We start from the raw sequence: 57,671 nt of genomic DNA, 5'->3' as shown, positions 1-57,671 counted from the left end.
TTTCGCGATCTCGCCCCAACCCATCCCTTCTTTTTTCATCGCGAGAATTTCTTCGACGGTTTTGCCGGTCTCCTTGGCGAGCGCGTATGCTTTGACGATCTCGCCGTAGCCAAGACCATCTTTGTGTAAGGCGAGAATTTCTTCGACGTCTACCTCGAACTCGTCTGCAATTGCTTGCGCGACTCGCTGATCGTTTTCAGTCGGTTCGGGTGTCTCGGTTGGTTCGGGTGTGCCGGTTGCATTAACCCCATCGCTTGTCGAACCCGTGTTCGCCAACGCGAGACCACTCACACTGAGCGCAAACGCGATCGTCATCACGATTGCGAAAACTCTGAGCAATTTCATTTGGTCCCCCTTTCACCTAGATAGAGACAAAAGGCAAGGCAAAAATACAATCGCGTGGAGTAGTACTCCGTTCCTATTGCCGCGCCCATTTGAGCGAAACCTGGTTTTCATCTATAATCACAATATCTGTAATTCCTCCCCGATGAATTCACATTTGATTCACAATTGCGCGCCATAATCTCCCCAGAATCAAATTTCACCGAGGAGGAAAAATGTACTGGCGAATTGGTCTGGGAATTTTGATCGCGCTGTTGCTGGTTGCGGGCGTGGTCGCGGTGGGCGGGTACGCGTACAGCATGGGCGTCGCTCAAGGAATGACGACGCCAGGCAAACTCGATGTGCCGAGTACCGGTGTCGCGCCGCTGCCGTACTGGTATCGCCCCTGGGGTTGGCACTATGGCGGGTTTGGCTTGCTGAGTTGCTTCTTCCCGCTGTTGTTCTTCTTCCTGTTTTTCGGCTTGATGCGCGCGTTCTTCTGGCGCGGACACTGGGGAATGCATCACGGTCGCAAATGGGAAGGCGGCGTACCGCCGATGTTCGAGGAATGGCATCGCAAGATGCACGAGCCACAGGGTACGACCAAGTAACGCGACGCTTGATTTGAACAATGTACTTTACGGTCATCGTTATATCCCAGACCTGTCAGGTTTCCGCGAAGCGAACCTGACAGGTCTGACGTAAACGCGTCAGGAATCTGCTCCAATCTGAATCGGACATTTCGGAACGATCCACAATCAAAAATGAAAACCATTTTGATCGTTGACGACGAACCGCAAATTGTGCAACTGGCGCGCGATTATCTCGAACGCGCGGGCTTTGCGGCGCTCACCGCGTACGATGGAAAAGCCGCGCTGTCCGCTGCGCGGCGCGAGAAACCCGACTTGATCGTACTCGACCTGGGTCTGCCGGAGTTGGACGGACTCGACGTGACGCGCGCGCTTCGCAAGGAATCATCCGTGCCGATCATCATGCTGACCGCGCGCGGCGAGGAAACGGACAAACTGGTCGGACTCGAAATTGGCGCGGATGATTACGTCGTCAAGCCGTTCAGCCCGAAGGAACTCGTCGCGCGCGTGCGTACCGTTCTGCGTCGCGTCGAAAGCGTCGCCATTGGCGCGGAGATGATTCGCGTCGCCGATGTCGTGCTCGATGTGCCGCGCATGCAGGCGACTGTCGCCGGTCGCGCGGTTGAATTGACGCCGACCGAGTTTCAACTACTCGCGGCTCTGGCGCGTCAACCCGGACGCATTTTCACGCGCGCGCAATTGCTCGACGCGGTGCGCGGCGTCGCGTTCGATTCGTACGAGCGCGCGATTGACGCGCACGTCAAAAACATTCGTCACAAAATCGAAGCCCAGCCGCGCGAGCCGCGTTACATCGTGTCGGTGTACGGCGTCGGCTACAAATTCGCAGATAGATAAATGCGCCCGAAACATTTCCCGCGCCATCGTCCCCCCTGGTGGCCCCCCAACGAACCGTTCCCTCCCGCGTCGAACACGCACGCGTCGCAGCGCACGCGGCGTCGTTTCTTTTTGCGGTTTGGATTTTTCTTTCTGCTCGTCTTCATGTTCGGCTGCGCGAGTCTCACCGCGATGGCGTGGCTCACCGGAAATTTGCTGGGTGTGCTGGGCGTTCCGACAAATACCACGCCGTCCAACATCATCGCGGTCGTGTTGATTGTTGCCGGTCTGGTGTTCGTGGGACGCGCATTCGGACGTATGGCGACGCCGATCGGCGATTTGGTCGAGATGGCGGGACGCGTGGCGGAGGGCGATTATTCGGCGCGGATGCTCGAACGCGGACCGCGCGAGATTCGCGTGCTCGCGCGCGCGTTCAACTCGATGGCGGAGCGGTTGCAGACCCAGGACGAACAACGCCGCGCGATGCTCGCGGATGTGACGCACGAACTGCGGACGCCGTTGACGGTGATTCAAGGCAATCTCGAAGGACTGCTCGACGGCGTGTACCCGCGCGATGACGCGCACCTCGCGCCGATTCTCGAAGAGACGCGCGTGCTCGCGCGATTGGTGGACGATTTACGGATGCTTGCATTGACCGAGAGCGGCGCGCTCCAATTGCAAAAAGAACCGGTTGATCTCGCTCTGCTCGTCGGCGAGACAGCGGCGTCGTTCAAAGCGCAAGCGAGTGTGGCAGGAGTCGAATTGATCGCGACTACGTCCCAGGTTCCTCTGCTCCAACTGGATCCGGCGCGGATCCGCCAGGTGTTGGAGAACCTGATCGCGAACGCGTTGCGTTACACGCCGCGCGGGGGCAAGATCAGTGTTCAGTGTTCGGTGGACAGCGTTCTGTCGCGCGTTGTGGTCAGCACGAGCGATACCGGCGCGGGGATCGCGCCGGAGGATTTGCCGCACGTCTTCGAGCGATTCTACAAATCGCGCGAATCGCGCGGGATGGGATTAGGGCTTGCCATCGCGCGCAACTTGGTCGTCGCGCACGGCGGCGACTTGATCGCGCAGAGCGAAATCGGCGCGGGCACGACGATGCGGTTCAGTTTGCCGATTCCGGCGAAGTAATTTGTGCAAAGTACACAACCCGCTTCCGGTTGAAATGTGGCGAAAAATCTATGGACGCCTGCGCGCTAAAGGCGTATACTGCATTTGTTTGACAAATATGGCAATGTGGCTATAATCTCGCTCGTCAACAGAATACTATCGAGTGCCGAGACGCACTCTTTTCCGAGGTCCTTGAAGCCCTTGAACCTGCGCCTAGTTGCGCCCGTCCAAGGGCTTTTTGTTTTTTCCTCGGATCATCTCATGGAGGAAAAACTTGAAACGCTACAGTTTGATTCAGGCGCGCGGCGCAGATTCGTGTGGTTGCATGGATGGCAGTTTGGTCGAGAGTGAAGGGAACGATGTCGTCGAAATGAAAATTAAGAGCGGCACGGTGAGTATCATCGTCCCGGCAACTCTGCCCGACGATGCAGTGGGTGAGAGCGATTGGCTAAATAACCATGTTTGTTTGAGCATTGAGTTGGAAGACGGCAAGAGCATTACCGGCTGGGTGCGTTGCGATGAAGCGCATCTCGAACTTGACACGACGCGACGCGTCGCGACTCCGACCTGGGTTGGTAAAAAGGATTTTGTGCGGCACACCTTGTTTTCCAAGTTAGGCGCGTTGCGCCAAGACGCGACGTTGGTTTCACCGTAGGAATAGATCACCGTGCATCCAGAGATCGTTGCCATCGGAGTGTTCATGGGTCTTGCGTTCGCCGCGCCGCCCGGCGCGGTAACGGCGGAAACCTTGCGGCGCGGCGCACGCGGCGGCTTTGCGCTCGCGTTCGGCGTACAACTCGGTTCGCTGATTGGCGACGCGACGTATGCTTTGCTTGCGCTCGGTGGACTTGCCGCGTTCGCGCAAATACCCGCGTTGCAAATTGGGCTGGGCGCGTTCGGCGCGATGTTTCTGATGTATCTGGCTTGGTCGTCATTTCAAACTGCGCTCACGCCGGTCGCGCTCTCGGCGAGCGGCGATACGCGCGTCGAAACGCGCGGCGCGTTTCTGAGCGGCATGATGCTCTCGCTGACGAATCCCTGGGCAATCGCGTTTTGGTTGTCGCTCGGCGGCGTGCTCGCATCGTGGGGTATCGTCGGCGCATCGGCGGAACAGGTTGGCATATTTTTTGCGAGTTTCATGCTCGGCTCGGCGTTGTGGGCGGTGGCGCTTGCCTTCGCGATTGCGCGGGCGCGGCGCTGGCTCAAGCCCGTCGTTTTTCGCGGGCTGTCTATCGCGTGCGGCATCGCACTTGGCGCGTTTGCGATCACTGCTGGATTCCGCGTCATCGAGTCGCTGATTGGCGCGTGAGAATCATCAATCGAAAATCATCAATCGAAAATTCAGATAGGAGGCACTATGTTAGACACGAAAGAATTGTCCGTCGCGTTGCCCGCGCTCGAACCGGTGAGCGCGACGCACGCGCCCAAGCGACTCGTCTCGCCGAAAGAGGTGGTCGAGTACGCCAAGTCGCAGGGCTTGCAGATTGTGGATTTTAAGTTTGTGGATTTGCCCGGCACCTGGCAACACTTTTCGATTCCGATCACGGAATTGAGCGAGGATTTGTTCATCGAAGGACTCGGGTTCGATGGATCGAGCATTCGCGGTTTTCAGCACATTCACGAAAGCGATATGCTCCTGATGCCAGACCCGACGAGCGCGATTACCGATCCCGTATGCGCCGTGCCAACGCTAACGCTCACGTGCGATGTGTACGATCCGGTTACCAAATTGGCGTACTCGCGCGATCCGCGCAACATTGCCAAGAAAGCGGAAAAGTATCTCGCCAAAACCGGCATCGCGACGACGAGCTACTGGGGACCCGAAGCCGAGTTTTTCATCTTCGACAATATTCGTTTCGATCAGAACACGTACAGCGGGTACTATTTCATTGATTCGGACGAAGGCATTTGGAACAGCGGTCGCGATAGCGGCACGCAAAACCTGGGTCATCGCCCGCGCTACAAGGAAGGGTACTTCCCGGTCGCGCCGGCGGACGCGTTGCAGGACATTCGCTCCGAAATTATCTTGCGCTTGATTCAAGCCGGCGTGCCGATCGAAGTGCATCACCACGAAGTCGCGACGGCGGGACAGTGCGAAATTGATATGCGCTACAACTCGCTCACGACGATGGCGGACAGTTTGATGATGTACAAATATGTCGTCAAGAATGTCGCGCGCGCACATGGCAAGACGGCGACGTTTATGCCCAAGCCGTTGTTCCAGGACAATGGTTCCGGAATGCACGTTCACCAGAGTTTGTGGAAGGATAGCGCGAACTTGTTCGCCGATCCAAGCGGTTATGCCGGGTTGAGCCAGCTCGCCAAGCATTACATCGCCGGTTTGCTCTATCACGCGCCCGCGCTCCTCGCGCTTGCCGCGCCGACGACGAACTCGTACCGCCGCCTCGTGCCCGGTTACGAAGCGCCCGTCAATCTCGTGTACTCGAAACGGAATCGCTCGGCAGCCGTGCGCGTGCCGATGTACTCGAACAATCCGAAAGCGAAACGCATCGAGTTCCGCCCGCCCGATCCGTCGTCGAATCCGTACCTCGTCTTTGCCGCGTTGTTGATGGCAGGGTTGGACGGCGTCGAAAAGAAAATGGATCCGGGCGAACCCGCCGATTACGATCTGTACGAACTGTCGGCAGAAGAAGCGAAGAAGGTCAAGCAGGTTCCTGGGTCGCTCTCCGAAACGCTCGACGCGTTGGAAAACGATTACGAGTTCCTGCTCAAGGGCGATGTGTTCACGAAAGACGTGATCGAAACCTGGGTCGCGATGAAGCGCGTCAAGGACGTGGATGCGATTCGCTTGCGCCCGCACCCGTACGAATTTTTCCTGTACTACGACGCGTAAAAACGTTCGGATAGTTCCACGACCGTTTGTCTTGTGAAAGGGCAATGACGCCCTTGGGGTGAGAGCCAGTTTTCACCCCAAGGGCGTGTTCTTTTTTCAGAATCAGTCAACTGGCAATTTGCCGGTTGGACGCGGATTGACGCAGAGGTTGGTCCGGATCCTACTTCCAACGAGGGAAAGCATGAATGCCGCAACTGCAATCAACACGGGCGATACTGCCTGGGTGCTGGTCGCGACCGCACTCGTGATGATGATGACTCCCGCGCTCGCGTTCTTTTACGGCGGGATGGTGCGAAAGAAAAATGTGCTCTCGACGTTGAACTTGAGTTTCATTATCATGGCACTCATCAGCGTGCAATGGGTGGTGGTGGGTTATACGCTCGCGTTCGGTCCTAGTCTTGGCGGAATTATCGGTGCGTTGAATTATTTTGGATTGAATGGCGTCGGTTCAGCGCCGAACGGCGATTATGCTCCCACGATTCCGCATCTCGCCTTCTCGGCTTACCAAATGATGTTCGCGGTCATTACCCCGGCGCTCATCACCGGCGCGTTTGTCGAACGCGTCCGTTTCAAAGCGTTTCTGTTGTTCGCGTTGTTGTGGGCGACCTTGGTGTACGATCCGGTCGCGCACTGGGTCTGGGGCGTGGGTGGTATCTTGCGCCAACTCGGTGCGCTCGATTTTGCGGGCGGCACGGTGGTGCATGTCACGGCGGGCTTTTCCGCACTCGCGTTTGCCAAGGTCATCGGCTCGCGCCGCGGTTTTGGCGCGGTGCCGATGGAGCCGCACAACATTCCGTACAGCATTCTCGGCGCGGGATTGTTGTGGGTCGGTTGGTTCGGCTTTAATGGCGGCAGCGCACTCGGCGCGAATGGTCTCGCTGTCAACGCGGTGGTCACGACGAATACCGCCGCGGCAGCGGCAGGTCTCGTGTGGATGTTGCTGACCTGGCGCGACAACAAGCCGAGCATTCTCGGCATCGTCACCGGCGCGGTCGTGGGTTTGGTCGCGATTACGCCGGCGTCGGGTTATGTGACGCCGCTCGCCGCGCTCGTGATCGGCGCAATCGCCGCCGTAATCAGTTATTACGCGATTCGGTTCCGCCAATCGCACAACTTGGATGAATCGCTCGACGTGTGGGCGTGTCACGGCATGGGCGGCGCGTGGGGCGCGCTGGCAACCGGATTGTTCGCGACGAAAATGGTGAACGAAGCCGGCGCGGATGGTTTGTTCTACGGCAATCCCGGTCAGTTCGTCATCCAAGCGATTGCGGTCGTCGCGGCGATCGCGTTTGCGGTGATCATGACGTTTGTAATCGCCAAAGTATTGGATGTCGTCGTCGGCTTACGCGTAACGGAAAACGAAGAAGAAGTCGGTCTGGACATTAGCGAGCACGGCGAACGCGCGTACGCGTAAAGCGAGGACGACATGACCAAGAAAATCGAAGCGATCGTACGCGAAGAAAAATTGAACGACATCAAGAATGCGCTGCGCGAGATCGGCATCGTCGGGATGAACATTTCCGAAGTGCGCGGGCATGGACGACAAGGCGGCATTGTGTTAGAAGGGCGCGCCGGCACGTATCAGATTGATATGTTGCCGCGCATCCAATTCAACATCGTCCTCAGCGATCACAATGTCGAGAAAACCGTCGAGACCATTTGCAAAGCGGCTGGGTCGGGCAGACCCGGCGATGGGTTGATCTTTATCTATCCGGTGGAAGATGTGATTCGCATTCGCACCGGCGAACGCGGGCACGATGCGCTCACGTATCCCGATGACATTGACGCGCGACGCGAGGCGACGACGCAACACCAATCATAATCGCTCGCCGGTTACCAAGATTGTAACCGCGTGAGCCACTCACGACCGTATAATCAAATACCCCAGGTGCGTGAACACCTGAGTGGAGCCATGAAGCTCTCGGAGCAAGACCGCGGTCTTGTCCCGAGGGCTTGTTGTTTTCAAAAAACAGATCTACTCAGCCCATCCTTGCGAAGGATGGTTGCTAACTTTCGCAAGGTTGAGCAGGCATCAAAAATAGTTGAGATGAAATCATGTTCATCGCTTTACCCATATTTGTGCTTGCCTATATCGCGATTGCCAGTGAGAAATTTCCACGGCACTGGGTTGCCTTGACCGGGGGCGGCGTTCTGGTTGTGTCCGGCGTGCTTAGTCCCGTCGAGGCATTATCGTACATGAACTGGGAGACCCTGGGTTTGCTGTCGGGTATGTTTGTGCTCGTGTCTATTTTGCACGAAGCCGGTTTTTTTTCTTGGTTGGCGATGACGGCGGTGCGCCGAGTAAATTACAAGCCAGCGTCGCTCTTTATCGTGCTGATTGTTCTCGCGGCATTCTTGGCGATGTTCATGGATAGTATCACTGTGATGCTGTTTCTCTCGGCGCTCACTCTGCAACTTTGTCGCTTGCTCAAGCTTGACCCGGTGCCGCTAATCATCGCCGAAGTATGCGCGGCGAACACGGGCGGCGCGGCAACCCTGGTCGGCGATCCGCCGAATGTGATCCTGGGAACAGAACTGGGTTTTAACTTTGGCGATTTCGCGGCGCATACCGGTCCTATCTCCGCTGCCGCCGCGTTCGTACTGTTGGTGATTTTCTATCTGATCAATCGCAGGACGCTTAAAGACGCGCATGTCGCACTGACGGAAGAGACGGTGCGTGAGATCGAAGAACTGCACAGTGAACCCGTCCACGCGCATCTAACGCGTGTCGGGATCGTGAGTTTTCTGATGGCGGTGGGAATGTTGATCTTCCATTTGCCTTTGTCGGCGGTGACGGGATTGCCGATTACGTCGGCGGTTGCCGCGCTGGTCCCAGCCGGGTTGGCGCTGATCGCTTTGCGACCAGGGCATCGCAAGACCGTAATTCTCAAAGTGGATGGCGAAAGCATCTTGTTCTTTGCCGGGTTATTTGTGCTGATCGGCGGATTGGAAAAAGTCCAGTTGTTTGAGCGATTAGCAGATTCGTTGTCGTCGGTGGCTTTATCGAATCCTTCCGCTTTTATCATGGCGTTGCATTGGGGACCCGGATTGGTGAGTGGAATCGTGGACAATGTGCCGCTCGCCCTGGCGATGAGTTATGTGCTTCGAGACCTGTCGCAAACACCTGGGATGCCTGCCCTGGCATTGATGGTCTGGTCGTTGGCGCTGGGGATTGACATGGGCGGAAACCTGACTCCCATCGGCGCGTCGGCGAATGTCGTGGCGTATTCGTTCATGGAGCGGAATCACGGACCCATCGGTTGGAAACGTTGGATCTGGATTGCCGTGCCGCCTACCTTGATCGCGATGATTCTCGCATCGGCATTGGTGATGCTGAAAGGGCATGTGGGGTGGTATTGATCGTTCAACCAATCGAATGACATCTTGATCTTCGTCGCAGCGCGCGCTGGGCATAGCGGCCGCAGTCCTGGGTGAACCGCGAGGCGGATCGAGTTCAGAAAAAAATCTATAAGGAGAAGAAGAAATGAAATCCATGAATTTGGTGCGCGTTGCCATAATCGTATTATTCGCCGCGCTGTTGCTCGGCACGGCGGGTGTCGCTTCGGCTCAGGGTCCCGAACCGGCAAACCCAAAGCTCGACGACGCCATTGTCAGTGTGAATGTGTTGTGGGTGCTCGTCGCCGGTTTTCTCGTATTCTTTATGCAAGCCGGGTTTGCGCTCGTCGAGACTGGCTTTACCCGCAACAAGAACGTCGCACACACGATGATGATGAACATGATGGTGTTTTGCATCGGCGCGGTCGGGTACTGGTTGACTGGCTTTGCCTTTCAGTTCGGCGGCGTGAACTTTACTTACCCCACGATCAATGGTCTCGATGCCTGGGCTTTCTCGCCGGTCACTCTGGGCGATTGGACGGGTGTGCTCGATCAACCATTGCTCATCGGCGGTTCGGGCGTCCTGGGTCTTTCTGGCTTTATGCTGGGTGGGCTGGGCGCGAATTTCGGCGTGTTGGCGTTCTTTCTGTTCCAGATGGTGTTCATGGATACTGCCGCGACGATTCCCACCGGTTCGCTGGCGGAACGATTCAAGTTCGTCGGCTTTGCGTTGATGGGCTTGTGGGTCAGCATGATCATCTACCCGTTGGTCGGCAACTGGGTGTGGGGCGGCGGTTGGCTCGCGAACCTGGGTCGCACGATGGGCTGGGGTAATGGCGCGGTGGACTTTGCCGGTTCCGGTGTTGTGCACATGATCGGCGGCTCGGTCGCGTTGGCGGGCGCAATCGTCATCGGTCCGCGTATCGGTAAATTCAACAAGGACGGTTCTGCCAATGCCATCCCCGGTCACAGCATTTCGTTGGGCATCTTGGGTACCATCATCCTGTTCTTTGGATGGTTCGGTTTCAATCCTGGGTCGGCGCTGGGCTTTGTCGGCGGATTCCGCAACTTGGCGGTCAACGCCGCGATCAATACGTTGATGGCTGGCGCGGCGGGTGGTTGCGCGGCGATGCTCTACATGTGGGTCGTTGGTCCAACCAAAAAACCGGATCCGTCCATGTCGGTCAACGGCATCCTTGCCGGTTTGGTGGCGATCACCGCGCCGTGCGCGTTCGTGGATAGTACGGGTGCGGTCATCATCGGACTCGTCGCCGGCGTGTGGGTGTGTGTCGCCGCGACCGTGCTAGAGAAAGCCAAGATTGACGATCCCGTTGGCGCGATCCCGGTGCACTTTGCGAATGGTGTGTGGGGCGTGTTGGCGGTCGGCATCTTTGCGAATGGCAATCCGGATTCGGCGGCGTGGAACGGCGTCGCGACGCCGGTGACTGGGTTGCTGTACGGTGGCTCGTCCCAGATTCTCGCGCAAGGCGCGGAAGTCGTAGCGATTGCCGTGACCGTGATCGGCGGATCCTACGTGTTCTTCCAGGTCTTGTCCGCGTTCAAACTGTTGCGCGTATCGCGCGAGGTCGAGTTGGCAGGATTGGACTTGCCGGAAATGGGCGTGCTCGGTTATCCCAAGGATTGGGAGCCGGTGCCCGAAGTCATCAAGTCCGGATCTCCCGCGCGCGTGCCCTCCGGCGCAACCGCGAGCGCCACCGAGTAGTTCAAGCGACATTGCGATGTAAGACCTGTCAGGTATTCGCGACGCGAACCTGACAGGTCTTGCGCGCAACTCCGCCTCTTCCTTATAACAATGGGATGTTTTGAAACTGAACAGTTACGAAATTTCTATGAAACTGGGATTGTGATGGAACAAGGATGTCACCACCTGCGCTGATCTATCTGGCGATGGGAGTTTTGATCGCGTACATTCATTTGGAAGGGACCAATACCAAACGATTAAATTGGTTGGAATGGTTGCAATTCCTGGTCAATGCGTTGCGAATCGTTCTCCTGTGGCCCCTCGTCTTGTTCATCGAAAAGTTAGAAAAATGGCTCAAGCCTCCTCAATGAAAACGGATGCTGCCGATTCCCGGAGCGGACATGGGTACTCAGCCAAGCGTTAAGAAAACCCTGGGACTGACCGGCGTCACAGTGAACGCGATGGCGTTGATGGCGCCGGGCGCGTTCTTGTGGTTAACCTTGCAATTGCAAGCCGCGAGCACGGACGCGAACGGCATTAGCACAGCGCGGGATATGTGGGCGGGCGTGGTGATGGCATTGCTGGTTGCGTTTTTGACCGCGCTCGCTTTTTCCGAATTGGCGTATCGTTACCCGGATGCCGGGAGTCGCAGTGCGTACCACTTTGCCCAACGCGTGTTTATGGATCGCGCCGATTCGAAACATCATCGCTGGGCGCGCCCGGTGAAATTCATTACCGGCTGGGCGGCGCACCTGTTTTACTGGGTCTATCCCGGCGTGATGGTCGCGTTCATGGCGAATTTGGCGAATTATATCGCCGAGCAATTCGGCTATCATCCCACCATTTGGGGTCAAGTGTTGCTGGCGTGCGCCTTTGCCGCGTTCGTCGGATTTCTCGCGTTGCGCGGCATCACCGGTTCGACCACATCGTCCATCGTGCTCAACGCGATTCAAATTACGATGCTCGTCGTTTTTGCCGTGCTTGCCATTCTCTTTCGTCTTTACAATCCGTCGAATCTCGCGCCGAGTGAGTGGTATCACCCCTCGGTTGCCTCGATCGTTCTGCCGCACGAATGGAGCGGGATGCTGTTTCAGGCATCCATCGCGATTCTGATTCTCGTCGGTTTTGAATCCACCACAGTATTGGGCGCGGTCGCCACGAATCCCAAACGCGATGTCCCGCGCGGCGCGATTCTCGCGTTGCTCATCCAAGGTCTGCTCGTTTACCTGGTGGAATACTTTGCGGTAAGCGTCATCCAAAATGACCGATTGAAAGTGGGCGCGCTCACCGGCATCGCCGCGTCTGCGGCGTCGCGCGCGCCGATGGGCGACCTGGCAATCCAAATCGGCGATCCGCTTTTGGGCGGCAATGGATTCGTCGTCATGCTGACGATTGCCGCAACGGTTGCGCTCGCGCTGCTCGCCGCGACATTGACGGCGATGAACACCGGCGTGCGAATCAGTTTCGCCATGTCGCAAGATGAGGAGATGCCGGACATTATGGGTTTGTTGCACGCGCAGTATGCGACGCCCTATGTCGCCGTGGTTCTCCTTACGATCACTTCGGCGCTTATTGGTTCGCTGGGTGTGGTCGGCGGCGTCGTCGCGCTGACCGGCATCACGCTCGCTTCGAACCTGGGAACGTTCGTCCTGTACGCGCTTATCTGCGGACTGGCAGTGGTCGCGTTTGTGGGCAATCATGAATTCAATTGGTTGCGACATGTTATCTTGCCTATATTCGGATTGATCGCCAATCTAGGCATGGTGCTGGTGATTTGTATTGTTGGAACAACATCGAGTGGAGTAACCGCGCAAGCCACGTACCTCGCCCTGGGAATTGCGGCGGCGTGGTTGGCGTTAGGTGTGGTCTATGTAGTCGTGATGAAAATGCGTCGCGAACGCACGCTCGTTTCGCCGACACATCACATCACAACCGAGAAATAGGACGCCCTTATTTCTCGGTTCGTCCCCCTGTTGGCGTTCTGTGAATCTTTAGAGGGGGAGAAGAGCAGAACGCAACAGGGGTAATCTTGTTTCGAGTAATTCCTTTGTCAATTTCGTTTGATGAACGGAAGAGAATCCAGGTTTCTCCAAAAAACCTGGATTCAGACAAAGGCATCGTTTGAGGTGATCCGATTTGAAACCGATTTTACCCGAGTTCGATTCCAGCGGACTAAGCCATATCGGTCCCGTGCGCGAGGATAATCAAGACGCGATTCAATTGCCCAACGGGCATCTGACTGCGGAGCGGGGATGGTTGTTCGGCGTGGCGGATGGCATGGGCGGATACGCGCACGGTGACATGGCGAGTACGCTCGCGCTCGAAAAACTATTCGAGGCGTTTTATGGCGAACGCGCGTTGCCCGTGGAACGCGCGTTGCGACGCGGCATCGAATCGGCAAACCTGGGAGTCTACAAGCAAGCGCAACGCCTGGGCGCGGGGCGCATGGGCACGACGTTGACCGCCGCGGGAGTCGTCGGCAATCAACTTTATCTCGCGCACGTGGGCGATAGCCGCGCGTACCTGATTCGCGATGGTCGCGCGACGTGCTTGACGGAGGATCATACGACGGTCGGCGAACTCGTGCGGATGAAAGTGTTGTCGGCGGACAAGGTTCGCACGCACGCGCAACGTTCGATTCTGACGAAGGGGATTGGCTTGACCTTGTTCGTCCAACCGGACATTACGCAACACACCTTGCGCGAAGGCGACCGGGTCGTGTTGTGCAGCGATGGCGTGTGGTCGGTGATTCAAGATGACGAGTTTGCGGAACTCACTGCACAGACGAATCGCGCGCAAGAGTTGAGTCTACGTTTGATCAATCTCGCGCTCGAACGGCAGACCGACGACAATTGTTCGGCGATCACCATTCACATTCAACGCTTGTCTCCCTCGCCTGCCGGCAACAGTTCATCGCGCAAAGGATTGTCGTTGCGCGAGTGGATTTCGCGGCACGTCGCGATGTTCTTTCACTCCCGATTGACCCTAGAAGTTTGACGATGCAGATAATTCAGTCATTGATTTATTTTGCCATTGCCGGTTTGTGCGAAATTGGCGGCGGTTATTTGGTGTGGCTCTGGTTGCGCGAAGGGAAAAGTATGTGGCTGGGTCTTTTGGGCGGCGGTGTGTTGTTCGTGTACGGCGTCATCCCGACTTTTCAACCCGCGAACTTTGGGCGCGTCTATGCCGCCTATGGCGGTGTCTTTGTCGCGCTCTCGATTGTGTGGGGCTGGGTCGTGGACAAGAATCTGCCCGACCGCTTCGACTTGATCGGCGGGCTGGTCGCGTTGATTGGCGTTATCATTATCATGTACACGCCGCGCAGTTGATTCTATCCTTGCGACGGTCATCAACGATGTTGCCAAGACATCGCGCGACCATGTCGGATTCGATTCCCCGAGAATTGCGCCGGCAAACCTCCGCATGGTTGAACCTTCACCCCAAAATCCAAAATACGCGAGGGCTTGTAATGAAGCCGATGATTCGTCTTGCTACTGAAGCAGATGCGGAACAAATTCAAGCGATTTACGCGCCGTTCGTTCAGCAGACCGCCATTTCGTTTGAACTCGAACCACCTACAGTGGATGAGATGCGCGCGCGCATCTCGAAAACGCTTGTGCAATTTCCGTGGCTGGTCTGTGTCTCTGAGCGAAAAATCCTGGGTTACGCGTACGCCAGTTCACATCGCACGCGCGCCGCGTACCAATGGGCGGTGGATGTCTCGGCGTACGTTGCTCCGTCCTCCCAGCGCGCTGGAATCGGCAAGGCGCTCTACACAGTTTTAATGCAGATTATTCGATTGCAAGGATTTTATATCGCGTACGCGGGAATCGCTCTGCCCAACCCTGCCAGCGTTGGCTTGCACGAAGCGTTAGGATTTGCGCCGATTGGCGTCTTTCGCGCGGTCGGTTATAAACTGGGCGCGTGGCATGATGTAGGATGGTGGCAATGTGATCTGTGTTCACGAGCGGTTGAGCCGGCGTTGCCCGTGTCGCTTGAGCAAGTAATCCAACTCCCAGAATGGACTAGCATCCTGGCGAGCGGTTTGCCCTAGATTCATCAAGCGTTTTGATCAAATTCAATGGGCGCATCCCAGGTAGGGGCGAAGCATTTGCCACGATATGATTCTTTGGCAAGTTGGTTTCCATTTGAAAAGCGACCGTCCAAGCCGGGAGTTTGATGCAAATGCTTCGCCTCTACTCAATGTAAAATGCGCCCGATTCAATCAGCGGTTAGCCATCCATGAATAGCTATGCTATAATGCCCGCCGACATGCTACAGATTGGCGACCAGTTCGACAACTATCAAATCCAAGCCCACCTTGCCCAGGGCGGGATGAGCGACATTTATCGCGCGTTCGATGTGGTGAATCGTTGCGAGGTCGCGCTTAAGGTCCCAGATGCGAGCATCATGGGCGATCCCGCGCAGTTCGAACGATTCCAACGCGAGCTGGAAGTGATGCAGACGTTGCATCACCCGGCGATTTTGCGCGGGCTGGGTTCCGGCAAACACCACCGGATTCCGTACCTCGTCACCGAATTTGTGCAAGGGCAATCATTGCGCGAATTGATCGAAACTTCCGCGCCGATGTCGCCCGCTCAAGCGATCCCTATCGCGCGCAAGATCGCGGATGGCATGGCGCATTGCCACGCGAACGGCGTCATCCATCGCGATCTCAAACCGGAAAATATTTTGATCGCCGCCGAAGATCAACCGGTGATTATGGATTTCGGTCTGGCGTTGACCAGGGGCGCGCATCGCGTCACGTACTCGAACTTGAGCGCGACGATGGGCACGCCCGATTACATGGCGCCCGAACAAGTCGAAGGCAAGCGCGGCGACGCGCGCACCGACGTGTATGCGCTAGGCACAATCTTGTACGAGATGCTCGCTGGTAAAACGCCTTTCACCGGCGACAACAACCTAGCCGTAATGGCGCTGCACCTCAACGGCATCGCGCCGCGTTTGGATCGCGAACGCGCGGACATTTCTCCTCAAATCGCCTCCGTGGTCGCGCGCGCATTGCAACACAATCCCGACGAGCGGTACGCGGATATGCGCGCGTTCATGGACGCGCTTGATCATCCGGAAACGGCGGATTTGTCTTTGCTTGATAAAGCCGGCGCCCCGCAGAAAAGTGCGCTCTGGCGTTCGCAAGCGGTTCAAGCCATCGGCATTAGTATTCTCGTGATGGTCGCGATAGTTATGCTCGCGTTTGCGCTTCAGGCTCTCCGCTAAAAATAGGATCCAGGCTTCTCAAAGAAACCTGGATTCTCGAAAAGGAATTGCCGGGTGCAAGACATTTATATACGCGAAGCAACAGAGGAAGATATCCCAGGTCTAGTGACCGTCATTCACGCGGCGTTCGAGGAATATCGCGGATTCTTGGATCCGCCATCCGGCGCGCACGACGAGACGATTGAGACGGTTCAGCGCAAGTTGATGAGCGCGCGTGCAGGTGTGGCGCTGGTCAATCAGCAAATCGTTGGCTGTGTGATTTGTGAACCGAGAGCGGATCACCTTTACCTGGGTCGTCTCGCGGTGTTGCCGTCGCATCGGCGGTACGGAATCGGACAAATGCTGATTGCCTGGGTCGAGGCGCACGCGCGTGATCTGGGATATGCGCGAGTGCGTCTCGCGGTGCGACTCGCCTTGCAAGACAACCTCACCTATTTTCAATATCTGGGTTATCGTGTCCTCGATCATGCCAATCACCCAGGATATAGTCAACCGACTTTTGCGAATCTAGAGAAAGACCTCGGACAATACCATGCCTGATTCATCCGACATCTTTGCGCGCGTGGAAGAGAATCACATCAAGTACATTGATTTGCAATTCACCGATGTGGTCGGCGTCGTCAAGAATGTGACGATTCCCGCGCAAGAATTATCCGATGCGCTGACGAACGGAATTTGGTTCGACGGTTCTTCGATTGAAGGATTTGCGCGCGTCGCCGAAAGCGATATGCACCTGCGCCCCGATGTGTCCACGTTCGCGATTCTCCCTTGGTTGAGCGGCGACGAAGCGACCGCGCGTTTGATCTGTGATGTGTTCACGCCGGATGGACAACCGTTCGCCGGCGATCCGCGCGCGGTGCTCAAGCGCGCCATCGTCCAAGCCGAGCAGATGGGTTTCATTTATCACACCGGACCCGAACTCGAATTCTTTTTGCTCAAGCCGCATCCCGACGGCAGTTTGATTCCGCCGATTCCACACGACAGCGCGAGCTATTTCGATGCGCCGTCGGATATGGCGGCGGGTTTGCGTCGGCAGATGACCGCGAACCTGGCGGCGTTTGGCATCCAGGTCGAAGCGATGCACCACGAAGTCGCCATCGGTCAACACGAAATTGATTTTCGTTACTCGGACGCGTTGACGACGGCGGATAACGCGGTGACGTTTCGCTTGGTGCTCAAGATCATCGCGCAGTTGAATGGATTGTACGGCACGTTCATGCCCAAGTTGTTGCGCGGGTCAGCCGGCAATGGAATGCATGTCCATCAAAGTTTGACGTATGCCGCGAACGGCAGAAACGCGTTCGCGGATGAGGGCGATCCGCACGGTCTATCGAAAATCGCCAAGCAATTTATCGCGGGGCAACTCGCGCATGCGCGCGGGATGTGCGCGGTGCTCGCGCCGCTCGTCAATTCGTACAAGCGATTGGTCGCGGGGTACGAAGCGCCGGTGTTCATCAGTTGGGCGCGCATCAATCGTTCCGCGCTCATTCGCGTGCCGCGCGCCTCGACAACCGAATCCACGCGGCTCGAATTGCGTTGCCCCGATCCAAGTTGCAATCCGTACCTCGCGTTCGCGGTCATGCTCGCCGCCGGACTTGATGGCATTCGCCGCCAACTGACCGTGCCCGAAGCGACGGAAGAAAATCTGTATCACCTCGATACTGATCGTCGTTCCAAATTGAGCATTTTGCCGGAATCGTTGAATCGTGCGCTCGATGCGTTGGAAGAAGACGCCGTTGTGTGCAATGCGCTCGGCGCGCACCTCTGTGATCGTTTTGTCAGCGCCAAGCGGCTAGAATGGCAAGACTATCGTCTCGAAGTGAGCGCGTGGGAATTAGAAAAGTACTTGCCGAACTATTGAGACTGGAGCATTGCTCCCGCGATTTTGGAATTTACCGCAGAGACGCGGAGAGCGCGGAGAAATTCATTTTGAAAAACTCGGCGTTCTCAGCGTGCTCCGCGTCTCTGCGGTAAAAATTTCACGGGTAGTCGGTCGCGATACTACACTGCCGAACTATTAGCGGCTTGACACCCGTACTCGAATCCGCTATACTTGCGCCAACAAACGCGATGATGGAAACGAGTACGTGAGTGAATCGCCTAGCGAGTTCGGGATAGTGCAAGCCGAGCGCGTGAACCTCGCCGAAAATCCTTCCGGAGCGGCACTGCCAAAGCGCGAGCGAGTAGACAGTGACGGAGTCGTCATCCGTTACACAAGACGCGAAGATGGTGGTCTTCGATAAAGTGAGTTTGTTAGTTGCATAGTTTGATGATTGATTAGTTGGACGCCAACTAACGCACGATTGGACTATCGCACTATCGAACTAAAAAGGGTGGTACCGCGAAACGCAAGCGTCTCGTCCCTTGGGGGGGCGGGACGTTTTTTGATTTTCGATTGCCGATTTCTGATTTTCGATTTGGTTAACGCGAGAATCGCAAATCGAAAATCAAAAATCGAAAATCCAAAATGAGGTTGAGATGACCGATTTGCTTTGCCAATCCGATGCGTACTTGAAAGAGTTTGAAGCGACTGTAACCGCTATCAATGGCGACCAGGTCACGCTTGATCGCACTGCGTTTTATCCGCGCGGCGGCGGTCAGCCGAGCGATCAAGGCGAACTAGTTGTCGCGGGCGAAACATACCGCGTGCTCGAAGTGAAAAAGCAAGCCGGCGAAGTGTGGCACAAGGTGGATCGCGCGGCGACGTTCACGGTCGGCGCGAGCGCGCACGGCGCGATTGACTGGGATCGTCGCTACAAGTTGATGCGGACGCACACGGCGTTGCATATTTTGTGCGGAATGATGTGGCGCGATTACGGCGTCAGTGTGACGGGCGGCGATATGGAGCCGCTCGCGGCGCGAATGGATTTCGAGCTGGAGCGAATGAGCGCGGACTTCGCGCACGATGTCGAAGCAAAAGTGAACGCGGAAGTCACGGCGGCGCGCGACATTCGTGTCAAGATTTTGCCGCGCGAGGTAGCGTTTCAAATTCCGGATTTGATTCGCACGAAAATCAACTTGCTTCCGCCGGATATTCAAGAGGTTCGCACCGTCGAAATCGTCGGACTCGATTTGCAAGCGGACGGCGGCACGCACGTTGCGAACACGCGCGAGGTCGGGCGCGTCAAGGTGGTGGGACACGAGAGCAAGGGCAAGATCAACAAGCGGCTGAGAATTGCGGTGGAGGGAGGGGAAGTGGTAATTGGTAAATAGAGATTGGAACGTGATGCGTAATGCGTGATGCGTAAATCCCAAATCGAAAATCGCAAATCAAAAATCGAAAATGGCATACAAATTCTGTTCCAACTGCGGAAACCACTTACCATTTACCAATTACCCTTTCGCGCCGCAAACCTGTACCGAATGTGGACGCACCCAGTATCACAACTCGAAACCGTGCGCGGGCGGGTTGATCGTGCGCGATGGTTGTGTGTTGTTGGTGAAGCGCGCGGTCGAGCCGTTCAAGGATTACTGGGATTTGCCCGGCGGATTTCTCGAAGCGGGCGAGCATCCGCGCGATGGAATGTTCCGCGAGGTGCGCGAGGAAACTGGGTTAGAAGTGCGCGTGCGCGAATTGCTTGGCGTCTACGTGGATCGCTATGACAACAATGGCGACGAGATTTTCACGCTGAACCACTATTACATCGTCGAGCCGATTGGCGGCGCGTTGCGTGCGGCAGATGATGTGAACGCGTTCGCGTGGTTTGCACTCGATGCGTTGCCGGACGCGATTGCGTTTGAACACGCGCCCGTGGTGTTGCGCGATTTGCAGGAGAGGATGAAGCGGGGTTTCTGATTTTCGAATGCCGATTTGCGATTTGATGCGACGCGGACGAACGCGGATAAACGCGGATAAAAAGCAACTACCACGCGCGCAACAACGTCGAAACGGCAATGTCTTCATCAACATTTTCCCAGTGAATGCCGATGCCTTTGGCAATCAAACGCCAATTCTTGCGTTGCTTGGGCGTGGCATCGCGCAAACGCGGAAACCATTCGAGCGGCACGGATACTTGGCGACCGTCGGAGAGATTCACGGTTAGCGTATCGTCGGTGCAGTGAACGTTGAGAGCCAGGGTTGTCGTTGGGCTGAGGATTTTCTGATTCAAGTTAGGCATGAGTGGGAGTACGCTTTGCCTTGATGAGTTTCTCCGCTTTCTCATTCACCAAGCGCGCGTGTTCGCGAAAGAACGCCAATTGTTCGGCGGGCGACATATCTTTTATCTGTTCGTAAATTTTATCGCGAATTTGGCGCGTCATTTCGACGGCTTTGATATTCTGGTTTTCCATATCACGCCGCAACCGTTTCAAACGCGACTTGGAAATGCGCGGGCTTGGGAAGAAGGTAATTCAATTTTTCAAATCCGATGACCTGACCGGAGATGTCTTTCATCAGAATTACTTCGTCGCCGGTTTCTTCGCAAATGTATTCGGCTTGAGGATCGCCAAACCAAACGGTGAGTGTATTACCAACTTGATCGTAGTAAACTTTTACTTGTGCCATATTTGCCTGCCTTCCTTGATTGCATCGGTCGGATAAGTCGTAATCAAGAATCCATCACCGTCGAGACGTTTGGCGACGGCGCAGACCCAACGTCCGATACGTTCAGGTTTGTAGAATAAATGCACGGTTGGATCATTCTTGCTCAATCGAATCTCACTTGGGTTTCGTAGTGTCTCTTGCACATCGCTCTCGCGCCCTTTCATTGCTGGGTGCTTGATGGTAACAATCAGTTCCCAGTATTCGCGCGTAACGCGGACACGAAAGCCAAGCGGGGTCATAACTTCAAAGAGCAATTCGCTTGCGGGTGTGTCTTCATTCATAGCAAGATTATAGCACAGTTTGGCGCGATGCGGGAAACGGAATTTTTGATTTTCGATTGCCGATTGAGAGGAATTGGTAGAATATGGTTTCGATGCAATTTGAAATACTGCAACTGTTTGGAACCCTTGAAAGCTTCCTGGTCAACATGGAATATTTGATACAAGTTCAGGAAGAGTCAGCGATTGATCAAATTCGATCTGATCACTTCGATGAGATGGAGAAGGAAATTGACGCGGCGATTGATCAAATTCGATTGGAGAAAGGACCTGCCTTCGAGACTGGCCAGGAGGAAATCCGCTCTGTGATCGCTCGTATTCGATCGGAGAAAGAAAATGCCAATCCCGAGATGGTAGAGGAAATCGACTCAGTGAAGGAGATTTATGAGAACTATTTTCCTCATTTTCTTCGCTATTCTCTGATTGTGACAATTGTTATGATTTTGGAGACACAGATGATAAGATTGTGTGACAAAATCAAACTTGATCGTGGATTATCAATGCGATCGAAGGATCTGAAAGGTGATACACTGAATCAGTGTAAAAGGTATCTTGAGGATGTTGCAAATCTGTCGTTGGAGCAATCATTGTGGGATCACATTGTTGACCTTTCTAAGGTGAGGAATTGCATTGTTCATGCGATGGGAGATATTGAATTATCGAATGATAGAAATCATTTGCGTGAACTGGTTCGAAGAAACCAGGGACTCAGAATCGGGGACACCGTCTTCTCAGGTCTTGAGAAAAATATACTCGACCTTTCTCCGGAATACTGTAGGCGATCAATTCAAAACGTGCTGACGCTATTTGACAATATTTTTAAGGCAGCGGGTTATAAAGATTTAATATCCTCGCAACAAGAATGATAGGGAATAGCAATTCCTAATTCGCAAATCGCAAATCCTAAATCTGCAATCCGCAATCATATAATTCATATCGGAGGCACTATGCCATTCAAACCTGTATCATCTAAAACCAACTTTCCCGAACTCGAGCGCGACATCTTGCGCTGGTGGAAGGAGACCGACGCGTTCAACAAATTGCGCCAGTTGCGCGCGGGCAGTAAAACCTGGTCGTTCGTGGATGGTCCCATCACCGCGAACAACCCGATGGGCGTTCACCACGCGTGGGGTCGCACGTACAAAGATATTTTCCAGCGCTACAAAGCGATGCAAGGATTCGACGAACGCTGGCAGAATGGTTTCGATTGCCAGGGACTCTGGGTTGAGGTCAATGTCGAAAAAGACCTGGGATTCAAATCGAAACGCGACATCGAAGCGTACGGACTCGCGCCGTTCGTAATTATTTGCAAGCAACGTGTGCTCAACTATTCGGCGGTGCAAACCGAACAATCCATCCGCCTTGGTTACTGGATGGATTGGAACGATACCGACACGTTGCGAATGTTGAGCGAGAAACTCGGCGAGAACCCGAATCAAACACTCACCGTGCAAGGTCCGAATGGTCCAGTCACCGGCACAGTCGAACAACTCGTTGGACAACTCGGTCTGCCGCAACTTGGCGGATCGTATTTCACGTTCAGCGACGAGAACAATTATCAGATTTGGGGATTCATCAAAAGGTGCGCGGACAACGGCTGGCTTTACAAAGGCACGGACGTGATGCCCTGGTGCGCGCGTTGCGGCACCGGCGTCAGCGAGCACGAAATCAGCACCGAAGATTATCCCGACCTCACGCATCCCAGCATTACCGCGCGCTTGCCACTACGCGGACGTGCGAACGAATATCTGCTCGTGTGGACGACGACGCCGTGGACGCTCACGTCCAACGTCGCGGTCGCGGTCGGACCCGAACTCACGTACTTGAAAGTGAAGCAAGGTGATGCGGTGTACTATTTGTCCGAAGGCACGGTCAAGATGTTGACAGGGCAATACCAGGTGCTCGGCAAGTTGAAAGGTACCGAACTCGAAGGATGGACGTACGATGGTCCATTCGACGAACTGCCCGCGCAACAGCAAAAGGGCGGATTTGTCCCAATCGAATTAAAGAATCACATCACGCGCCCGGCGATGAATGCCGCGCAAGCGCATCGTGTTATTTTGTGGAAAGATGTCGGCGATGCGGAAGGCACGGGGCTCGTTCACATCGCCCCAGGTTGTGGCGCAGAAGACTTTCGACTTGGCAAGGAATTCGGTTTGCCGGTCGTCGCGCCGATTGACGAGAATGGTACGTTCATCGAAAACTTTGGCGCGTTCAGCGGGATGAGCGCGTTCGATGTCGCGCCGCGTGTCGTCGAATCGTTGACGCAAAAAGGTTTGCTCTATCGCGCCGACGATTACACGCACCGCTATCCGACGTGCTGGCGCTGCAAAACTGAATTGCTGTTCCGCCTCGTGGATGAGTGGTTCATCAGCATGGGCGAAACTTATAACAAGCCGCGCGATCAAATCACGCCCGCAGAAAAAGCCCGCTCACTACGTTATCAAATCATGGATGTCGTGGATCAAATCAAGTGGGTCCCGCAATTCGGTCACGACCGCGAGATGGACTGGTTGCGCTTGATGCACGATTGGATGATCTCGAAGAAACGTTACTGGGGTCTCGCGCTGCCGATCTGGGAATGTACAGAGTGCGGACATGCGAACGTGCTCGGCAGTCGCGATGAGTTGCAGGAACGCGCGGTCGAGGGCTGGGACAAGTTCGATGGACACACGCCGCATCGTCCCTTCATTGACGAAGTGAAAATCAAATGCGACAAGTGCGGCGGCAAAACATCGCGCATCAAAGATGTCGGCAATCCCTGGCTTGATGCCGGCATCGTCACGATGTCCACGATGGGCTATCGCACCGATCGCGCGTACTGGGAGAAATGGTACCCCGCCGATTTCATCACCGAATCATTCCCAGGTCAGTTCCGCAACTGGTTCTATTCCGTTCTCGCGATGGGCACCGCGATGACCGGGCAGCCACCATTCAAAGCATTGATGGGATACGGCACGCTCTTTGCCGAAGACGGTCGTCCGATGCACAAGTCGGCTGGGAACATGATCGAGTTCAACGACGCGGCGGATGAGATCGGCGCGGACGTGATGCGCTGGATGTTCTCGCGCACGCGTTATGAATCGAACATGCTGTTCGGTTATCACGTCGCGGACGAAACGCGGCGCATGTTTTTGCTACCATTGTGGAATGTGTATTCGTTCTTTGTGACGTACGCGAATTTGGATAAATGGGAACCGAAGGGAATAGCGGGAAGAGAGGGAAATGAAGGAAATTCCCTCATTTCCCCTAGTTCCCTAGACAGGTGGATTCTTGCTCGGCTACAAGCGTTGATCGCCGAAATGACTTCCGCACTCGACGAGTACGATTCGCCGACTGCCGCGCGTGCGGTCGAGCCGTTCATTGACGATTTGAGCAATTGGTACTTGCGCCGCTCACGCCGTCGTTTTTGGAAATCGGAAGATGATGGCGACAAGCGCGCGGCGTATGCGACATTGTACGAAGTGCTTGTCACGCTGACGAAATTGCTCGCGCCGTTTGTGCCGTTCGTCGCCGAATCCATGTACCAAAATCTTGTGCGCTCTGCGAACGCGGACGTACCGGAATCGGTGCATCACACGAGCTGGCCGCAAGTAAACGATACGAAACTCGACAAGCAATTGTTGAGTGATATGGCAATCGCGCGTCAAGTGGTGAACCTGGGTCACTCGATTCGCGCGAGCAAGAGCATCAAGATTCGCCAGCCGCTCGCGCGCGCGATTGTCGTCGCCGACGCGGCGCAACGCGAAGGGCTAACGCATCTGCGCGAACTCGCGGCGGACGAACTAAATGTGCACGCGGTCGAGTTTGCCGCGCGTGAAGAAGAACTCGTCACGTATCAACTGCGTCCGAATTTTGCGACGCTTCAAGAAAAAGTGAAACAATTACTGCCCGAACCGGAAACGGATGACAAGCAAATCAAAAAAGACGCGCGCGAAAAACGCAAAGCATTGATGGGTGGTTTACAAACCGCGCTTGCCGCGCAAGATGCGAGTCAGGTCGCGACGATAGTACGTGCCGGCAAATCATTCGCGCTCAATGTCAACGGACTCGCCTTCGAAATCGCGCCAGCGGATGTTCTCGTGACGCCGCAACCGAAACCTGGGTTCGCGGTGCAATCCGAAGACACGCTCGTCGTTGCGCTCGACACGCACATCACACCCGAACTGCGCGCCGAAGGGCTCGCGCGCGAGTTTGTGCGGCGCGTGCAAGACCTGCGCAAGAGCGCGGAATTCGATATCGCGGATCACATTCGCGTTTTCTACACCGCCACCCCGCCACTCGCGCACGCGATTGAAACGTGGCGCGCGTACATTGCCGGCGAAACGCTCGCGGATGAACTGCGCGCCGGTGAAGCGCCCTCCGGCGCGACGGTCGTTGACGATGCGTTTGATGGCGAGAAGGTGAGCATCGGGATTTTGAAAAAATAGTCGCTGAGAGTAAACCCCCACTCCACTCCCTCCCCCGTTCGCTCCAAGAGCGAACGCGGGAGGGAGTGGATTTGCGCAGAACACTAAACGCGTTTAGAATAACGGCAAGCGGTGAATCACTCTGCCGCTGGGGAGGTTGCGATGCCGAAGAAAGAGGAATCGTACAAATCAGTGCGCCGCACGATTGCCGGTCACGTGGCAGTTGTGGCGCGCAAAGCAAAGAAATCGGCGAAGACCGTCCTGGTATCCGAGACGCCATTGCCCCCGCCAGTCGAGATCGAACCGCGCCCGCTCGAAAGTCCAATGGTGCGCGCGCTCAAACGCGAACGCGCGCGGTTGTTGCACGATCTCAAACACCAAACCTTGCTCGCGCAAGACCGCCCCGCGACTGGTAATCACATGGCGGACGATGCCAGCGAAGTCGAAGCGCAAACCAAGGCGCTCGCCTTGCGCCGCCATTTGGAGGGAATGTTGCAAGAGATCGAACGCGCGATTGCGCGCGCGGAAAAAGGGACATACGGAATTTGCGAACGCTGCAAGCAGCCGATTTCGGATGAGCGTTTGAAAGTGATGCCTTCGGCGACGTTGTGCATTACCTGCGCCAAATTGCAGACGAATCATCATCTCATGAAGGCAGCCGCATAATGACGGATCGTCCTGAACAAGTTCATTCGGCAGCGCGGCGAGCGTGGTTGGATCTCGCGCTGCTGGCGATTGCATTCGTGGTGCTGGTCGCCGATCAAGCAAGCAAGGCGTGGGTGGTTGAAAATATTCCGCTTAACACCACGTTTCCATTGTTTCCACCGCTGAGTAGTATTTTCGTTCTCACCCATATCACCAACTCTGGCGCGGCGTTCGGCTTGTTTCCGCAACTCAGCATCGTCTTCACGTTTATCGCGTTCGGTGTGTCGCTCGTGATCGTGTTCTATCAACGTTCGATTCCGTCGCATCAATGGCTCGTGCGGTTAAGTTTGGGTCTCCAGCTCGGCGGCGCAATCGGCAACTTGATAGATCGTCTCCGCTATGGTTCCGTGATTGACATGCTCTACGTGCGTTATTTCCCGGTGTTCAACATCGCTGACAGTGCGATTGTGACTGGCGTGATCTTGTTAATGTGGCATTTGATGCAAACACCCAAGCCCGTTGTCACCCCGCCACCCGATTCGCCGGATCAAGTTGGAACGCGAAGCGATGGTGTCTAGGATAGCCCCAGCCGCGTGTTGGGGTTTTTTATTACGCGACCCTTTGGGTTTCTAAAACCCAAAGGGTCTGGACCAAGATGGATACAACAACTGTTCTAACCGTCATCTCGAATGACACGCGCCTCGACCGCTACATCGCGGAGCAACTGCCCGAACTTTCGCGTGCGGCAGCACAGCGATTGATTGAGGACGGATTTATTCTTGTCAACAATCTCGCGCGCAAGGCGAGTTACAAAGTACAAGTCGGCGAGACGATCACTGTACGCGTCCCGCCGCCCGAACCGGCGACGCCGCGCGCGGAAAATATCCCGCTCGATATTTTGTACGAGGACGACGATCTCATTGTCATCAACAAACCGGCGGGCATGGTTGTTCATCCGGCGGCAGGGCATAGCGAAGGTACGCTCGTCAACGCGATTCTTGGTTACATGCAAACCCCTCCCTCTCCCTCCCCTTTGCAAGGAGAGGGACGCGGTGGAGATGCGCCCTCCCCTTGTAAAGGAGAGGGACGCGGTGGAGATGCTCCCTCCCCTTTACAAGGGGAGGGCTGGGGTGGGGTCGGTGGCGAGGAACGACCAGGCATCGTCCATCGTCTCGATAGTGAGACGAGCGGCATCATCGTCGTAGCGAAAAATGACGCGGCGATGCGCGGTTTGCAGGCGCAGTTCAAAGCGCGCCGTGTCAAGAAAACGTACCTCGCTCTCGTCGAAGGCATCGTGCAACCGCCAAGCGGAAAAATTGATGCGCCCATTGGACGCGATCTGAAGCATCGCCAAAGAATGGCGGTGGTAACACAAGGTAAAACGCGCGCGTCGGTGACGGTGTACCACACACTGGCGAATCTCGGCGCGCACACGTTTCTCCAAGTCGAGCCGCAGACCGGGCGCACGCACCAGATTCGCGTGCATCTGGCGTTTCTCGGATTTCCGGTCGTCGCCGATGCAGTCTATGGTCGCGCGAAAAATATGCTTGGCGCGACGCGACAATTTTTGCATGCGTGGAAGCTCGAGTTTACGTTGCCGCGCGATCAGCGCGCGGTCAGGTTCACCGCGCCCTTGCCCGACGAGTTGATCGAGGTTTTGGAGAAAATGAGTTTCGACGTCGCGAATTTGCGCTAGCGCGGGAACCTTTTTTTGGAATGCAACGTCCTTCAAGTGAGAGCGGAATGCTCACGAGGAGGGACACATGTGGGGCATACTGAGTGACGTACGGAACGCCTTGGTCATCACGGTCGTGCTTGTGTTTCTTGCCGGCGGCTGTAGCCCGTCCGAAGTGAACGTAGACGCGAACGCCAACGGCGGGCAAAAACAAGTCGCGCGCGGGCAAACGTTGTTCGTCACGTTGGAGTCGAATCCAAGCACCGGGTACCGCTGGGATGTGGTCGAGATTGACGGCGCAGTCTTGCGTCAATCGAGCGAATCGGTTTTCAAATCGTTTTCGATTAGCAATCCGCCGTTGCTTGGGATGGGCGGCACCGAAACGTTTCGCTTCGAGACGCTGGGCGCGGGTATGACGACGCTCAAGATGGTTTACCATCGCGTTTGGGAGAACGACGTGCCGCCGCTCAAAACGTTCACCGTCCAGGTCGCGGTGCGCTAACGTAAAAAAAGTATCAGCCCGAGATGATCGGGCTGATATTGTTTATCGGAGAAAAGTAGCGTATACTTGGGGTAGAGGTACGCTAGTTTGCACGAAGCAGGTTCGGTACGACTTTTGAAAAAGGCGACGATATGCCCGACATTGCTCTCTCGATTAATGGAAAACCAATCCGTCTCACCGATGAACGTTGGGCACACATCTCAAAAGAACACGCCGAGTTGACTGGCTGGCAGTCCAATGTTCTCGAAGCCATCGCGCGACCTGCGCGAATTCTATCCGGTGGCGAAGGCGAATTGCTAGCGGTGCGCGATGTGGAAAACGGCAAGTGGCTTGTGGTTGTGTATCGGGAAGAGGAAGCGGATGGATTTGTCATCACGGCGTTTTTGACACGGCGGATTCGTTCACTCGACAAAAGGAGACAACTATGGCCGTAATGGAATATCAAACTTATCTCAACTTGCTGCCCAAGGTCAAACAATCACCTGAACGAACGATGTGGTTGTCCTACGACGTTGAGGCGGATACGTTATACATTAATTTCAAGAAACCCAGCTTTGCAACCGATAGCGAATTGACCGAGGATGATGTTGTTGTGCGTTACGAGGATAACCAGGTCATCGGCTATACGATTCTGCACGCAAGCAAGCGATAGCGGACATGTACGGTATAAACGCTCGCATGTCCGCGCCGTGAAATTTTCGATTTTGGATTTTCGATTGTCCTTCGTAATTCGAAATTTGTCCTCTGTTTTTCTCTCTACTCACTCCTCCACATACGGCACGTACGGCGCGCGCGCCAACCCTTGCTCCATCGCTTTTTTCGCGACCGCTTGCGCGACCGCGCGATGCACGCGCTTGTCGAGCGGATTCGGCATCAGCTCACCTTGCGGCGTCAGCGCGGCAATCGTTTCCGCCGCCGCGAGGTACATCTCCTGCGTGATGCGCGGCACGTATGCGTCAATCGCGCCGCGCAAAATTCCTGGGAACCCCATCACGTTATTCACCGACTTGCCGTCCGCCGCGAATGCCGCGCCGGCGGCGAGCGCGTCATCCGGCTCGATCTCTGGATTCGGGTTCGACAACGCGAGAATGATTTGTCCTTTGCGAATCATGTTCGGTTTGATCAGACCTTTTGCGCCGGTCGTCGCGATGACAATGTCGGCGTTCGCCATGATCTCTCCGAGCGACGATGGCGTGCCGCCCTCGCGACCCAGCATGTCCAACGCGGCTTGTGACAAATCCGCACCGAGCACCGGGTTGCCGGTGAGCCGCATCAGCATTTTCGCGATGGACATGCCCGCCGCGCCAAGCCCAATTTGTCCGATCACCGCCTTGCCCAAATCCATTCGCGCATACTTGCACGCGGACATCAACGCGGCAATTGTCACGACTGCCGTGCCGCGCTGATCGTCGTGCATCACAGGGATGTCGAGCCGCGCCTGGAGTTTCTCTTCGATCTCAAAACAGCGCGGCGCGGAAATATCTTCGAGTTGAATCGCGCCGAACGTCGGCGCGATCATTGCGACGGTTTCCACGATCTTGTCCGGGTCCTTGGTGTTGAGCAGGATCGGCACGCCGGATAAACCGACGAGCGTTTCCATCAACATTGCCTTGCCTTCCATCACCGGCATTCCCGCGAGCGGACCGATGTCGCCCAGACCCAGCACTGCCGTACCGTCCGTCACAATCGCGACGAAATGGTACGTCGCGGTAAATCGTCGCGCGAGCGATGGATCGCGCGCGATCTTCATGCACACTTCGGCGACGCCGGGCGTGTAAACGCGACGCAAGGTCTCGACCGAATCAATCGCGAACCGACTACGAATCGCGATCTTGCCTTGGCGATGCAGTTCGAGCACCTCGTCGCGCACTTCGAGCACGCGCGTGCCCGGATTCGTCCGCATCGCGTCGAGCACATGTTCGAGTTGCGCTTCGTCGTCCGCAAAGATCGTTATATCGCGCACGACGCGATTGTGATCCTCTTTGATGAGTTGCACTTGTCCGACGTTGCCACCCGCCGCCGCGATCACATCGAACAAGCGCGCGAGCGTACCGAGCACCGCATCGTTTTGGCATTGCACCGTGCGCATCAATTTACGTTCCCAGGACATTGCATCCTCCTTGAAATGATTGCCATGCACCCGCGCGATCGTATTTTGACACTCATCCCGCGTTGTGCTATCTTCAGTCGCGATTATAACCCGCGTCATGTTCAGCGTCAAAGAGCTGGTGTTTGTGTTCAGGTCAGAGTGACTAGATTTTCTTCACCGCCGAGACGCAGAGGGCGCAGAGTTTTTTAGTATTTTTCTCCGCGTTCTCCGCGTCTGCGGTGGAATTGAAATATGGGTAATCGCCAACAAAGAGGACAGGATGCCCGCGTCGAATCAAGAATGGTCGGTCGAATTTCTGTCGCACGACACGCCGGTCAGCGTCGTGATCGGTCAAACGCTCACGGTGAATTTGCGTGTGCGAAACACCGGCGCGCGCGCGTGGCAGCAGAGTGGTCGCAACGCGGTGCATGTCGGCTTCAAGTGGTTTGACGAAATGGATCGCCAAATCGAGGTCCACGACCGGCGCACCGCGTTGCCGGCGGATCTCGCGCCGCAACATTCCCTCGCGCTCGGCGCGTTGCTCGCGACGCCGAAAATGCCGGGCAAGTACAAACTCGCGTGGGATTTGATCGCGGAGGCGAGTACGGAATTTGACGCGCCGTTGATCGTACCAGTCGCGGTGACCGCCGCGCCGTGCGATGTGACCGGCTGGCGTGCGGAATCGAATCTGAATCCCGCGCACGTGGCGCACGCGCTTGACGGCGAAATGTTTACGACCTGGGATAGCGGTGCGCCGCAAGCGCCGGGGCAGTGGTTTCGCGTGAACCTGGGAATGCCGCGCGTCGTGGATGGCGTCCAGTTCCTCAGTCCTGGGAAGGGATTTCCGTGCGGTTATGTGCTAAACGCGTCGCCCGACGGCAGAGCATGGAATTCACTCGCGCGCGTCGCACGCGACAACGCGCACGATGTCGTCGCGGTGTTTGCGCCGCAACGGATTCAGTACTTGCAAATTGATCTGCTGGCAAACGCGGAAGCAAGTTGGCAGATTTCGGATGTACTGATTCACTCGGCGACGATGTGGACGGCAAGCGCGAGTCACAACTTCGCCGCCGCCGCGTGCGCGATAGATAATCGCGATGATTCGTTGTGGACGAGCGACGCGCCGCAATCGCCCGCGATGTGGTTTCAGATTGACCTGGGTCGCATCGAGACGGTGAGCGGGATCGCGCTCGCTTCGCCCGCCGCGCACCTCCCGGCGGGCTATCGCATCACAACCTGGAACGCGAGCGCGAGTCGTTGGCAGATCGCGTACGAGAAATCGCGCAACGATGCGCCGGTGAATGTGAGTTTTGGCGCGACGCCGACGCAGTTCGTCAACATCCAACTGCTCGCCGCGTCCGACCGACCCTGGAGCATTCGTCGCGTAGACATCGAGCGCGAGATGGAATCGTGGCTTGACCCTGCCGCCGCGCGCTAGAGCCATTTCCATTTCGATGTGGGGACCAGTGCGTATGGGGCGAGCCATCGGCTCGCCCTCTGCTTTTGGACATGGAAAATAAAACGGGGTACTTTTGTCATGGGAACAATCGTGTGCTTGACAACCCGCGCATTGTGTCCTATGATTTAGCCCCACCGATGATTGGCTTTGGCGAACTCAGGCGACTCGCCACGCACTGGCATACCGATCTCGCGGCGGTCGAACGCGTGTACGCGATCACGTGTCTGCTCAAGGGGCTGTTCGATCACGCGGACTTGGCGCGTGTGCTCGTCTTGCGCGGGAGCGCGGCTCTGCGGTACGCGTACTGCGCGGATTATCCGTCCATCGTCGAACCCGAATGTACGTTGATCGAAACGGGCGAGGTTTCCGCGTGGCTCGACGAAGCGGTGCGCGCGGCATCCGCCGGCGGCGTCGCCTTCAAGTTGACGATGTTCGAGCGCGGCGCGGCGCGCGTTGAATTTGTCGGACCGTTGGGGCGACGGTCTGCCGCGCAACCGCGCATCACGTTGTCGCTCATCGCAGGACAGATGCGTTTGTCGCCCGCGCGCGTGCCCTTGTTGTCGCCGTTCAGCGACAAACCGAGCGCAACCGTGTCTGTCATCGCGTTGGAGGAATGGATGGCGGAGCGCGTCGCGCTCTTTGCGACAGCGCCGCGCGCGCGCGATGTGTTCGATGCGTGGTTCGCAGTGACGCATGCGCCGATGGATCACGCGCGGATGCTCGCGCTCGCGCGTCAGATCGCTAAAGAAAAACAGATCGCGTTCCCAACCGCGGGCGCACACAATTTGTCCGGGTTGGGGCGCGTGTGGGAAAAGGCGCTCCGCGAAATTCCGGCGCGTCCGTCGCTGGAGCAGGTGATCCAAGATTTTGAACGTGAATTGACGTGGTGAATTCTGCATCTGCCACAGAACCACACTGAAATCCATTGAAGAAGAATAATTTTCATTGTGCTTCCGTGTATTTCTGTGACGAACCTCACGCGCCACGCAAGGCGGCTACGATGCTCGACGAACTCTCACAAATCCAGGAATGTGAACACCGCCAGGATGTTCAGGTACGCTTTCATGATGGACGGGTCTTTAGCGGTCCGGCGGGTGCGCGTCTCGAAGCGTTTGTCCGTAAGGCATTCCCGAATGGTGTCCCGATTGTTGCGGCGGTCGTCAACGGACGACTCGCCGAGTTAAGCGAACACTTGATCGCGGATGTAGATGTCGAGCCGATCTCGCTCGCGTCCGAAGACGGCATTCGCATCTATCAACGCTCGATTGTGTTTTTGCTCCAGGTCGTCGCGCGCGATCTGTTTCAGGCGCGCATCACGGTGGATTATTCGCTGACCTACGGCGGCGTGTTTTGCCGCGTCCTGGGTCGCGAGCCGTTCACGGACGCCGAGATCGCGCAACTCGAGCAACGGATGCGCGCCCTCGTCGCCGAAGACGTGGCGATTGCGCGCGAAACACTGCGCGTCGCGGATGCCATCGAGTTGTTCAAGGCGCAAGGCGACGAAGAACAAGTCCGGTTACTTTCGCAGCACGAACGCATTGACATTCGCGTGCACAGTCTACGCGAGCTGAAACGTTATTTCCTCGGCGGGATGCTCGTGCCTTCGACCGGTTATTTGAAACAATTCGCTTTGCGCGCATATCCGCCCGGTTTCGTTTTGCAATTTCCGCAGCGCAATCGCCCCACATCGCTCGAGCCGCCTCACCAATCGCCGAAATTGATCTCGGTGTTTCTCGAATATCGCCAGTGGCTTGCGCTCCTCGGCGTCACCGATACGAGTCTGCTCAATCAGGCGCTCGCGCAATCGCGCTCGCGCGAAATCGTCTTTGTCGCCGAGGCGTTGCACGCGCAACGCATCGCCGAAATCGCGTCCGAGATTCACGCGTTGCGCGACCGCGTGCGCCTCATCGCGATTGCGGGACCGTCGTCGTCCGGTAAAACGACCTTCGCGCGCCGCTTGACGATTCAATTGTTGGCGAACGGATTGCGCCCGTTCCCGCTTTCACTCGACGATTATTTCGTATGGCGCGAAGAAACGCCGCGCGATGAAAACGGCGATTACGATTACGAGCATCTGAACGCGCTCGATCTCGCGTTGTTCAACGAGCATTTGCTCGCGTTGATGAATGGCGAGCCAGTCGAATTGCCGCGCTATAATTTTGAAACCGGCGAGCGCGAACGTGGGCACACGGTGCAACTGAGTTCGGATCACGTGTTGCTCATCGAGGGTATTCACGGCTTGAATCCGAATCTCTTGCCGCGCATTCCGCCCGAGCGCGTGTTTCGTATTTACGTTTCCGCGTTGACGCAACTCAAGTTGGATCGCTTGAATCGCGTGCCGACGACGGACACGCGGCTCATTCGCCGCATCGTGCGCGACGCGCAGACGCGCGGGTACACCGCGCAGGAAACGATCGCACGTTGGGAAAGCGTGCGGCGCGGCGAGCAACGCAACATTTTTCCGTTCCAGGAACAAGCCGATGTGATGTTCAATTCGGCGCTGGTGTACGAACTCGCCGCGCTCAAGCCGCTCGCCGAACCGTTGTTGCGCCAGGTCGAGCCGGGCACGCCCGAGTACGTCGAAGCGCGACGGCTGCTGACGTTCTTACAATGGTTTCATCCGTGCGACGCGCGATTCGTGCCGGAAGATTCGATCCTGCGCGAATTCCTCGGTGGCTCGCTGGTGATTGATTTTGTCCCGCACCGATAAAAAATCGTATCTACAAGCCTATCCTTGCGAAGGTTACCAACCTCCGCAAGGTTGCGCGGTCACAAAAAAAGTCTGACAGGTTCACCGAACCTGTCAGACTCGCCTTACTTTTTTTTGCTGCGTTTTTTCGCCAGACCCAGTTCCGTCGCTTTCGATTCGACGGCGACCAGTGTGCGTTTGAGTTTCGCCGCAATTTCGCGATGCACGACGCGCTTGCGGTACATCTCGCGCAGAACCGTGATGTCGTCCTTGGTCCACGCTTTGTTGTGTTTGGTTGTACTTGCCATTCTTTACCTCCCTGGAATTCAAACTCGTAATCCCAGTATACCCGAATTCTCCCAGGAATGGTGTTAAATTTGCGTATGACTATTCAAGCATTCGTCAACGGCACGCTTATGACTCCCAGCCAGGTTATCCCAGACGGCGTGCTCCTGGTTCAGGGTGACCAGGTTCACGCCCTGGGCACACGCGAGCAGGTGCGCCTTCCCAGTGATGCCAAGCTCATTGACGCGCAAGGTAAACTCATCGCGCCGGGCTTGGTGGATATTCACACCTACGGCTGTCTGGGCGTTTCGATCACATCGCCCGCAACGGCGGCGGCGGAACTCGACGCGTTCGCGCGCCACGTCGCGCGGTTCGGCGTCACGCGTTTTCTGATTTCGCCGACGATGGGCAACTGCGCGTTTATCGCGCGCCTGCTCGCCGCGCTAGCGGACGCGATTCCGCGCACGCGCGGCGGCGCGCGACCCCTGGGCATTCACCTCGAAGGACCCTGGCTCGATCCGGAACAGCGCGGCGCGTTTCCGCCGAGCGTCTTGCACGCGCCGACACTCGACGAAGCGCGCGAATACTGGGACGCCGCACGCGGCGGTTTGCGCCTCGTCACACTTGCCGGCAACTTGCCAAACGCGCCCGCGGTCGCGCGCTTTTTCGGCGAGCAAGGTGTGCGCGTTAGTTTCGGTCACTCGAACACGACGTACGACCACGCGCGCGATTTGCTCGCGTCCGGCGCGTTCCCGCTCGTCACGCACGTGTACAATGCGATGAGCGGTTTGCATCATCGCAAACCGGGTGTGCTCGGCGCGGTGCTCAGTTCGGACGCGGTGATGGGCATGTTGATTTGCGACGGCATCCACGCGCATCCCGCCGCCGTGAAAATTCTCGTGCGCGCGCTCGGCGTGGATCGCGTGATTCTGGTTACGGATGCGATTCCTGGCGGCGGCATGACCGAAGGCACGTTCACGATGCTCAATCAAACCGCGCGGATTGTGGATGGGGTCGCGCGCTTGGAAGATGGCACGATTGCCGGGAGCATCCTGACGTTGAATCGCGCCGTGATGAACGCGCGCGCGTACGCGAATCTCGCGTTGAATGACGCGCTCGCCCTGGTGACGACGAATCCAGCGCGCGCGCTCGGCTTGACGGCGCAAGGCGCGCTCGCGCCGGGGATGGACGCGGACGTGATCGTGATGGATGAGACGGGACGCGTCGCGCTGACGATGGTCGCGGGTCAAGTCGTTTTCGATGCCTTTGCTTAATCGTTTTCTTTTCGGTATAATGGCGACGGTACGGGGCGAGGTCATCTCGCCCTGATCTTGTAAAGGACGATAGAGATGGAACGTATCAAAGTGTTGATGACTCTGCGTTTCAATGAAACGCAAATCAATCGTCTGCGCGCGGTCTCGCCGAATTTGGAGCTCGTCCAACGATCCTTGCCCGAAGGCGCGGACACCAAGGATACCACTTCTTTGTTCGACGGCGATGAGGAAATTTTTTATGGCACGGTCCCCCCGCGCGATCTGGCTCGCGCGCCGCGATTGCGGTGGGCGCAACTGCACACCGCCGGCATCAATCATCTTGCCGCGCATCCGATCTTGCAGAGCGATGTTCGCCTCACGACGTCGAGCGGCGTGCATGCGGTTCCAATTGGCGAAATGACGATCGCGATGATGCTCGCGCTCGCGCGCAAACTGCCGACGATGGTGCGCAAGCAAGACCAAGCGGAATGGTCGCCGCACAAATGGCGTTTGTATCTCGGCACGGAACTGCACGGCAAAACGCTCGGCGTGGTCGGCTATGGCAGTATCGGTCGGCACGTCGCGCGGATCGCCAAACTGGGTTTTGGAATGCGCGTGCTCGCGCTCTCGCGCAGTGGTACGCGCGTAGATCGCGGCTATGTCGAGCCAGGCACGGGCGACCCCGACGGTTCGTTTCCTGATGCGTGGTTCACACTCGCGCAGTTGCGCGATTTGCTCGCGCAATCCGATTTCGTTTTGATCGCGACGCCGTTGACGCCAGACACGCGCGACCTGATCGGCGACGCGGAACTGGGCGCGATGAAATCGTCCGCGTTCATTCTGAACATCGCGCGCGGCGGCGTGGTGGACGAAGCCGCGTTGCTCCGCGCGCTGAACGAAAATCGCATTGCCGGCGCGGGGCTGGATGTGTTCGAGAAAGAGCCACTCCCGGCAGACCACGCGTTGTGGCGCGCGCCGAACGTGTTGCTCTCGCCGCACGTGTCGGCGGCGACGCCGCACTATGACGACCGCGCGGTCGCGTTGTTCGCGGAGAATTTGCGGCGCTATTTGAATGGCGCAGAGTTGTTGAATCTTATTAACAAAGAGAAAGGATATTGACGATTATCTATTGATAATCGTCAAATGTGAATTGGCTATGATTCGTGGAATCATTTTCGATCTCGGCGGTACGTTGATGCACTTCGATGGCACGTGGGAAGAGATTGATAAAGTCTCGACCGCCAACCTCGTTGCATTCCTGGGCGCGAACGGCGTAACTGTGCCGGAGGATTTTCGCGCGCGTTTTCTCGAACATCGTAAATGGCATTGGAATCGCGCGGAGCAAACCGGGTTCGAGGCGCGCGTCGAGGATGCGTTGCGCGACACACTCGTCGAACTGGGACATGCGTCACTGGACGGCTGGTTGCCGCGCGCAGTCGAGGCGTACTTTGCGCCGAATGAATCGCATTGGTTCTTGTTCCCCGACACACACGCGACCCTGGATATTTTGCGCGCGCGTGGTTTGCGAATCGGTTTGATTTCGAACGCGGATGACGAGGGCTTGGTGTTTCGCCAAGTCCAGCGACTTGATCTGGAAAAATATCTCGATCCAGTGGTATGTAGCGCGTCCGATCCGCGTTGGCGCAAACCGGATCCGCGCATCTTTCACCTGATTTCAGATGCGTGGGGCATCGCGCCGCACGAAATCGTGATGGTCGGCGATTCGCCGCGGTACGACATCATCGGTGGGCATCGCGCAGGTATGCGCGCGATTCTCACCGAACGCGGCACCAATATGCCGTGGCAAAAAATTCCGGACGAATTGGCGAACGATCCCGAATGGCAGGCGGACGCGGTCGTCGGCGCATTGGCGGAAATTCCAAACGTCTTGGATCGTTGGCGCGTCCAGTGATCGGCGCATCTTTCCAATCCACTTTTCCACGGCAGGTGATCCAGTGACGGACAAACTGAAAATCTTGATGCTCTCGGCGGAAATGGTGCCGTTCGCCAAAGTGGGCGGGCTTGCCGATGTGGCGGGCGCGTTGCCCAGAGCGTTGCGCGTGCTCGGTCACGATGTACGTGTCGCGATGCCGCGCTATGGACGGATTGATCCGGCGCAATTCAATTTGCAAAAGGTGCTCAACCCCTTTCCCGTGCCGCTCGACGGCGCGAGCGACAACGCGGCAATCCTCGAAGGCAAACTCGACGGAAACATTCCGGTGTATTTCATCGAGAACAAACGCCTGTTCGATCGCGACGGCATCTACATGTATCAGGATGACGCGGAGCGATTTATTTTCTTTGCGCGCGCGTCGCTCGAAATGTTGCGCCGCCTGAATTGGCAGCCGGACGTTATCCACTGTCACGATTGGCACACCGCGCTCATCCCCAACTGGCTCCGTACGATTTACGCGACCGATCGTTTTTTTGCCGACACCGCAACCGTCTACACGATTCACAACATCGCGTATCAAGGCATTTTCGGTTTGCGGATTCTCGAAATCGCCGGGCTGATGCCGTATGGTTTTATCGCGCATCCCAGCGTCGCGCCGGACTTGCATCAATTGATTGATTTCATGGCGCGCGGCATTTCGTTCGCCGACAAGATCACGACCGTGAGCGAAACGTACGCGCGCGAAATTCAAACGCCCGAGTTTGGCGAAAAGCTCGATCCCTTTTTGCGCGACCGTCGCGAACATCTTGTCGGAATTCTAAACGGACTCGACACGGTCGAGTACGATCCGGCGACGGACACGCACCTGGCGCAAACCTTCGACGCGCGCACGCTCGACGCACGCGCGGCGAACAAAACCGCGTTGCAACGCGAACTGGGTCTGCCGCAGATCGCCGCGCCGTTGCTCGCGATGGTCAGTCGCTTGACGAATCAAAAAGGTCTCGCGCTGGTCACCGACGCGATTGATCACGTGCTTGATACATTGCCCCTGCAATTTGTCGTGATGGGCGCGGGCGATCAAAACTATCACGATTTTTTCGCGCGCTTGCGCGAGCGTTATCCCGACCGCGTGTCAGTGACGCCGAATTACAATCCCGCGCTCGCGCGCCGAATTCACGGCGGCGCAGACATGTTGTTGATGCCCTCCCGCACCGAGCCGTGCGGCACCGATCAAATGATCGCGATGCGGTATGGTTGCATCCCGATCGTGCGCGCGACCGGTGGGTTGGCGGACACGGTGCAGGATTTCGATCTCGCGCAAAACACCGGCGCCGGTTTCGTGTTTCGCCCGTTCGACCGCTGGGCGATGTTCGCCGCAATCGTGCGCGCGACCCAGGTGTACGCCGCGTCGGACGTGTGGCGCGGTTTGCAGACCCGCGCCATGGCGCACGATTTTTCCTGGGACACGGCAGGGAAAAAGTACGACGCGTTGTATCGCGAGGCGCTGATCATTCACGAACGCGCCGCGCAAACCGCGCACGCGCTCGCTGAAGATATGGACCACACCGCGCAGATGCTTGCCGCGTTGCCGCCGCGTCTCGTGCGTCTGGGCGAGTTGGCGTACAACTTGTGGTGGGGTTGGAATCCGGCGGGGCGATACGTGTTCGAAGACCTTGATCCGGTGTTGTGGGAGCAAGTCTATCGCAACCCGGTCCGGCTCTTGCGCGAATTGGGTGAAGAACGTTTGCGCGCGGCAAGTCAAGACCCGGCATACCTGGAAAAATTCGACGCCGCGCTCGCGCAGTTCGACGCCTACATCCAACCGCCGACGACCTGGTTCGGCGGAACGTACCCGTACATCAAAGATACGACGATTGCGTATTTTTCCGCCGAGTTCGGTTTGCATCAATGCTTGCCGATTTATTCCGGCGGCTTGGGCATTCTCTCCGGCGATCACATCAAGGAAGCGAGCGACCTGGGTTTGCCGTTCGTCGGCGTCGGCTTTTTGTATCCGCAAGGATATTTCACACAGAAACTCAACCCCGACGGTTGGCAAGAGGCGATTTACGAGAAACTCAATTTCGCACTCGTGCCGGCGTTGCCCGCGAAAACACCCGACGGGCGCGATGTGATGATCGAAGTGGAGTTACCCGGTCGTTCGGTCTATGTCAAAGTGTGGCGCATCCAGGTCGGACGCGCGCCGTTGTTCTTGATGGATACGAACGTGGATGTCAATGCGCCGGCGGATCGCGAACTGGCGGCGCGTTTGTACGGCGGGGACAATGAGACGCGCCTCGTCCAAGAATTCGTGCTTGGCATCGGCGGCGTGCGCGTGCTGCGCGCGCTCGGTTACAACCCCGGTGTGTGGCATCTCAACGAAGGGCACTCATCCTTTTCGATCATCGAACGCTTGCGCGAATTGGCGCACGCGGGTGTGCCATTCGCGCAGGCGCGCGAACGCGTGCGCGCGACGACGGTGTTTACCACGCACACGCCGGTCGCGGCGGGGCACGACGCGTTCAGTCCCGAATTGATGCAAAAATATTTCGGCGGTTTTGTGAAACAGCTCGGCTTGTCGCGCGAGGAATTTTTCAATCTCGCGAATCACAATGGCGCGTTCAGTATGACCGTGCTCGCGTTGCGCTTTGCCGGCGCGGCGAACGGCGTCAGTCAACTGCATGGTCAAGTCTCGCGCAAAATGTGGCAGTGGTTGTACCCCGGCAAATCGGAAGACCAAGTGCCGATTGGCGCGGTCACGAACGGCGTCCACACCTTGACCTGGCTCGCGCCGGCGTACCACACCTTGTTCGACGAATTCTTGCCGCGCGATTGGCGCGAGCGTTTGGACGACCCAGGATTGTGGGACGCGGTGGACCATATTCCGGACGAACGTTTGTGGGAATTGCATCGGATGCTCAAGCAACGCTTGTACGGTCTCGCGCAGGAACGCGCCGGCGCGACGATGGACCCGGAGGCGCTAACGCTGGGCTTTGCGCGGCGGTTTGCGACCTACAAACGCGCGGTGTTGATGTTTCGCGACGCCGAGCGATTGAAGCGCATTCTGAATCATCCCGAGCGCCCAGTGCAAATTCTCTTTTCCGGCAAAGCGCATCCGGCGGACAATCCCGGCAAAGAGTTCATTCGTGCCATCGTGCAATTCTCGCGCCAACCTGGGTTTGCCGGCCGCATCGCGTTCATCGAAGATTACGACATCAAGGTCGCGCGGCATTTGGTGCAAGGCGTGGATGTGTGGCTCAACAATCCGCGGCGTCCGCTCGAAGCGAGCGGCACGAGCGGCGAAAAAGCATCCGTGAATGGCGCGCCGAATTTTAGCGTGCTCGATGGGTGGTGGCGTGAAGGGTACATCGCCACGGTCAATGGGTGGGCGATTGGCGAAGACCGCGCGTGGGACAATGCCGACGCGCAAGACGCCGCGGACGCCGAATCGTTTTACGCGACGCTCGAACGCGAGGTCGCGCCGTACTATTACTCGCGCGATGCGTATGGCATTCCCCGCGAGTGGGTTCGCAAAATGAAAAACGCGATCAAGACGATTGCGCCGCGCTACTCGACCAAGCGGATGCTGAAAGAGTACGTGACGAATTATTACGTGCCGGTCGCGACGCGTTGATGGCGAATGGCGAATAGCGGATTGCGGATTGCGAATTGCAAATCGAAAATCCAAAATCGCAAATCGAAAATCTCTCCATGGCTTATTCCGAAGCGTACTTTACCGCGCGCGAGTCCTGGCGCGATTGGCGCATCGAAGCGGAGTACTTGATGAACCTCGCGCGCGTGACGCGCGGCGCGCGCGTTCTCGAAATGGGTTGCGGCGGCGGCGGCGTGTTGCGAATGCTGCGCGCACGCAACGCGTTGCCTTTCGGAGTGGATACGCTGGATGTCGCGCTCGAACTGGCGCGCAGTCGTAACGATTTGCCGGGACATCTCGATGTGACCCAAATCGGCGACGATGGCGTGTTGCCTTTTCGCGATCACGTGTTCGACGCGCTGATCGGTCAGCACGTCGTCGAACACATTGACGATCTCGCCGCCGCGTTGCGCGAGTGGTCGCGCGTGCTGAAACCCGGCGGGCGCGTCGCCCTCGCCACGCCGAACGCGCGCTATCCCGATCCCGCGCATTTTGCCGACGCCGATCACGCGCACGTCTATGCGCTCGCTGAATTGCGCGACGCGTTTACGCGCGCAGGGTGGCGCGTCGAAACTGGCATCACGATTTTTCCTTACTTCTCGCGCGTGCGCGCGTTGCGCGCGCTCGGCGTCATCGTGCATCGCGTATTCATCCGCGCGCCATATTTCGCGACCCGCGGTCGCACGATTTTGCTCGCGGCAACCTTCCCGTGAAACAACACCTCTGCACACTCATCGAATCGCACACGCTGTGGTCGCAGACGCACTTGCTCACGTTCGGCGCGCCCGACCTGGCGAACGCGTTTCGCCCGGCGCAGTTCGCGCTCGTCTGCGATCCTGGGTCGTACGATCCGTACTTGCGCCGCGTCGCGTGGTTCTACGCGCGTGAAGGATCGCGCATATCGTTCGCGATGGAATCGGACGACGCGCTGGTCGCGCGTGCGCGTGTCGGCGACGTACTCGATTTGCTCGCGCCGCTCGGTCACGCGCTCGAATTCGACGCGAGCGCGCGGCGCATCGCGTTGTTTGGCGATGACACGCGCATCGCGCGCCTGGTTCCCGTCGCGCACGATGCGATTGCGCGCGGGTGTGAAGTCGTGATGGCGCATCGCGCGAATACTCCCGCCCCTGCAAGCGGGGGAGGGGATGGGGAGGGGGTTGCATTTCCGGTTCATTTGCTCTCGCCGGAAATCGAATTTCGGACGGATGCGGATGCGCTTGCTGAGGTGATTGCGTGGGCGGATGCGGTCGTTGCAAGCGGATCGGACGTGTTGCGCCAATCGCTTGCCGAGACGATTCGTCTGACGCGGTATCGGCTCAACCCAGGGTTTGCGCGTGTACTCATGGACGTCGCGATGCCGTGCGGCACAGGCGTGTGTTACGCGTGCGCGATGGAAACATCAAGTGGTTTGAAACGCGTTTGTGTGGACGGTCCCGCCTTCGATCTGACGTGGTTCGATAAACGGAGCGCGCGATGAATCCGTGGTTTGAAAATCAGGTGCAACGCGTTTCGTATTTTGTCAAAACGACTGAAACGCGCGCGCAGGCGATGCCGTTCATCGGCGCGCTCGCGCTGGCGTGGCGCGCGTACCGCGCCGATCAATGCGCGACGCTTGCCGCCGCGCTCGCGTACTATGCGCTCCTCTCGATTTTTCCGCTCGCGTTGTTCGTCCTCACGATGGCGAGTCTTTTTCTCGATTCCGATCAAGCGATGCGCGCGGTGACCGGTTTGATCAGCGGCTATGTGCCCGCCGGCGCGCAGATGATTCGTGCGACCCTGCAAGAAGTGATTCGCTTGCGCGGCGCGTTGACAGTTGCCGCCATCGCGGGATTTGTGTGGTCCGCCGCCGGCGTGTTCGACCTGATGCAACTTGGTATTCATCGCGCCTTCAAGATGGAGCACACGCAACCGGCGTGGCGGCGTCGCGTGCAGTCACTCGCGATGGTGATCGGCGCGGGCGGATTGTTCGGTCTCAGTTTCGTTACGACTGCCGCGATTCGAATGAGCGTTCACTATGGCGTGTTGCAACGCCGCGATATTTTGCCGCAAGTGTTGCCCGTCCTCGGCGCGCTCATCCTGGGTTTCCTCGTATTTGTCGTTCTCTATCGCTTTGTGCCCGGTCGTCGCGCCAGTTGGCGCACGGTTTGGTTCGGCGCATTGATCGCCGCGATCCTATGGGAAATTGCGAAACTGGGTTTTGCGTGGTACATCACCAATTTCGCGTTGCTCAATCTCGTGTATGGATCAGTCGGCGCGATCATCGCGCTGATGTTGTGGGGTTATATCTCCGCGGCGATTTTGCTCTATGGCGCGGAGATCGCGGCAGTGCGCTCTCGCGCGGGGTTGCCGGATGATTGAACTCGCGCCGAATTGGAAACGGAGTCTCACGCTCGCGCATCCGTTGATCGTCGCGGCAGGCGGCTATACAGAATTTCTGGATGCGGCGAACATCGGCGCAGTCGTCACTTTGCCGACGACGTTGCATCCGCGCGCGGGTGCGTCTCTGCCGCGCGTTGTCGAAATTCCCGGTGGCGCGCTGATCAACACGAGTGCGGCGAACCCAGGATTATCGCGTGCGCTTCGCGAATTGGAACGCGCGAGCGTGCATAGTGACATGCCGATCATCGTCGCGCTTGCCGCACAATCTGCGCGCGAATGAGGCGCGATGGCGGCGCGCCTCGAACGGATTACCGGTGTGGGCGGAGTTGAACTCCATCTCAATCCGACGATGAACGCAAGAGACGTGATCGGCGCGACGCGCGCGGCGACGGAATTGCCGAGTCTCGCGCAACTCGATCTTGCGAACGCGCGCGCCGCGGCGGCGGAGTGTGTTGCCGCCGGCGCGAACGCGCTCGTGATCGGACGCGCGCCGCGCGGGATGGTGATGCGCGAAGGGCGCAAGTGGCACGGACGTTTGTACAGTCCAGCAGTCAAGCCGCTCGCGCTCAACGCGCTGGACGAGATTCGCGAATTGAAATTGGATGCGCCGCTCGTCGCGTGCGGCGGCATTCACTCGGCGGAAGATGCGCTTGAATTTCTCGCGGCGGGCGCGGTTGCGATTGAGATTGATAGCGCGGTCTGGGTGGATCCGAGCGTCGTTGCGAAAATCGGAGATAATCTTTTGGACGCGGACGAGCGCGGGTAGACGCGGATAAAAAATCTGCATACAGCCGCATCCATCCGTGCCCAATTTTGTCTTGGAGAAGATGATGGTTGAATGTCACGCATTTCTCGGTGGAACGAAGATGGTGCCGCGCGAAAAGTTGACGATGCGCCCATCGGTGTATGGTGTGATTATCAATGAGGACAGAGTATTGTTAACCCGCAATCGTCGGAACGCGTACTATTTCTTGCCCGGCGGCGGCGTTGAACTTGGCGAAACCTTGCCAGATGCGCTCCAGCGCGAGGTGCGCGAAGAGACCGGCATCGAAATCGCGGTCGGGCGATTGCTTGATTTTCAGGAACGGTTTTTCTACTACGATCCGGCTGATCTCGCGTTTCAGAGTTATCAATTTTTCTACTGGTGTGCGCCGTTGACGTTTGATCTGTTGGCAGATGATCGCGTGGACGACGAAGAATCGTCCCAGCCACGCTGGATTGAGATCGCGCGATTAACACTGGCGCATTTTCAAGTCATGCCCCCGCGCGTGTTTGACGCGATCCAACGCGGCATGTGATGGAGTACGGAGTGTGTTGACCGAAACCGAATTCTACGACCGGCTCGCGGAATTTTTCGACGTGATGACGGACTGGCAAGCGCGCCTCGCGCTCGAAATGCCGTTCATCGAAGCGACGCTCGCGCGGCACGCCGCGCGTTCCGTGCTTGATTGCGCGTGCGGCACGGGCTGGCACGCGATTGAACTCGCGCGGCGCGGTTATCACGTGAGCGCGAGCGATGCCAGCGCGCAGATGATCGCGCGCGCGCGGACGAACGCGGCGCAAGCCGGCATCACGATTCCTTTCGCGATGGCGCGCTTCGATGAGTTACCCAAGACGTTTGGCGAACAATTCGACGCGATTTTGTGCCTCGGTAATTCGCTCGTCCACGTGCTGGACGATGATGCACTTGATGCGAGTCTAGCGGGGATGCGCGCGTCGCTGCGCGAGGGCGGGGTGCTGATTCTACACAATCTCAACTACGATAAACGCTGGCGCGAAAAGCCGCGTTGGTTCGCGGTGAATGCTGGTGCGCTTAACAATGTCGAGACGCTGGTGTGGCGATTCGCGGATTATGGCGAATCGCTGATTACGTTTAACATCGCGTTATTTAGCCATCGCCGCGAGGGCTGGTCGGTGGACGTGCAGAGTACGCCGCAGCGTCCGTACCAACAACGCGAACTCGAAGCGGCGTTGCGCCGCGCCGGTTTTCGCGCGATTGGATTTTACGGCAATCTCAAAGGCGAACCGTTCGATCTCGCGCAGTCGGGGGATTTAGTTATTGTGGCGATGGCGTAATGAATGGGCTTGGTCAGCGCACGCGTTTGGTCATCAGTTCGGCGGTTTCGCGCAGCAAGGTCATCGCGTTATTGGCGATGCCGGTTGCGTCGAGCGCGGCGTGCGCCGCCGCGCGATATTCGTCGGCGCGCTGTTCGGCGAACGCGCGTGCGCCGGCTTGGTCGAGCAACGCGAGCACCTGCGCGACATCGCGTTCGTCGAGTTGCGACTTGTGGTACCGCGCGCGCAACGCTTCGCCGTGCGTAGGATGGTTCAAGCCGTAGAGCGCGGGCAACGATTTCTTTTTCGACAAAATATCGGTCGCGGCGGATTTGCCCATCACGGCTGGGTCGCCCCAGATGCCGAGAATGTCGTCGGTGATTTGAAACGCGATGCCGATGTTTTCGCCGAACCGCGCGAACGCATCCAGTTGAGTCGCGTCCTCGGTTGCCAGCATCGCGCCGATGCGCGTCGCGGCGGAGATGAGCGCGGCGGTCTTGCCGCGAATCATTTGCATGTATTCGTCCACGGTCACATCGAGACGCGTTTCGAAACCCAGGTCGAGGAATTGACCGTGACAGAGCGCGAGCGTGGCTTTGTCAAACACATGGCTGATTGTCGCGCAACTCGCGAGCGGATAGCCGTCTTCGAGCATTCGATCCAACGCGAGGCGCGCCAAGACGAACATTCCGTCGCCCGCGTTCAAGCCCTGCGCGATTCCCCACACTTTCCACACCGCGGCGCGCCCGCGGCGTTCGTCGCTTTGATCTTCGATGTCGTCGTGAATCAGCGAAAAATTATGCGCCAACTCGATGGCGACCGACGCCGGCAAGGCGCGTTGCCAATTGCCGCATAATGCTTCGCAACTGAGCAAACATAACAATGGGCGAATACGTTTGCCCGGATGCGTGACGGTCGCGTGAAACTGGGTATCAACCCAGCCGAGATGATAGCGAAACATGCCATAGTACGTGGAGTACGGGGAATCCGGGGCGACGACGAGGCGACGCAATTCTGCTTCGAGCGCGGCGAGATATTTATTCATGCGCGATGACTCCGAATCAATCTTGACGGAAGAATCCAGTTTCGATTTGGCGCGCGCTAAATTCGTTCGAGATGCAAAGTGTTTTGCAATGCGTGTAAATCGCCTGCGCCGATGCCAAACATCGCGGTGCGTAATTCTTCTTCGAGCAGTTTGATGCCTTCGATGGTTATCTCCACGCCTTGCTCGGCAAGGCGCAACATCGGCGACGCCAAACCGACGAGCGCCGCGCCGAGTGCGAGGCACTTGGCGACCTCGATGCCGTCGTGAATGCCGCCGCTCGCGATAATCGGTAAATTGGGTGCGCCGCGTTTCGCGCGCACGAGACTGTCGGCGGTGGGAATGCCCCAGTCCCAAAATGCTTCCGCGAGCCGGCGCAGAAAACCGGTTGGCGCGCGCATCGCTTCGACTGCCGTCCACGACGTGCCGCCCGCGCCCGCGATATCCATCGCGGCGACGCCGGCGCTCGCCAGTTGACGCGCTGCATCCTCGGAAATTCCAAAGCCGACTTCTTTCGCGATCACCGGCACGTCGAGCGCGCGGCACACTTGCTCGATTTTGCCGAGCAGTCCTTTCCAGTTCACGTTGCCGCCGGCTTGCACGGCTTCTTGAATCGCGTTGAGATGGAGAATCAGCGCGTCGGCTTGGATCATCTCGACCGCGCGGCGACATTGCTCGATGCCGTACGCGTCGTTCAACTGCACCGCGCCGAGATTCGCGAACAGCAAAATGTTCGGCGCGACGCGGCGCACCTGGTACGTGTACGCGAGCGATGGTTCTTCGATTGCCGCGCGTTGCGATCCCAGCCCCATCGCGACGCCGGTCGCTTGCGCCGCGGCGGCGAGTGTAAGGTTGATGCGTTCGGCTTCGCCCGCGCCGCCGGTCATCGAAGAAATCAGGAGCGGCGCGCGCAAACGCTTGCCGAAGAGGGTGGTGGAAAAATCAACTTCGTTCAGCGCGAGATCGGGCAGGGCTTGGTGAATGAACCGATAACGTTCGAGTCCGTTCGTCGTTTGATGGAACTGGACATCTTCTTGCAGATTGATGCGGAGGTGCTCAAGTTTGCGATTGCGATGCGTGGTATCGTCTGGCATTCGAATCCTTGGTCAGCGCGCGAATTGCCGATGGCTGATGCGATGACACGCGCGGGATTATAACACAGAATCGCGGATGTATTACATTTGGCGCGCGCGTGTCAAGCGCACGGATTGGATGCCGGCTAATGCGGCGGCGCTCAACTCTTTGATCGCCGCGACGATGCGTTGGATCAGACGGGTTGGCTGCGACTTGGGTAGACTCTTGTAGATCGTTTGGGTAGGCACGGAACCCCCGGCAAGTTCGATGATGTACTGGAGCGCCGTGTCTAGATCATTCGCGTTTTTCGGATCGAGCGGCAGAAAGCGATCGTACAACGGCTTGGCGGCGTCCAGTTTGATTTCCTGGCATACGCGCGCTTGGACTTGATAGCATTTCAATTCTTGTTCGACCGAGTCCACCCAATATTTTTGCTGAACGTGGCAGAATTCATGCGCGAGAATACAGACGAGCCAATCGAAACTGGCTGGGTTGTCGAGGTGGGGATCAACGAAAACTGTGTTGATGATGTTGAGCGTAAATCCGCCGCTGACGAGTGACGAAAACGCGACACGCGTCTTGCGACGATGAACTTCCGCGACCAAATCCGCGCTGATGGCGAGTTGTCCCACGCGAGCAGTCGCGTCTTGCAGTATGGGGGATGTGATCTTTGCCGCCATAATCGCTCCTTGTGTGAGCCATCCACTTGACGAATCTTATGCCAAAAAGCATCGGGCGTCAATCGGCTTGAAGCCATTTGGGTGTGCGTCAAGTTTTTGGGTGGTGAAAAAACCTTGCGAAGGTTGAACGGCAATCATATTTGTTTTGCCGTCAAAACCTTCGCAAGGTTGAGTGTTCCAAAATTTTGACGCACACCCAAGCCATTTGTCAAATTTGACAAAATACCGCATTATGCGTAAAATCCGAATTCGCTCAAGAGCATCAAGATTTTTCGGGCGCGGGGCAAGTGCGAGTCGCGGTCGGTATTTTTTGTTGCGCGGGACTGCCAACTTTTTTTCGTTTCTTAGACTAACTTTTTTGTCACACCAGTCATCTTTTTTGCCACGTGTGACGATTTGCATTTTTCTCTGGCGGTCTTGCGTATACTCTCCCACCGTTCGGTCGGTGTTCTTCTCTCGTATTGCCTCGCGAATTGTCAGATGCGTTCTGTCTGAGAGGGAGTTCGCTGAAACGCGTTGCCCGAAAGCGTGTCGCCAACTCCTGTCCCCATCTCTCGCGCCTAATTGAATCGTTTGCATGCAACTGGTTGCTCCCCGCGTGAACAACCCGCGACGCGTATCCAGCAGGTTGACTATGCCCTCAGTTCGCCTGCCGGGCAGAGACGCCCGTCTTGCCCGCGCCGCCTTGCATGCCCATTTCGTTTTTTTGAGGAGTATTGAATGAGCGAATTGACGATGCCAACGGCAGTCAACAACCTGATGGCTGACCAAAAATCGTACGCCCGAATCCTCGACGTGCACAGCATCCCCACACTCATCCAAGTCCAGATCGAGTCGTTCAAGTGGTTCAAGTCTGATGGTCTGCGTGAACTTTTCGACGAGATTTCCCCGATCGAGTCTTTCAACAAAGAGTACAGTTTGCATTTTCCCGGCGACAATGACGCCGCGAAAAAATTTGGTTTGACTTTTCGCTTTGGCGATCCCAAGTACTCGGAAGCCGAGTGCCGCGAGATGGACATGACGTTCGCGGCGCCGTTGCACCTCAAAGTCGCGCTCGTCAACAATCAAACCGGCGAATACCAAGTGTCCGAAGTCTACATGGGCGACTTTCCGCTGATGACGGATCACGGGACATTCGTCATCAATGGCGCGGAACGCGTCGTCGTGTCGCAGTTGATTCGTTCGCCAGGCGTCTATTTCAGCGCGGACGAAGATCGCGCGACCGGTCGCGTCCTCTGTTCGGCAAAGTTGATTCCGAATCGCGGCGCGTGGCTCGAGTTCGAAACGTCCAAGCGCGATATTCTTTCCGTCAAAGTGGACCGCAAGCGCAAGATTCCGATCACGATGTTGCTCAAAGCCATCGGCGTTGGCGAAGGGCGCGATGACGATTTGCTCAACTTGTTTGCCGGCGTGGACAACAACCCGGAGCACGAGTACATCCGCACGACGCTGGATCGCGAATCGCCCAAGCTCGAAACGATTGATCAATCGTTGCTTGAGTTCTACAAAAAGATGCGTCCCGGCGATCCGCCGACGCTCGACAACGCCAAGAACTTTTTGGCGACGTTGCTCTTTACGCAACGTCGCTACGACTTGGGCAAAGTCGGTCGCCACAAATTGAATCGCCGTTTGTACGGCACGGACGTTCCGGTCAGCGAAATGCCGCAGGAACGTATTTTGCGCGCCGACGACTTGATCAAAGTCATCGAGCGCATGATCATGGTGAACAACGGCGTCGAGCATGGTGACGACATTGACCATCTCGGCAATCGCCGCGTCAAAACCGTCGGCGAGTTGATCCAGAACCATCTCCGTATCGGCTTGCTGCGCTTGGAGCGCGTCGTGCGCGAGCGCATGAGCGTGCGCGACCCAGAGCAAATGTCCGCGATCAATCTCGTCAACATTCGCCCGGTCGTCGCGGCGATGCGCGAATTTTTCGGCGGCTCGCAGTTGTCGCAGTTTATGGATCAAACGAATCCGCTCGCGGAACTGACGCACAAGCGCACCTTGTCCGCGTTGGGTCCGGGCGGTCTGCGTCGCGAGCGCGCCGGCTTCGACGTGCGCGACGTGCACCACTCGCACTATGGGCGCATTTGCCCGATTGAAACGCCCGAAGGTCCGAACATCGGTCTGATCGGTCGTCTCGCGACGTATGGACAGATCAACGAATTCGGTTTCATCGAAACGCCGTACCGCGTCGTCAAGAATATCGCCGTCAACAAAAAAGACGCGATGCTGGGTCGCATTGTCCGCGAAGAAATCAAAGACGCGGAAGGCAACAAGGTCATCGCAAAAGCCGGCGCGGTGATTGACGACGACCTCGCCGAAAAGCTCGCGCATTTGCCGCGCGGCACCGAAATTCCGGTGCGCGCGTACGCGACCGACGAGATCAAGTATCTCGCCGCGGACGAAGAAGATCGTCACACCATCGCGCAGGCGAACGCGCGCGTGGACGACCTGGGTCAGTTCCTCGACAAGCGCGTGGAGATTCGCCGCCGCCAACAATTCCTCACCGATTCGGTGGATCGCGTTGAGTATCTCGACGTGTCGCCGAAGCAAATCGTCGGCGTGTCCGCCGCGCTGATTCCGTTCCTGGAACACGACGACGCGAACCGCGCGTTGATGGGCTCGAACATGCAGCGCCAAGCGGTGCCGCTGTTGCGCCCCGAAGCGCCGGTCGTCGGCACGGGGATGGAAGCGCAAGCCGCGCTCGATTCGGGTCAAGTCGTCGTCGTGGATGAAGATGGCGAGGTCATTAGCTCGACCGCGAAAGAAATCAAGATTCGCAGCGGCAAAAAAGATCGCACGTACGTGTTGCGAAAATACAATCGGTCGAACCAATCCACTTGCATTGACCAGCGTCCCATCGTGACACGCGGGCAAAAGGTGAAAAAGGGTCAGGTCATCGCCGATAGTTCTTCGACCGAAAACGGACAAATCGCGCTTGGGCAAAACGTCGTCGTCGCGTTCATGAGTTGGGAAGGCGGCAATTACGAGGACGCGATTCTCATCAGCGAACGCATGGTACGCGAAGATAAATTTTCGAGCATCCACATCGAAAAGCACGAGATCGAAGCGCGCGACACGAAACTGGGTCCCGAAGAAATCACGCGCGATATTCCCAATGTCGGCGAAGATGTGCTCAAGGACTTGGACGAAGAGGGCGTCATTCGTATCGGCGCGGAAGTGGGACCGGGCGATATTCTCGTCGGCAAGATCACGCCCAAAGGCGAGACTGACCTGACGCCGGAAGAAAAATTATTGCGCGCGATCTTTGGCGAAAAAGCGCGCGAAGTCAAAGACTCGTCGCTCCGTTTGCCGCACGGCGAGCGCGGCAAGGTCGTGGACGTGCGCGTCTTTACGCGCGACGAACACAGTGAGCTTTCCGCGGGCGTGGACAAACTGGTGCGCGTTTCGATCGCGCAACAACGCAAGATCACCGAAGGCGACAAGATGGCGGGGCGGCACGGCAACAAGGGTGTCATCTCCCAGGTTGTGCCAGTCGAGGATATGCCGTACCTCGAAGATGGAACGCCGGTGGACATTATTTTGAATCCGCTCGGCGTGCCTGCACGTATGAACATCGGTCAGATTCTCGAAACGCACCTCGGCTGGGCGGCGGACCGACTCGGTTTCCGTGTCGTGTCGCCGGTGTTCGACGGCGCGGACGAAAAGGAAATCAGCGCGGAACTCGCGCGGTCATGGTTGATTGATCGCGCGTGGAACCAGGTGACGAATCGCGCGTGGGAATGGTTGCGCGAGCAAGAGTACAACCTCGACGATTTGAACGACGAAGACGAAGCGCGGTTACTGTATCTGCAAGATTGGCTCAAAGGTACGGAACGCCGTAAACTGGCGACCGATCGCGTCTACGCGCGACGCCAAACCCTGCGCGCCTGGCTCGCCGAAAAAGGGTACGATCCCGATTTGGTTTTGTGGTTCGAGGATGAAGAACGCACGCTCGACGAACGCGCCAAATCGGATACGACGGCGCGTGTCGCGTGCTATCGGTTGTGGCTCGACGCGTACGGACGCACCGTGTCGTCGAAGCTGACGGAAGAGCAACTCGTCGCCGAAGTGACCAAACTGAGCCACGACCTTAAGGTTCCGTCGCCGACGTCCGGCAAGATGGTGTTGTACGACGGCAAGACCGGGTTCCGCTACGATCAACCAGTGACCATTGGCGTGATCTATATGATGAAACTCGCGCACTTGGTCGAAGACAAAGTGCACGCGCGTTCAACGGGTCCATACTCGCTCGTCACCCAACAACCATTGGGCGGCAAAGCGCAGTTCGGCGGTCAGCGTTTCGGCGAGATGGAAGTGTGGGCGCTCGAAGCGTACGGCGCGGCGCACACGCTCCAAGAAATGCTCACCGTCAAATCGGACGATGTGACCGGACGCGTCAAGACGTACGAAGCCATCGTCAAGGGCGAAGAGATTCTCGAACCCGGCGTGCCGGAATCGTTCCGCGTGTTGGTGAAAGAGTTGCAATCGCTCGGTCTGACGGTAGAAGTGTACGACCAAGAAGGCGAGCGTTTGGCGTTTGGCAAAGAAGAGAGTGAAGAACGCGTGCCGTCGCTCGGCGCTGGTGGTTTGATGGGCGCTGGTGAGCAACCGATGGATCGTAAAGCCGCGATGCGCGAAAAATTCGCGCGTGGCGAACGCATTGGCGGCGGACGTGCTCGCCGCAATCGCAAAGCGAGTGAGGAGTAGACAGATGGAGTTACGTGATTTCAGCGCCATGCGCGTCAGTCTTGCCTCGCCCGACCAAATTCGGTCGTGGTCGTACGGCGAAGTCGTCAAGCCCGAAACGATCAACTATCGTACGCTGCGTCCCGAACGCGACGGTCTGTTCGACGAGCGAATCTTTGGACCGACGCGCGATTGGGAATGCGCGTGCGGCAAATACAAAAAAATTCGCAATCGCGGCATCATCTGCGATAAATGCGGCGTCCAAGTCGCGCCGGCGCGTGTGCGCCGCGAACGGATGGGACACATCGAACTCGCGTCGCCGGTCTCGCACTTGTGGTACGTGCGCGGCGTGCCGTCGCGCATCGGTTTGTTGCTCGATTTGTCGCCGCGCGCGCTCGAACGCGTTTTGTATTTCGCACAGTATATCGTGACGCGCGTGGACGAAGACGCGCGCAAGCGCACAATGCAACGCCTCTCGAAAGAAGCGCAACTTAAGCGGCAGGAACTTGAGCAGAAAGCCGAAGCGGAAATCGAAACGCTGAACAAGCAATTCGAAAAAGAAACCGATACGCTCTCGCGCAAAACCGATGGCGCGCTCGAAAAACTCGACGAGCAACTCGCCGAGAAGACCGACCAGGTGATGAGCATCGCCAAAAAACTGGAAAACCGCATCGAAGAAGCCAAGGGTTCGGAAATCCGCAAGGCAATTGTCTTCGAGCCAACCGGCGACATCATCGCGGAGGAAGGCGAGACGGTCGCGACGAAACATCGCAAGCGTTTGAATGAAGTGGTGCAGGCGCACATCGCCGAAATCGAAAAAGACATTCGCGCCAAGCAAGCCGACAAGCGACTGCTCCTCGACGCGGAGCGCGAGCAAAAGCAACACGCCTCGAGCGAGGAAATCGCCAAGGTGCGCCAACACCTGGATGTGCAACTCGAAAAGGTGGAGGACGCGCACGACGAACGAATGGACGACCTCAAAGCGATTCGTGTCGGCGAAGTCATCAACGAAGCGCGCTATCACGAGATGCGCGACAAGTGGGGCACGCTCTTTGAAGCGGGCATGGGCGCGGACGCGATCTATCAAATTCTCACCGGCGTCAACCTCGACGAACTGGGCGAGCACGTGCGCGAGACGATCAAGACGACGCGCTCGAAGCAAAACAAGAAAAAAGAAATCAAGCGTTTGCGCGTGATCGAATCGTTGCGCGGGTCGGGCAATCGTCCCGAGTGGATGGTGCTCACGGTGTTGCCGGTCATTCCGCCAGACTTGCGCCCGATGGTGCAACTCGATGGCGGTCGTTTCGCGACGAGCGACCTGAACGATTTGTATCGCCGCGTCATCAATCGCAACAATCGTTTGAAGCGTCTGCTCGAACTCGGCGCGCCCGAAGTCATTGTCAACAACGAGAAACGCATGTTGCAAGAAGCGGTGGACTCGTTGATTGACAATTCGCAGCGCGGCAAAGCCGTGTCGCAACGCGGACAACGCAAGTTGAAATCGCTGTCCGATTTGCTCAAGGGCAAGCAAGGTCGTTTCCGCCGCAACCTGCTCGGCAAGCGCGTAGATTATTCCGGACGTTCCGTCATCGTGGTCGGTCCGCATTTGAAACTGAATCAATGCGGTCTGCCTAAAAGTATGGCGCTCGAATTGTTCAAGCCGTTCGTGATGCGGAAACTCGTCGAATACAATTACGCTCACAACATCAAATCCGCCAAGCGTCTGGTGGACCGCGGCTCGTCCGAAGTCTGGGATGTGCTCGAAGAGATCATCAAGAATCACCCGGTGTTGTTGAACCGCGCGCCGACGTTGCATCGTCTCGGCATCCAGGCATTCGAAGTGTTGCTCGTCGAAGGCAGCGCGATTCAAATTCACCCGCTCGTGTGCGCGGCGTTCAACGCAGACTTTGACGGCGATCAAATGGCGGTACACGTGCCGTTGGGCGAAGCGGCGAAGAACGAGGCGCGCACGCTGATGCTCTCGTCGTCGAACTTGCTCAAGCCCGCGTCCGGCGAACCGATCGTCGAGCCGACCAAAGACATGGTGCTCGGCGTGTACTATTTGACGATGCAAGAGGACGGCGCTAAGGGTGAAGGCAAGGTATTCACGTCGCCCGAGGAAGTGATCTTCGCGTACGACCTGGGTTTTGTGGACCTGCATGCAAAGATCAAAGTGATGCTTGCGGAAAACAAGGCGCGCGGTACGCGCCGCCGACTTTCCGAGACGACGGTTGGGCGCATCATCTTTAACGAAATTCTGCCGCCCGAAGTGCGCGGCGCGAATGACGCGCTCGACAAAAAGAAACTCAAGGAACTTGTCGCCGCGGTGTACGACAAGCTGGGTCCCGAAGGTACGGCAGAAATCGTGGACCGCATCAAGGAAATTGGTTTCCGTTTTGCGACACGGAGCGGATTGACGATTGCGATTGACGACATTAACGTACCCGCCGAAAAGAGCGAAATTTTGGATCGTGTCAGCGCCCGGGTTGCCGAAGTCGAGCAGCAATATCGTCGGGGTCTGATTACGGAAGACGAGCAATATGTCAAGACGGTCGAGTTGTGGACCGAAGCAACGGAAAAAGTAACCGAAGCTGTGGCGAAAGGGATGAACCCGCGCTCGCCGATTCGTGTGATGGCGAACAGTGGCGCGACCAAAGGCGGTTTCCAACCAATTCGCCAGCTTGCCGGTATGCGGGGCTTGATGGCTGACCCGGCTGGTCGCATTATCGCATTGCCGATCAAATCGAATTTCCGCGAAGGTCTGACCGCACTCGAATACTTTATCTCGACGCACGGCGCGCGCAAAGGTCTTGCGGACACGGCGCTGCGGACGGCGGACGCCGGTTACTTGACGCGTCGTCTCGTGGATGTGGCGCAAGAGGTCATCATCACCGAAGATGACTGCGGAACAAGTAACGCAATCTGGATTGACGCGACCTCGAAAGAACGCACTGGCGAAAGTTTTGCCGAACGTGTGATGGGACGCATCGCCGCCGCGCCCATCGTCAACCCCAAGACCGGGGATGTGATTATCGCCGCCGGCGAAATGATCTCGGAAGTGTCGTGGGCGCAAGTCGAAGCCGCCAAAGTGGACAGGGTGTTTGCGCGTTCACCGCTGACCTGCCAATCGCGACATGGCGCGTGCGCCAAGTGCTATGGGCGCGATCTCGCGCGCGGTGGTTTGATTGGCATGGGCGAAGCGGTCGGCATTATCGCCGCGCAGTCCATCGGCGAACCTGGGACGCAGTTGACGCTCCGTACGTTCCACACCGGTGGTGTGGCAGGCGTCGAAGACATCACGAGTGGTTTGCCGCGCGTCGAAGAATTGTTCGAAGCGCGCGACCCGAAAGGTGAAGCGTTGCTCGCCGAGATTGACGGCGTGGTCGAGTTGTTTACCGACGGTGAAGAACGCAAACTACGCGTCGTCAACGCGCACACCGAAACGGACGAGTACGAACTCGAACGCGGGTTCAAGGCGCAAGTTGCCGACGGCGATGAGATCGAAAAAGACCAAGTGCTTGCCTTGAACGACGACGACGAAATCGTTGCCAAGCACGAAGGCAAGGCGTTCGTCGAAAAAGGCAAGATCACTGTGCGCCGCGAAGTGCGCGAAGAAGTGCCGTACGATTTGCCGGCGAACTCGCGCGTGCGTGTGGAAGATGGTCAACCTGTCAAAGCGGGCGACCAACTGAGCGAAGGTTCCAAGAACCCGCGCCAGCTTTTGGAGATCATGGGCTTGGAAGCGACCCAGGTTTATCTGCTCGAAGAAGTTCAGCGCGTGTACCGCTCGCAAGGCGTGAACATTCACGACAAGCACATCGAGATCATCGTCTCGCAAATGTTGCGCCGCGTGCGCGTCCTGGGTTCCGGCGACACCGATCTCTTGCCCGGCGAAATTCTCGACCGCCGTGCGTTCGAGGAGCGCAACGCCAAGATCATCGAAGCCGGCGGTTCACCCGCCAAAGCACAACCGATCATTCTCGGTTTGACGCGTTGCGCGCTCGCGACCGAATCGTTCCTCGCGGCGGCGTCGTTCCAGGAAACCTCGCGCGTGTTGACCGACGCGGCGGTGCGTGGTCGCGTAGACCAGTTGCGCGGCTTGAAGGAAAACGTCATTCTCGGCAAGCTGATTCCGGTCGGCAGTGGCTTTCGACCGAATGCCACGCTCGTGGACTTGGGACCGACGCCGACAGTGACGGTGGACGATATTTCGGAAGAATCCGCTGAAGTGGCGGCGTAATTCCGGTAGGGTTAGGGTGGGCTGATGAACGAAGGTTCAAAGCAGCCAGTTTCTGACTCTTGAAACATACCGTTTTTGTTCCGCTTGGAAGCGTCGGAGTGCTACTTGCATTTTAACAATTTTCCGTTATGCTTGGTTTATCCTATGC

At 57.3% G+C, this 57,671-nt stretch carries 55 protein-coding genes and 1 other annotated feature (1 of these 56 running past the window's edge); of the genes, 44 read left to right on the top strand and 11 right to left on the bottom strand.

The window, feature by feature from the left end:
- Window positions 1-345 carry the 5' portion of a hypothetical protein gene (locus tag HY868_04685; protein MBI5301414.1) on the bottom strand. It extends 195 nt beyond the left edge of the window, so only the first 345 of its 540 coding nucleotides appear in the window; it begins with the start codon at window positions 343-345; its stop codon lies beyond the left edge, outside the window.
- A gap of 212 nt (window positions 346-557) precedes the next feature.
- Between HY868_04685 and HY868_04680 the strand changes: the two genes are divergently transcribed.
- The 20 genes from HY868_04680 (at window position 558) to HY868_04585 (ending at window position 19,784) form a co-directional block, all read left to right on the top strand.
- A complete protein-coding gene (locus HY868_04680; protein ID MBI5301413.1) occupies window positions 558-932 on the top strand; it encodes a hypothetical protein in 375 nt (124 codons plus the stop codon).
- Window positions 933-1,085: 153 nt separating this feature from the next.
- On the top strand, window positions 1,086-1,766 hold the full coding sequence (locus tag HY868_04675; protein MBI5301412.1) for a response regulator transcription factor: 681 nt from the start codon (window positions 1,086-1,088) through the stop codon (window positions 1,764-1,766).
- Complete coding sequence (locus tag HY868_04670) at window positions 1,767-2,879, top strand: HAMP domain-containing histidine kinase (protein ID MBI5301411.1); 1,113 nt, start codon at window positions 1,767-1,769, stop codon at window positions 2,877-2,879. It begins immediately after the preceding gene.
- 253 nt (window positions 2,880-3,132) lie between these two features.
- Window positions 3,133-3,513 (top strand): hypothetical protein, encoded by a 381-nt coding sequence (locus HY868_04665; GenBank protein ID MBI5301410.1) that lies wholly within the window; start codon window positions 3,133-3,135, stop codon window positions 3,511-3,513.
- A 12-nt stretch (window positions 3,514-3,525) separates the two neighbouring features.
- The gene (locus HY868_04660) at window positions 3,526-4,167 is read left to right on the top strand and encodes a LysE family transporter (protein ID MBI5301409.1); all 642 of its coding nucleotides are present in this window, start codon (window positions 3,526-3,528) and stop codon (window positions 4,165-4,167) included.
- Between the two features lie 48 nt (window positions 4,168-4,215).
- Window positions 4,216-5,712, top strand: a complete 1,497-nt coding sequence (glnA, locus tag HY868_04655) for a type I glutamate--ammonia ligase (GenBank protein ID MBI5301408.1) — start codon at window positions 4,216-4,218, stop codon at window positions 5,710-5,712.
- A gap of 181 nt (window positions 5,713-5,893) precedes the next feature.
- Entirely contained in the window at window positions 5,894-7,126 is a 1,233-nt protein-coding gene (locus HY868_04650; protein ID MBI5301407.1) for an ammonium transporter, read from the top strand.
- A gap of 12 nt (window positions 7,127-7,138) precedes the next feature.
- Complete coding sequence (locus HY868_04645) at window positions 7,139-7,534, top strand: P-II family nitrogen regulator (protein ID MBI5301406.1); 396 nt, start codon at window positions 7,139-7,141, stop codon at window positions 7,532-7,534.
- A gap of 233 nt (window positions 7,535-7,767) precedes the next feature.
- Complete coding sequence (locus HY868_04640) at window positions 7,768-9,072, top strand: anion permease (protein ID MBI5301405.1); 1,305 nt, start codon at window positions 7,768-7,770, stop codon at window positions 9,070-9,072.
- A gap of 133 nt (window positions 9,073-9,205) precedes the next feature.
- Complete coding sequence (locus HY868_04635; GenBank protein ID MBI5301404.1) at window positions 9,206-10,771, top strand: ammonium transporter; 1,566 nt, start codon at window positions 9,206-9,208, stop codon at window positions 10,769-10,771.
- 155 nt (window positions 10,772-10,926) lie between these two features.
- On the top strand, window positions 10,927-11,121 hold the full coding sequence (locus HY868_04630; protein ID MBI5301403.1) for a hypothetical protein: 195 nt from the start codon (window positions 10,927-10,929) through the stop codon (window positions 11,119-11,121).
- 30 nt (window positions 11,122-11,151) lie between these two features.
- The gene (locus tag HY868_04625; GenBank protein MBI5301402.1) at window positions 11,152-12,693 is read left to right on the top strand and encodes an APC family permease; all 1,542 of its coding nucleotides are present in this window, start codon (window positions 11,152-11,154) and stop codon (window positions 12,691-12,693) included.
- Window positions 12,694-12,886: 193 nt separating this feature from the next.
- Complete coding sequence (locus tag HY868_04620) at window positions 12,887-13,747, top strand: serine/threonine-protein phosphatase (GenBank protein ID MBI5301401.1); 861 nt, start codon at window positions 12,887-12,889, stop codon at window positions 13,745-13,747.
- 2 nt (window positions 13,748-13,749) lie between these two features.
- Entirely contained in the window at window positions 13,750-14,079 is a 330-nt protein-coding gene (locus HY868_04615; protein ID MBI5301400.1) for a YnfA family protein, read from the top strand.
- Between the two features lie 140 nt (window positions 14,080-14,219).
- Window positions 14,220-14,804 carry an N-acetyltransferase gene (locus HY868_04610; GenBank protein MBI5301399.1) on the top strand — a complete coding sequence of 195 codons (585 nt, stop codon included), beginning with the start codon at window positions 14,220-14,222 and terminating at the stop codon, window positions 14,802-14,804.
- A 188-nt stretch (window positions 14,805-14,992) separates the two neighbouring features.
- Window positions 14,993-15,988 (top strand): serine/threonine protein kinase, encoded by a 996-nt coding sequence (locus HY868_04605; GenBank protein ID MBI5301398.1) that lies wholly within the window; start codon window positions 14,993-14,995, stop codon window positions 15,986-15,988.
- A gap of 54 nt (window positions 15,989-16,042) precedes the next feature.
- Window positions 16,043-16,528: a GNAT family N-acetyltransferase gene (locus HY868_04600; protein ID MBI5301397.1), complete on the top strand. Its 486-nt coding sequence runs from the start codon at window positions 16,043-16,045 to the stop codon at window positions 16,526-16,528.
- Entirely contained in the window at window positions 16,521-17,849 is a 1,329-nt protein-coding gene (gene glnA / locus HY868_04595) for a type I glutamate--ammonia ligase (GenBank protein MBI5301396.1), read from the top strand. The genes HY868_04600 and glnA (HY868_04595) overlap by 8 nt, the downstream gene beginning before the upstream one ends.
- 200 nt (window positions 17,850-18,049) lie before the next feature.
- Window positions 18,050-18,356: a binding site (T-box leader), on the top strand.
- 110 nt (window positions 18,357-18,466) lie between these two features.
- On the top strand, window positions 18,467-19,201 hold the full coding sequence (locus HY868_04590) for an alanyl-tRNA editing protein (protein ID MBI5301395.1): 735 nt from the start codon (window positions 18,467-18,469) through the stop codon (window positions 19,199-19,201).
- Between the two features lie 70 nt (window positions 19,202-19,271).
- Window positions 19,272-19,784, top strand: coding sequence for an NUDIX domain-containing protein (locus tag HY868_04585; protein MBI5301394.1), 513 nt, complete (start codon window positions 19,272-19,274; stop codon window positions 19,782-19,784).
- Between the two features lie 67 nt (window positions 19,785-19,851).
- Here HY868_04585 and HY868_04580 read toward each other — a convergent pair whose 3' ends face one another.
- From HY868_04580 to HY868_04565, 4 genes are read right to left on the bottom strand one after another with little or no spacing between them, the layout of a single operon-like run.
- Window positions 19,852-20,106 (bottom strand): DUF2442 domain-containing protein, encoded by a 255-nt coding sequence (locus HY868_04580; protein ID MBI5301393.1) that lies wholly within the window; start codon window positions 20,104-20,106, stop codon window positions 19,852-19,854.
- Window positions 20,099-20,278 carry a hypothetical protein gene (locus HY868_04575; GenBank protein ID MBI5301392.1) on the bottom strand — a complete coding sequence of 60 codons (180 nt, stop codon included), beginning with the start codon at window positions 20,276-20,278 and terminating at the stop codon, window positions 20,099-20,101. The genes HY868_04580 and HY868_04575 overlap by 8 nt, the downstream gene beginning before the upstream one ends.
- A 1-nt stretch (window position 20,279) precedes the next feature.
- Window positions 20,280-20,492, bottom strand: a complete 213-nt coding sequence (locus tag HY868_04570; protein MBI5301391.1) for a DUF2283 domain-containing protein — start codon at window positions 20,490-20,492, stop codon at window positions 20,280-20,282.
- Window positions 20,480-20,812, bottom strand: coding sequence for a DUF4258 domain-containing protein (locus HY868_04565; protein MBI5301390.1), 333 nt, complete (start codon window positions 20,810-20,812; stop codon window positions 20,480-20,482). The genes HY868_04570 and HY868_04565 overlap by 13 nt, the downstream gene beginning before the upstream one ends.
- Window positions 20,813-20,904: 92 nt before the next feature.
- Between HY868_04565 and HY868_04560 the strand changes: the two genes are divergently transcribed.
- The 8 genes from HY868_04560 to HY868_04525 all read left to right on the top strand — a co-directional run bounded on the left by HY868_04560 (window position 20,905) and on the right by HY868_04525 (window position 28,692).
- Window positions 20,905-21,675 carry a hypothetical protein gene (locus HY868_04560; GenBank protein MBI5301389.1) on the top strand — a complete coding sequence of 257 codons (771 nt, stop codon included), beginning with the start codon at window positions 20,905-20,907 and terminating at the stop codon, window positions 21,673-21,675.
- 81 nt (window positions 21,676-21,756) lie between these two features.
- Window positions 21,757-25,239: an isoleucine--tRNA ligase gene (locus tag HY868_04555; protein ID MBI5301388.1), complete on the top strand. Its 3,483-nt coding sequence runs from the start codon at window positions 21,757-21,759 to the stop codon at window positions 25,237-25,239.
- Window positions 25,240-25,380: 141 nt separating this feature from the next.
- Window positions 25,381-25,884 (top strand): TraR/DksA C4-type zinc finger protein, encoded by a 504-nt coding sequence (locus HY868_04550; protein ID MBI5301387.1) that lies wholly within the window; start codon window positions 25,381-25,383, stop codon window positions 25,882-25,884.
- Window positions 25,884-26,441, top strand: coding sequence for a signal peptidase II (gene lspA, locus HY868_04545; protein ID MBI5301386.1), 558 nt, complete (start codon window positions 25,884-25,886; stop codon window positions 26,439-26,441). Before HY868_04550 ends, lspA begins: the two co-directional genes overlap by 1 nt.
- Window positions 26,442-26,518: 77 nt before the next feature.
- Window positions 26,519-27,559, top strand: a complete 1,041-nt coding sequence (locus HY868_04540; protein MBI5301385.1) for an RNA pseudouridine synthase — start codon at window positions 26,519-26,521, stop codon at window positions 27,557-27,559.
- Between the two features lie 67 nt (window positions 27,560-27,626).
- Complete coding sequence (locus HY868_04535) at window positions 27,627-28,040, top strand: protease inhibitor I42 family protein (GenBank protein MBI5301384.1); 414 nt, start codon at window positions 27,627-27,629, stop codon at window positions 28,038-28,040.
- 131 nt (window positions 28,041-28,171) lie between these two features.
- Window positions 28,172-28,474, top strand: a complete 303-nt coding sequence (locus HY868_04530) for a hypothetical protein (protein ID MBI5301383.1) — start codon at window positions 28,172-28,174, stop codon at window positions 28,472-28,474.
- Window positions 28,465-28,692 (top strand): DUF2283 domain-containing protein, encoded by a 228-nt coding sequence (locus HY868_04525; GenBank protein ID MBI5301382.1) that lies wholly within the window; start codon window positions 28,465-28,467, stop codon window positions 28,690-28,692. The genes HY868_04530 and HY868_04525 overlap by 10 nt, the downstream gene beginning before the upstream one ends.
- A gap of 108 nt (window positions 28,693-28,800) precedes the next feature.
- Here HY868_04525 and HY868_04520 read toward each other — a convergent pair whose 3' ends face one another.
- A complete protein-coding gene (locus HY868_04520) occupies window positions 28,801-30,150 on the bottom strand; it encodes an NAD-dependent malic enzyme (GenBank protein MBI5301381.1) in 1,350 nt (449 codons plus the stop codon).
- A gap of 259 nt (window positions 30,151-30,409) precedes the next feature.
- Between HY868_04520 and HY868_04515 the strand changes: the two genes are divergently transcribed.
- From HY868_04515 to HY868_04505, 3 genes are all read left to right on the top strand, one after another.
- Window positions 30,410-31,567: a discoidin domain-containing protein gene (locus HY868_04515; GenBank protein MBI5301380.1), complete on the top strand. Its 1,158-nt coding sequence runs from the start codon at window positions 30,410-30,412 to the stop codon at window positions 31,565-31,567.
- A gap of 113 nt (window positions 31,568-31,680) precedes the next feature.
- Window positions 31,681-32,478 carry a nucleotidyl transferase AbiEii/AbiGii toxin family protein gene (locus HY868_04510; protein MBI5301379.1) on the top strand — a complete coding sequence of 266 codons (798 nt, stop codon included), beginning with the start codon at window positions 31,681-31,683 and terminating at the stop codon, window positions 32,476-32,478.
- Between the two features lie 110 nt (window positions 32,479-32,588).
- On the top strand, window positions 32,589-34,298 hold the full coding sequence (locus tag HY868_04505; GenBank protein MBI5301378.1) for a nucleoside kinase: 1,710 nt from the start codon (window positions 32,589-32,591) through the stop codon (window positions 34,296-34,298).
- Between the two features lie 104 nt (window positions 34,299-34,402).
- On the opposite strand, the gene HY868_04500 is transcribed toward HY868_04505, so the two are convergent.
- Window positions 34,403-34,585, bottom strand: coding sequence for a hypothetical protein (locus HY868_04500; GenBank protein MBI5301377.1), 183 nt, complete (start codon window positions 34,583-34,585; stop codon window positions 34,403-34,405).
- Window positions 34,586-34,660: 75 nt separating this feature from the next.
- On the opposite strand from HY868_04500, the gene nagA reads away from it, so the two are divergent.
- The 11 genes from nagA to HY868_04445 all read left to right on the top strand — a co-directional run bounded on the left by nagA (window position 34,661) and on the right by HY868_04445 (window position 45,813).
- Window positions 34,661-35,836, top strand: a complete 1,176-nt coding sequence (gene nagA, locus HY868_04495) for an N-acetylglucosamine-6-phosphate deacetylase (protein ID MBI5301376.1) — start codon at window positions 34,661-34,663, stop codon at window positions 35,834-35,836.
- Window positions 35,837-35,911: 75 nt separating this feature from the next.
- Window positions 35,912-36,934, top strand: coding sequence for a D-2-hydroxyacid dehydrogenase (locus HY868_04490; GenBank protein MBI5301375.1), 1,023 nt, complete (start codon window positions 35,912-35,914; stop codon window positions 36,932-36,934).
- 37 nt (window positions 36,935-36,971) lie between these two features.
- Entirely contained in the window at window positions 36,972-37,727 is a 756-nt protein-coding gene (locus tag HY868_04485; GenBank protein MBI5301374.1) for an HAD family hydrolase, read from the top strand.
- 43 nt (window positions 37,728-37,770) lie between these two features.
- Window positions 37,771-41,340: an alpha-glucan family phosphorylase gene (gene glgP, locus HY868_04480; protein ID MBI5301373.1), complete on the top strand. Its 3,570-nt coding sequence runs from the start codon at window positions 37,771-37,773 to the stop codon at window positions 41,338-41,340.
- A 77-nt stretch (window positions 41,341-41,417) separates the two neighbouring features.
- Window positions 41,418-42,071, top strand: a complete 654-nt coding sequence (locus tag HY868_04475; GenBank protein MBI5301372.1) for a class I SAM-dependent methyltransferase — start codon at window positions 41,418-41,420, stop codon at window positions 42,069-42,071.
- Window positions 42,068-42,835 carry a hypothetical protein gene (locus HY868_04470; protein MBI5301371.1) on the top strand — a complete coding sequence of 256 codons (768 nt, stop codon included), beginning with the start codon at window positions 42,068-42,070 and terminating at the stop codon, window positions 42,833-42,835. Before HY868_04475 ends, HY868_04470 begins: the two co-directional genes overlap by 4 nt.
- Window positions 42,832-43,716 (top strand): YihY/virulence factor BrkB family protein, encoded by an 885-nt coding sequence (locus HY868_04465; GenBank protein ID MBI5301370.1) that lies wholly within the window; start codon window positions 42,832-42,834, stop codon window positions 43,714-43,716. Before HY868_04470 ends, HY868_04465 begins: the two co-directional genes overlap by 4 nt.
- On the top strand, window positions 43,709-44,017 hold the full coding sequence (locus HY868_04460) for a hypothetical protein (protein MBI5301369.1): 309 nt from the start codon (window positions 43,709-43,711) through the stop codon (window positions 44,015-44,017). Before HY868_04465 ends, HY868_04460 begins: the two co-directional genes overlap by 8 nt.
- 6 nt (window positions 44,018-44,023) lie before the next feature.
- Window positions 44,024-44,503 carry a hypothetical protein gene (locus tag HY868_04455; GenBank protein MBI5301368.1) on the top strand — a complete coding sequence of 160 codons (480 nt, stop codon included), beginning with the start codon at window positions 44,024-44,026 and terminating at the stop codon, window positions 44,501-44,503.
- Between the two features lie 64 nt (window positions 44,504-44,567).
- A complete protein-coding gene (locus HY868_04450) occupies window positions 44,568-45,035 on the top strand; it encodes an NUDIX domain-containing protein (protein ID MBI5301367.1) in 468 nt (155 codons plus the stop codon).
- A 13-nt stretch (window positions 45,036-45,048) separates the two neighbouring features.
- On the top strand, window positions 45,049-45,813 hold the full coding sequence (locus tag HY868_04445) for a methyltransferase domain-containing protein (GenBank protein MBI5301366.1): 765 nt from the start codon (window positions 45,049-45,051) through the stop codon (window positions 45,811-45,813).
- Between the two features lie 13 nt (window positions 45,814-45,826).
- Here HY868_04445 and HY868_04440 read toward each other — a convergent pair whose 3' ends face one another.
- From HY868_04440 to HY868_04425, 4 genes are all read right to left on the bottom strand, one after another.
- Entirely contained in the window at window positions 45,827-46,837 is a 1,011-nt protein-coding gene (locus HY868_04440) for a polyprenyl synthetase family protein (GenBank protein ID MBI5301365.1), read from the bottom strand.
- A gap of 56 nt (window positions 46,838-46,893) precedes the next feature.
- Entirely contained in the window at window positions 46,894-47,928 is a 1,035-nt protein-coding gene (locus HY868_04435) for a type 2 isopentenyl-diphosphate Delta-isomerase (GenBank protein ID MBI5301364.1), read from the bottom strand.
- Between the two features lie 81 nt (window positions 47,929-48,009).
- A complete protein-coding gene (locus HY868_04430) occupies window positions 48,010-48,588 on the bottom strand; it encodes a hypothetical protein (GenBank protein MBI5301363.1) in 579 nt (192 codons plus the stop codon).
- A 36-nt stretch (window positions 48,589-48,624) separates the two neighbouring features.
- Window positions 48,625-49,167, bottom strand: a complete 543-nt coding sequence (locus tag HY868_04425; GenBank protein ID MBI5301362.1) for a hypothetical protein — start codon at window positions 49,165-49,167, stop codon at window positions 48,625-48,627.
- A gap of 141 nt (window positions 49,168-49,308) precedes the next feature.
- On the opposite strand from HY868_04425, the gene HY868_04420 reads away from it, so the two are divergent.
- The gene (locus HY868_04420; GenBank protein ID MBI5301361.1) at window positions 49,309-53,304 is read left to right on the top strand and encodes a DNA-directed RNA polymerase subunit beta; all 3,996 of its coding nucleotides are present in this window, start codon (window positions 49,309-49,311) and stop codon (window positions 53,302-53,304) included.
- Between the two features lie 4 nt (window positions 53,305-53,308).
- Window positions 53,309-57,523 (top strand): DNA-directed RNA polymerase subunit beta', encoded by a 4,215-nt coding sequence (gene rpoC / locus HY868_04415; GenBank protein MBI5301360.1) that lies wholly within the window; start codon window positions 53,309-53,311, stop codon window positions 57,521-57,523.
- The last annotated feature ends 148 nt before the right edge of the window (window positions 57,524-57,671 follow it).

The organism is Chloroflexota bacterium, assembly GCA_016219275.1.
GTDB lineage: Bacteria > Chloroflexota > Anaerolineae > UBA4142 > UBA4142 > JACRBM01.
This window is presented reverse-complemented; position numbering and strand designations above follow the sequence as displayed.

Coding starts and splice junctions, on each gene's coding strand:
- HY868_04680 (MBI5301413.1), top strand. CDS start 558: ATGTACTGGCGAATTGGTCTGGGAATTTTGATCGCGCTGTTGCTGGTT.
- HY868_04675 (MBI5301412.1), top strand. CDS start 1,086: ATGAAAACCATTTTGATCGTTGACGACGAACCGCAAATTGTGCAACTG.
- HY868_04670 (MBI5301411.1), top strand. CDS start 1,767: ATGCGCCCGAAACATTTCCCGCGCCATCGTCCCCCCTGGTGGCCCCCC.
- glnA (MBI5301408.1), top strand. CDS start 4,216: ATGTTAGACACGAAAGAATTGTCCGTCGCGTTGCCCGCGCTCGAACCG.
- HY868_04650 (MBI5301407.1), top strand. CDS start 5,894: ATGAATGCCGCAACTGCAATCAACACGGGCGATACTGCCTGGGTGCTG.
- HY868_04645 (MBI5301406.1), top strand. CDS start 7,139: ATGACCAAGAAAATCGAAGCGATCGTACGCGAAGAAAAATTGAACGAC.
- HY868_04640 (MBI5301405.1), top strand. CDS start 7,768: ATGTTCATCGCTTTACCCATATTTGTGCTTGCCTATATCGCGATTGCC.
- HY868_04635 (MBI5301404.1), top strand. CDS start 9,206: ATGAATTTGGTGCGCGTTGCCATAATCGTATTATTCGCCGCGCTGTTG.
- HY868_04630 (MBI5301403.1), top strand. CDS start 10,927: ATGTCACCACCTGCGCTGATCTATCTGGCGATGGGAGTTTTGATCGCG.
- HY868_04625 (MBI5301402.1), top strand. CDS start 11,152: ATGGGTACTCAGCCAAGCGTTAAGAAAACCCTGGGACTGACCGGCGTC.
- HY868_04615 (MBI5301400.1), top strand. CDS start 13,750: ATGCAGATAATTCAGTCATTGATTTATTTTGCCATTGCCGGTTTGTGC.
- HY868_04610 (MBI5301399.1), top strand. CDS start 14,220: ATGAAGCCGATGATTCGTCTTGCTACTGAAGCAGATGCGGAACAAATT.
- HY868_04605 (MBI5301398.1), top strand. CDS start 14,993: ATGAATAGCTATGCTATAATGCCCGCCGACATGCTACAGATTGGCGAC.
- glnA (MBI5301396.1), top strand. CDS start 16,521: ATGCCTGATTCATCCGACATCTTTGCGCGCGTGGAAGAGAATCACATC.
- HY868_04590 (MBI5301395.1), top strand. CDS start 18,467: ATGACCGATTTGCTTTGCCAATCCGATGCGTACTTGAAAGAGTTTGAA.
- HY868_04585 (MBI5301394.1), top strand. CDS start 19,272: ATGGCATACAAATTCTGTTCCAACTGCGGAAACCACTTACCATTTACC.
- HY868_04580 (MBI5301393.1), bottom strand. CDS start 20,106: ATGCCTAACTTGAATCAGAAAATCCTCAGCCCAACGACAACCCTGGCT.
- HY868_04575 (MBI5301392.1), bottom strand. CDS start 20,278: ATGGAAAACCAGAATATCAAAGCCGTCGAAATGACGCGCCAAATTCGC.
- HY868_04570 (MBI5301391.1), bottom strand. CDS start 20,492: ATGGCACAAGTAAAAGTTTACTACGATCAAGTTGGTAATACACTCACC.
- HY868_04565 (MBI5301390.1), bottom strand. CDS start 20,812: ATGAATGAAGACACACCCGCAAGCGAATTGCTCTTTGAAGTTATGACC.
- HY868_04560 (MBI5301389.1), top strand. CDS start 20,905: ATGCAATTTGAAATACTGCAACTGTTTGGAACCCTTGAAAGCTTCCTG.
- HY868_04555 (MBI5301388.1), top strand. CDS start 21,757: ATGCCATTCAAACCTGTATCATCTAAAACCAACTTTCCCGAACTCGAG.
- HY868_04550 (MBI5301387.1), top strand. CDS start 25,381: ATGCCGAAGAAAGAGGAATCGTACAAATCAGTGCGCCGCACGATTGCC.
- lspA (MBI5301386.1), top strand. CDS start 25,884: ATGACGGATCGTCCTGAACAAGTTCATTCGGCAGCGCGGCGAGCGTGG.
- HY868_04540 (MBI5301385.1), top strand. CDS start 26,519: ATGGATACAACAACTGTTCTAACCGTCATCTCGAATGACACGCGCCTC.
- HY868_04535 (MBI5301384.1), top strand. CDS start 27,627: ATGTGGGGCATACTGAGTGACGTACGGAACGCCTTGGTCATCACGGTC.
- HY868_04530 (MBI5301383.1), top strand. CDS start 28,172: ATGCCCGACATTGCTCTCTCGATTAATGGAAAACCAATCCGTCTCACC.
- HY868_04525 (MBI5301382.1), top strand. CDS start 28,465: ATGGCCGTAATGGAATATCAAACTTATCTCAACTTGCTGCCCAAGGTC.
- HY868_04520 (MBI5301381.1), bottom strand. CDS start 30,150: ATGTCCTGGGAACGTAAATTGATGCGCACGGTGCAATGCCAAAACGAT.
- HY868_04515 (MBI5301380.1), top strand. CDS start 30,410: ATGCCCGCGTCGAATCAAGAATGGTCGGTCGAATTTCTGTCGCACGAC.
- HY868_04505 (MBI5301378.1), top strand. CDS start 32,589: ATGCTCGACGAACTCTCACAAATCCAGGAATGTGAACACCGCCAGGAT.
- HY868_04500 (MBI5301377.1), bottom strand. CDS start 34,585: ATGGCAAGTACAACCAAACACAACAAAGCGTGGACCAAGGACGACATC.
- nagA (MBI5301376.1), top strand. CDS start 34,661: ATGACTATTCAAGCATTCGTCAACGGCACGCTTATGACTCCCAGCCAG.
- HY868_04490 (MBI5301375.1), top strand. CDS start 35,912: ATGGAACGTATCAAAGTGTTGATGACTCTGCGTTTCAATGAAACGCAA.
- HY868_04485 (MBI5301374.1), top strand. CDS start 36,972: ATGATTCGTGGAATCATTTTCGATCTCGGCGGTACGTTGATGCACTTC.
- HY868_04475 (MBI5301372.1), top strand. CDS start 41,418: ATGGCTTATTCCGAAGCGTACTTTACCGCGCGCGAGTCCTGGCGCGAT.
- HY868_04465 (MBI5301370.1), top strand. CDS start 42,832: ATGAATCCGTGGTTTGAAAATCAGGTGCAACGCGTTTCGTATTTTGTC.
- HY868_04460 (MBI5301369.1), top strand. CDS start 43,709: ATGATTGAACTCGCGCCGAATTGGAAACGGAGTCTCACGCTCGCGCAT.
- HY868_04455 (MBI5301368.1), top strand. CDS start 44,024: ATGGCGGCGCGCCTCGAACGGATTACCGGTGTGGGCGGAGTTGAACTC.
- HY868_04450 (MBI5301367.1), top strand. CDS start 44,568: ATGGTTGAATGTCACGCATTTCTCGGTGGAACGAAGATGGTGCCGCGC.
- HY868_04440 (MBI5301365.1), bottom strand. CDS start 46,837: ATGAATAAATATCTCGCCGCGCTCGAAGCAGAATTGCGTCGCCTCGTC.
- HY868_04435 (MBI5301364.1), bottom strand. CDS start 47,928: ATGCCAGACGATACCACGCATCGCAATCGCAAACTTGAGCACCTCCGC.
- HY868_04430 (MBI5301363.1), bottom strand. CDS start 48,588: ATGGCGGCAAAGATCACATCCCCCATACTGCAAGACGCGACTGCTCGC.
- HY868_04425 (MBI5301362.1), bottom strand. CDS start 49,167: ATGCAAACGATTCAATTAGGCGCGAGAGATGGGGACAGGAGTTGGCGA.
- HY868_04420 (MBI5301361.1), top strand. CDS start 49,309: ATGAGCGAATTGACGATGCCAACGGCAGTCAACAACCTGATGGCTGAC.
- rpoC (MBI5301360.1), top strand. CDS start 53,309: ATGGAGTTACGTGATTTCAGCGCCATGCGCGTCAGTCTTGCCTCGCCC.